The 56607-nt window shown below is 35.1% G+C and carries 63 protein-coding genes and 3 pseudogenes (2 of these 66 cut by a window edge); 38 read left to right on the forward strand and 28 right to left on the reverse strand.

Annotation, left to right across the window (positions count from 1 at the left end; translation table 11 throughout):
* Positions 1-457: the 3' end of a metallophosphoesterase gene (locus BGI23_RS10180; RefSeq protein WP_070805858.1), read on the forward strand. It extends 671 nt beyond the left edge of the window; 457 of the gene's 1128 nt are visible here — the last part of the coding sequence; its start codon lies beyond the left edge, outside the window; the stop codon is at positions 455-457.
* A 30-nt stretch (positions 458-487) separates the two neighbouring features.
* On the opposite strand, the gene BGI23_RS10185 is transcribed toward BGI23_RS10180, so the two are convergent.
* Positions 488-1105 (reverse strand): DUF1648 domain-containing protein, encoded by a 618-nt coding sequence (locus BGI23_RS10185; protein WP_070805859.1) that lies wholly within the window; start codon positions 1103-1105, stop codon positions 488-490.
* A 136-nt stretch (positions 1106-1241) separates the two neighbouring features.
* On the opposite strand from BGI23_RS10185, the gene BGI23_RS10190 reads away from it, so the two are divergent.
* Genes BGI23_RS10190 through BGI23_RS10215 form a run of 6 tightly spaced genes read left to right on the forward strand, consistent with a single transcriptional unit; the run spans position 1242 to position 4576 of the window.
* Positions 1242-1805: a GNAT family N-acetyltransferase gene (locus tag BGI23_RS10190; protein ID WP_044790783.1), complete on the forward strand. Its 564-nt coding sequence runs from the start codon at positions 1242-1244 to the stop codon at positions 1803-1805.
* Between the two features lie 6 nt (positions 1806-1811).
* Positions 1812-2372: a 2'-5' RNA ligase family protein gene (locus tag BGI23_RS10195; RefSeq protein WP_070805860.1), complete on the forward strand. Its 561-nt coding sequence runs from the start codon at positions 1812-1814 to the stop codon at positions 2370-2372.
* Positions 2369-2854 carry a GNAT family N-acetyltransferase gene (locus BGI23_RS10200; RefSeq protein WP_044790785.1) on the forward strand — a complete coding sequence of 162 codons (486 nt, stop codon included), beginning with the start codon at positions 2369-2371 and terminating at the stop codon, positions 2852-2854. The genes BGI23_RS10195 and BGI23_RS10200 overlap by 4 nt, the downstream gene beginning before the upstream one ends.
* A 12-nt stretch (positions 2855-2866) precedes the next feature.
* Complete coding sequence (locus BGI23_RS10205) at positions 2867-3238, forward strand: cupin domain-containing protein (RefSeq protein WP_000688068.1); 372 nt, start codon at positions 2867-2869, stop codon at positions 3236-3238.
* Positions 3235-3663: a GNAT family N-acetyltransferase gene (locus tag BGI23_RS10210; protein WP_000570287.1), complete on the forward strand. Its 429-nt coding sequence runs from the start codon at positions 3235-3237 to the stop codon at positions 3661-3663. Before BGI23_RS10205 ends, BGI23_RS10210 begins: the two co-directional genes overlap by 4 nt.
* A gap of 31 nt (positions 3664-3694) precedes the next feature.
* Positions 3695-4576 (forward strand): phosphotransferase family protein, encoded by an 882-nt coding sequence (locus BGI23_RS10215; protein WP_001224482.1) that lies wholly within the window; start codon positions 3695-3697, stop codon positions 4574-4576.
* A gap of 160 nt (positions 4577-4736) precedes the next feature.
* Here the strand turns inward: BGI23_RS10215 and BGI23_RS10220 are convergent, their stop codons facing one another.
* Both BGI23_RS10220 and BGI23_RS28645 read right to left on the reverse strand, forming a co-directional pair.
* Complete coding sequence (locus tag BGI23_RS10220) at positions 4737-5060, reverse strand: hypothetical protein (RefSeq protein WP_000715533.1); 324 nt, start codon at positions 5058-5060, stop codon at positions 4737-4739.
* Between the two features lie 368 nt (positions 5061-5428).
* Positions 5429-5913 (reverse strand): annotated as a pseudogene (locus BGI23_RS28645) (GNAT family N-acetyltransferase); the annotation flags it as partial.
* Between the two features lie 109 nt (positions 5914-6022).
* Between BGI23_RS28645 and ytfJ the strand changes: the two are divergent.
* From ytfJ to BGI23_RS10245, 4 genes are all read left to right on the forward strand, one after another.
* Positions 6023-6448, forward strand: coding sequence for a GerW family sporulation protein (ytfJ, locus tag BGI23_RS10230; RefSeq protein ID WP_000349987.1), 426 nt, complete (start codon positions 6023-6025; stop codon positions 6446-6448).
* Between the two features lie 160 nt (positions 6449-6608).
* Entirely contained in the window at positions 6609-7385 is a 777-nt protein-coding gene (locus BGI23_RS10235; RefSeq protein ID WP_000014091.1) for an oxalate:formate antiporter, read from the forward strand.
* A gap of 51 nt (positions 7386-7436) precedes the next feature.
* On the forward strand, positions 7437-7757 hold the full coding sequence (locus BGI23_RS10240; RefSeq protein WP_000761180.1) for a hypothetical protein: 321 nt from the start codon (positions 7437-7439) through the stop codon (positions 7755-7757).
* Positions 7758-7826: 69 nt separating this feature from the next.
* Positions 7827-8039, forward strand: a complete 213-nt coding sequence (locus BGI23_RS10245; RefSeq protein WP_000711202.1) for a hypothetical protein — start codon at positions 7827-7829, stop codon at positions 8037-8039.
* 29 nt (positions 8040-8068) lie between these two features.
* Here the strand turns inward: BGI23_RS10245 and BGI23_RS10250 are convergent, their stop codons facing one another.
* On the reverse strand, positions 8069-8407 hold the full coding sequence (locus tag BGI23_RS10250) for a hypothetical protein (protein ID WP_001253207.1): 339 nt from the start codon (positions 8405-8407) through the stop codon (positions 8069-8071).
* Between the two features lie 205 nt (positions 8408-8612).
* On the opposite strand from BGI23_RS10250, the gene BGI23_RS10255 reads away from it, so the two are divergent.
* From BGI23_RS10255 to BGI23_RS10280, 6 genes and pseudogenes are all read left to right on the forward strand, one after another.
* Positions 8613-9323, forward strand: coding sequence for a class I SAM-dependent methyltransferase (locus tag BGI23_RS10255; RefSeq protein ID WP_070805861.1), 711 nt, complete (start codon positions 8613-8615; stop codon positions 9321-9323).
* Positions 9324-9386: 63 nt separating this feature from the next.
* Entirely contained in the window at positions 9387-11075 is a 1689-nt protein-coding gene (locus tag BGI23_RS10260) for a formate--tetrahydrofolate ligase (RefSeq protein WP_001985392.1), read from the forward strand.
* Between the two features lie 90 nt (positions 11076-11165).
* Entirely contained in the window at positions 11166-11693 is a 528-nt protein-coding gene (locus BGI23_RS10265; RefSeq protein ID WP_070805862.1) for a hypothetical protein, read from the forward strand.
* 19 nt (positions 11694-11712) lie between these two features.
* A complete protein-coding gene (locus BGI23_RS10270) occupies positions 11713-12882 on the forward strand; it encodes a DEAD/DEAH box helicase (protein ID WP_000588613.1) in 1170 nt (389 codons plus the stop codon).
* Positions 12883-12933: 51 nt separating this feature from the next.
* Positions 12934-13470 (forward strand): annotated as a pseudogene (locus BGI23_RS10275) (sugar phosphate isomerase/epimerase family protein); the annotation flags it as partial.
* 55 nt (positions 13471-13525) lie between these two features.
* Positions 13526-13909 (forward strand): VOC family protein, encoded by a 384-nt coding sequence (locus tag BGI23_RS10280; RefSeq protein WP_000581478.1) that lies wholly within the window; start codon positions 13526-13528, stop codon positions 13907-13909.
* A gap of 44 nt (positions 13910-13953) precedes the next feature.
* On the opposite strand, the gene BGI23_RS10285 is transcribed toward BGI23_RS10280, so the two are convergent.
* On the reverse strand, positions 13954-14592 hold the full coding sequence (locus BGI23_RS10285; RefSeq protein ID WP_070805864.1) for a zinc dependent phospholipase C family protein: 639 nt from the start codon (positions 14590-14592) through the stop codon (positions 13954-13956).
* A 29-nt stretch (positions 14593-14621) separates the two neighbouring features.
* Entirely contained in the window at positions 14622-15608 is a 987-nt protein-coding gene (locus BGI23_RS10290) for a quinone oxidoreductase family protein (RefSeq protein WP_070805865.1), read from the reverse strand.
* Between the two features lie 208 nt (positions 15609-15816).
* Here BGI23_RS10290 and BGI23_RS10295 point away from each other — a divergent pair, with 208 nt between their 5' ends.
* Together BGI23_RS10295 and BGI23_RS10300 are read left to right on the forward strand one after the other, a co-directional pair.
* The gene (locus BGI23_RS10295) at positions 15817-16395 is read left to right on the forward strand and encodes a sigma-70 family RNA polymerase sigma factor (protein ID WP_070805866.1); all 579 of its coding nucleotides are present in this window, start codon (positions 15817-15819) and stop codon (positions 16393-16395) included.
* Positions 16392-17072, forward strand: coding sequence for a DUF3600 domain-containing protein (locus BGI23_RS10300; protein ID WP_070805867.1), 681 nt, complete (start codon positions 16392-16394; stop codon positions 17070-17072). Before BGI23_RS10295 ends, BGI23_RS10300 begins: the two co-directional genes overlap by 4 nt.
* Positions 17073-17127: 55 nt before the next feature.
* Here BGI23_RS10300 and BGI23_RS10305 read toward each other — a convergent pair whose 3' ends face one another.
* From BGI23_RS10305 to BGI23_RS10320, 4 genes are all read right to left on the reverse strand, one after another.
* The gene (locus BGI23_RS10305; protein WP_000285541.1) at positions 17128-17373 is read right to left on the reverse strand and encodes a hypothetical protein; all 246 of its coding nucleotides are present in this window, start codon (positions 17371-17373) and stop codon (positions 17128-17130) included.
* 153 nt (positions 17374-17526) lie between these two features.
* Complete coding sequence (locus tag BGI23_RS10310) at positions 17527-17961, reverse strand: hypothetical protein (protein WP_070805868.1); 435 nt, start codon at positions 17959-17961, stop codon at positions 17527-17529.
* 85 nt (positions 17962-18046) lie between these two features.
* Positions 18047-19018: an MBL fold metallo-hydrolase gene (locus BGI23_RS10315; RefSeq protein ID WP_070805869.1), complete on the reverse strand. Its 972-nt coding sequence runs from the start codon at positions 19016-19018 to the stop codon at positions 18047-18049.
* Positions 19019-19115: 97 nt separating this feature from the next.
* The gene (locus BGI23_RS10320) at positions 19116-19325 is read right to left on the reverse strand and encodes a DUF3925 family protein (protein WP_000844978.1); all 210 of its coding nucleotides are present in this window, start codon (positions 19323-19325) and stop codon (positions 19116-19118) included.
* Positions 19326-19550: 225 nt separating this feature from the next.
* Between BGI23_RS10320 and bsaA the strand changes: the two genes are divergently transcribed.
* Entirely contained in the window at positions 19551-20033 is a 483-nt protein-coding gene (gene bsaA, locus BGI23_RS10325) for a glutathione peroxidase (RefSeq protein ID WP_070805870.1), read from the forward strand.
* 83 nt (positions 20034-20116) lie between these two features.
* On the opposite strand, the gene BGI23_RS10330 is transcribed toward bsaA, so the two are convergent.
* Genes BGI23_RS10330 through BGI23_RS10340 form a run of 3 tightly spaced genes read right to left on the reverse strand, consistent with a single transcriptional unit; the run spans position 20117 to position 24518 of the window.
* On the reverse strand, positions 20117-22345 hold the full coding sequence (locus BGI23_RS10330; RefSeq protein ID WP_070805871.1) for a transglutaminase TgpA family protein: 2229 nt from the start codon (positions 22343-22345) through the stop codon (positions 20117-20119).
* Positions 22342-23556: a DUF58 domain-containing protein gene (locus BGI23_RS10335; protein WP_070805872.1), complete on the reverse strand. Its 1215-nt coding sequence runs from the start codon at positions 23554-23556 to the stop codon at positions 22342-22344. The genes BGI23_RS10330 and BGI23_RS10335 overlap by 4 nt, the downstream gene beginning before the upstream one ends.
* Positions 23556-24518: an AAA family ATPase gene (locus tag BGI23_RS10340; protein WP_000553863.1), complete on the reverse strand. Its 963-nt coding sequence runs from the start codon at positions 24516-24518 to the stop codon at positions 23556-23558. The genes BGI23_RS10335 and BGI23_RS10340 overlap by 1 nt, the downstream gene beginning before the upstream one ends.
* Positions 24519-25074: 556 nt before the next feature.
* Here BGI23_RS10340 and BGI23_RS10345 point away from each other — a divergent pair.
* From BGI23_RS10345 to narI, 4 genes are read left to right on the forward strand one after another with little or no spacing between them, the layout of a single operon-like run.
* Positions 25075-28758, forward strand: a complete 3684-nt coding sequence (locus tag BGI23_RS10345) for a nitrate reductase subunit alpha (RefSeq protein WP_070805873.1) — start codon at positions 25075-25077, stop codon at positions 28756-28758.
* Positions 28748-30223, forward strand: coding sequence for a nitrate reductase subunit beta (gene narH, locus BGI23_RS10350; protein ID WP_070805874.1), 1476 nt, complete (start codon positions 28748-28750; stop codon positions 30221-30223). Before BGI23_RS10345 ends, narH begins: the two co-directional genes overlap by 11 nt.
* Positions 30224-30242: 19 nt before the next feature.
* Complete coding sequence (gene narJ / locus BGI23_RS10355; RefSeq protein ID WP_000814213.1) at positions 30243-30773, forward strand: nitrate reductase molybdenum cofactor assembly chaperone; 531 nt, start codon at positions 30243-30245, stop codon at positions 30771-30773.
* A gap of 17 nt (positions 30774-30790) precedes the next feature.
* Positions 30791-31480 carry a respiratory nitrate reductase subunit gamma gene (gene narI, locus BGI23_RS10360; RefSeq protein WP_070805875.1) on the forward strand — a complete coding sequence of 230 codons (690 nt, stop codon included), beginning with the start codon at positions 30791-30793 and terminating at the stop codon, positions 31478-31480.
* A 93-nt stretch (positions 31481-31573) separates the two neighbouring features.
* Here narI and BGI23_RS10365 read toward each other — a convergent pair whose 3' ends face one another.
* The gene (locus tag BGI23_RS10365; protein ID WP_000185188.1) at positions 31574-32266 is read right to left on the reverse strand and encodes a Crp/Fnr family transcriptional regulator; all 693 of its coding nucleotides are present in this window, start codon (positions 32264-32266) and stop codon (positions 31574-31576) included.
* Positions 32267-32544: 278 nt separating this feature from the next.
* Here BGI23_RS10365 and moaA point away from each other — a divergent pair, with 278 nt between their 5' ends.
* The 8 genes from moaA to BGI23_RS10405 all read left to right on the forward strand — a co-directional run bounded on the left by moaA (position 32545) and on the right by BGI23_RS10405 (position 39912).
* Positions 32545-33558 (forward strand): GTP 3',8-cyclase MoaA, encoded by a 1014-nt coding sequence (moaA, locus tag BGI23_RS10370; RefSeq protein ID WP_070805876.1) that lies wholly within the window; start codon positions 32545-32547, stop codon positions 33556-33558.
* A gap of 17 nt (positions 33559-33575) precedes the next feature.
* Entirely contained in the window at positions 33576-34589 is a 1014-nt protein-coding gene (locus BGI23_RS10375) for a molybdopterin-synthase adenylyltransferase MoeB (RefSeq protein WP_001158158.1), read from the forward strand.
* A gap of 40 nt (positions 34590-34629) precedes the next feature.
* Entirely contained in the window at positions 34630-35919 is a 1290-nt protein-coding gene (locus BGI23_RS10380) for a molybdopterin molybdotransferase MoeA (protein ID WP_070805877.1), read from the forward strand.
* 44 nt (positions 35920-35963) lie between these two features.
* Entirely contained in the window at positions 35964-36434 is a 471-nt protein-coding gene (gene moaE, locus BGI23_RS10385) for a molybdopterin synthase catalytic subunit MoaE (protein WP_070805878.1), read from the forward strand.
* The gene (gene moaD, locus BGI23_RS10390) at positions 36431-36664 is read left to right on the forward strand and encodes a molybdopterin converting factor subunit 1 (protein ID WP_070805879.1); all 234 of its coding nucleotides are present in this window, start codon (positions 36431-36433) and stop codon (positions 36662-36664) included. The genes moaE and moaD overlap by 4 nt, the downstream gene beginning before the upstream one ends.
* 80 nt (positions 36665-36744) lie before the next feature.
* The gene (gene narK / locus BGI23_RS10395) at positions 36745-37914 is read left to right on the forward strand and encodes a nitrate transporter NarK (protein ID WP_000841852.1); all 1170 of its coding nucleotides are present in this window, start codon (positions 36745-36747) and stop codon (positions 37912-37914) included.
* A gap of 251 nt (positions 37915-38165) precedes the next feature.
* A complete protein-coding gene (locus BGI23_RS10400; protein ID WP_001217840.1) occupies positions 38166-38909 on the forward strand; it encodes an amidohydrolase family protein in 744 nt (247 codons plus the stop codon).
* A gap of 85 nt (positions 38910-38994) precedes the next feature.
* Entirely contained in the window at positions 38995-39912 is a 918-nt protein-coding gene (locus BGI23_RS10405; protein ID WP_000469521.1) for an AEC family transporter, read from the forward strand.
* Positions 39913-40132: 220 nt separating this feature from the next.
* On the opposite strand, the gene BGI23_RS10410 is transcribed toward BGI23_RS10405, so the two are convergent.
* The 6 genes from BGI23_RS10410 to ric form a co-directional block, all read right to left on the reverse strand.
* On the reverse strand, positions 40133-40606 hold the full coding sequence (locus tag BGI23_RS10410; protein WP_070805880.1) for a precorrin-2 dehydrogenase: 474 nt from the start codon (positions 40604-40606) through the stop codon (positions 40133-40135).
* Positions 40599-41309 (reverse strand): sirohydrochlorin chelatase, encoded by a 711-nt coding sequence (locus tag BGI23_RS10415; RefSeq protein WP_070805881.1) that lies wholly within the window; start codon positions 41307-41309, stop codon positions 40599-40601. Before BGI23_RS10415 ends, BGI23_RS10410 begins: the two co-directional genes overlap by 8 nt.
* Complete coding sequence (locus tag BGI23_RS10420; RefSeq protein ID WP_070805882.1) at positions 41306-42730, reverse strand: uroporphyrin-III C-methyltransferase; 1425 nt, start codon at positions 42728-42730, stop codon at positions 41306-41308. The genes BGI23_RS10415 and BGI23_RS10420 overlap by 4 nt, the downstream gene beginning before the upstream one ends.
* A 61-nt stretch (positions 42731-42791) precedes the next feature.
* Complete coding sequence (nirD, locus tag BGI23_RS10425) at positions 42792-43109, reverse strand: nitrite reductase small subunit NirD (RefSeq protein ID WP_000616693.1); 318 nt, start codon at positions 43107-43109, stop codon at positions 42792-42794.
* Positions 43110-43124: 15 nt separating this feature from the next.
* Positions 43125-45530, reverse strand: a complete 2406-nt coding sequence (nirB, locus tag BGI23_RS10430; RefSeq protein ID WP_070805883.1) for an NADPH-nitrite reductase large subunit — start codon at positions 45528-45530, stop codon at positions 43125-43127.
* 208 nt (positions 45531-45738) lie between these two features.
* Positions 45739-46446, reverse strand: a complete 708-nt coding sequence (gene ric / locus BGI23_RS10435) for an iron-sulfur cluster repair di-iron protein (protein WP_070805884.1) — start codon at positions 46444-46446, stop codon at positions 45739-45741.
* A gap of 195 nt (positions 46447-46641) precedes the next feature.
* Here ric and BGI23_RS10440 point away from each other — a divergent pair, with 195 nt between their 5' ends.
* Complete coding sequence (locus BGI23_RS10440; RefSeq protein WP_070805885.1) at positions 46642-47211, forward strand: group-specific protein; 570 nt, start codon at positions 46642-46644, stop codon at positions 47209-47211.
* A gap of 125 nt (positions 47212-47336) precedes the next feature.
* On the opposite strand, the gene BGI23_RS10445 is transcribed toward BGI23_RS10440, so the two are convergent.
* The gene (locus BGI23_RS10445) at positions 47337-48335 is read right to left on the reverse strand and encodes an excalibur calcium-binding domain-containing protein (RefSeq protein WP_070805886.1); all 999 of its coding nucleotides are present in this window, start codon (positions 48333-48335) and stop codon (positions 47337-47339) included.
* A 208-nt stretch (positions 48336-48543) separates the two neighbouring features.
* Here BGI23_RS10445 and exsG point away from each other — a divergent pair, with 208 nt between their 5' ends.
* Entirely contained in the window at positions 48544-48696 is a 153-nt protein-coding gene (exsG, locus tag BGI23_RS10450) for an exosporium protein ExsG (RefSeq protein WP_070805887.1), read from the forward strand.
* 162 nt (positions 48697-48858) lie between these two features.
* Positions 48859-49068 (forward strand): hypothetical protein, encoded by a 210-nt coding sequence (locus BGI23_RS10455; protein ID WP_000830253.1) that lies wholly within the window; start codon positions 48859-48861, stop codon positions 49066-49068.
* Positions 49069-49163: 95 nt separating this feature from the next.
* Here BGI23_RS10455 and BGI23_RS10460 read toward each other — a convergent pair whose 3' ends face one another.
* The gene (locus tag BGI23_RS10460) at positions 49164-50003 is read right to left on the reverse strand and encodes an arylamine N-acetyltransferase family protein (protein ID WP_000988060.1); all 840 of its coding nucleotides are present in this window, start codon (positions 50001-50003) and stop codon (positions 49164-49166) included.
* Positions 50004-50551: 548 nt separating this feature from the next.
* Between BGI23_RS10460 and BGI23_RS10465 the strand changes: the two genes are divergently transcribed.
* Both BGI23_RS10465 and spoVS read left to right on the forward strand, forming a co-directional pair.
* The gene (locus BGI23_RS10465; protein WP_070805888.1) at positions 50552-52153 is read left to right on the forward strand and encodes an esterase/lipase family protein; all 1602 of its coding nucleotides are present in this window, start codon (positions 50552-50554) and stop codon (positions 52151-52153) included.
* Positions 52154-52582: 429 nt separating this feature from the next.
* Positions 52583-52858, forward strand: coding sequence for a stage V sporulation protein SpoVS (gene spoVS, locus BGI23_RS10470; RefSeq protein ID WP_000427804.1), 276 nt, complete (start codon positions 52583-52585; stop codon positions 52856-52858).
* Positions 52859-52952: 94 nt separating this feature from the next.
* Here the strand turns inward: spoVS and BGI23_RS10475 are convergent, their stop codons facing one another.
* Positions 52953-53453 (reverse strand): YxiF family protein, encoded by a 501-nt coding sequence (locus BGI23_RS10475; RefSeq protein WP_070805889.1) that lies wholly within the window; start codon positions 53451-53453, stop codon positions 52953-52955.
* Between the two features lie 84 nt (positions 53454-53537).
* Here BGI23_RS10475 and BGI23_RS10480 point away from each other — a divergent pair, with 84 nt between their 5' ends.
* Positions 53538-53729, forward strand: coding sequence for a DUF3954 domain-containing protein (locus BGI23_RS10480; RefSeq protein ID WP_000512861.1), 192 nt, complete (start codon positions 53538-53540; stop codon positions 53727-53729).
* Between the two features lie 319 nt (positions 53730-54048).
* Here the strand turns inward: BGI23_RS10480 and BGI23_RS10485 are convergent, their stop codons facing one another.
* From BGI23_RS10485 to BGI23_RS10505, 5 genes and pseudogenes are all read right to left on the reverse strand, one after another.
* Entirely contained in the window at positions 54049-54366 is a 318-nt protein-coding gene (locus BGI23_RS10485; RefSeq protein ID WP_000734956.1) for a hypothetical protein, read from the reverse strand.
* Positions 54367-54451: 85 nt separating this feature from the next.
* Complete coding sequence (locus BGI23_RS10490) at positions 54452-54739, reverse strand: hypothetical protein (RefSeq protein ID WP_014481644.1); 288 nt, start codon at positions 54737-54739, stop codon at positions 54452-54454.
* 132 nt (positions 54740-54871) lie between these two features.
* A complete protein-coding gene (locus BGI23_RS10495; RefSeq protein WP_000384716.1) occupies positions 54872-55213 on the reverse strand; it encodes a hypothetical protein in 342 nt (113 codons plus the stop codon).
* A gap of 205 nt (positions 55214-55418) precedes the next feature.
* Positions 55419-55730, reverse strand: a complete 312-nt coding sequence (locus BGI23_RS10500; RefSeq protein ID WP_000923400.1) for a contact-dependent growth inhibition system immunity protein — start codon at positions 55728-55730, stop codon at positions 55419-55421.
* A 16-nt stretch (positions 55731-55746) separates the two neighbouring features.
* Positions 55747-56607 (reverse strand): annotated as a pseudogene (locus tag BGI23_RS10505) (RNase A-like domain-containing protein); its annotated part runs 29 nt beyond the window's last position; the annotation flags it as partial.

The following is a 56607-nucleotide window of genomic DNA, read 5'->3' on the forward strand; positions in this document are numbered from 1 at the left end:
AAATGCGATTAAAGAGGCAGGGCAATTAAACGCATTCATCATTCAGAGGGAACCAACAGGAGATATGTTTTCTTATACATATGTAGACTATTTTCCAGAATATGAAGTGATTGCAGATTTTAATGCGAACACAGAAATGCAGGGCGGGGTTACCTATCCGTATTATTACATAAAGCTGATAGAGAAGGGGCAAGAATACACAATATGTAAGCAAAAGGAAACGAATACATTACTTTCTGTGAAAAATGAATACATTAGGCAACTTGAGTCAGGTGAGTACACAGTGAAAACCGATATTTCTTGTGCACAAATAAGCGTAAGAAAAGGGGATATTGTTTCTCTCATTGATGGTAGCTGCTCAGGATATGATTTAGTTAAAAGAGATGGAGTAGAAGGGTGGATAGAGAAAGGGATTTTAGTTGAGATAGAAAAGACGAAAAAGAAAATATTTAGCTGAAATAGGAGGGATGTAACCTCCTGTTTTTTTTTAAGAAGTAGATTGCTTGCTGTCTTTCATAAGTAAGTAAATCGTACTCGGTAAAATGACAAGCGTCATTCCTAAAATAATTACAAGTATAGCATAACCCCTATACGGAGCAGGAACAATAAATGGAAGCGCGGATAGGAAAATACCTGCTATTATCATTGAAATACTACAAATATTTGAAGCTCTTTTTTCAAGGTGCTTATCATTCCATTCCAATGAAACTGTTGATTTAGCCGTGTCAATTTTGGAGCTGAAATAACCTAGTAATATAAATAAAAGCCCTAATGCTAAAAATATGAAATGATCAAGAGGAAGTGAAAAGCCAAGAGCGATAAGGGCAATGACAATATCAACAAAAAATAAGAATAGTAAAATTGCGTTGCTGATCAAATGGAGAAATTTCTGGTTACTCGCTGCTTTAGATAAAGCTAAAAATAAAAAGAATACGAAGGAACATATAATTATATTTACGATAACAAAAGTAGCTTTATCCATTGTTGATGTAGGCGTTCCATTAAAGTCCCATTTCGTAACAATACGTAATGGTAAGAAGAAATAGAGAATAATATTTGTCGTAACAATAGTGAGAAATAAAGCAATACTAAATCGATTATTCATTGAATCACCAGCTTTCTACATGAATAATTGGTATCTTATAACAAAATTATACAATATAATAAACGATATCTGTTTTGACTTTTCAGAAAAAATATTATAATTATATATGAGATAAAGAGGAGTGTAGGAGGAAATTATGAAAAGCGTAATCATAAAAGGGGATAGAGTAACAATTCGTACAATTGAAGAATCAGATATAAAAACATTATGGAATCTCGTGTTTAAAGAAGAAAATCCAGAATGGAAAAAATGGGATGCACCGTATTTTCCGTTTTCGATGCAAGAATACTCATCCTATAAGGAAAAGATGCAAACTCGTTTAAAAGAAGAACCGCTATCCAATTTAATTATAGAAAATAACGGTCAAGTTATAGGGACGGTCGGATTTTATTGGGAGTATAAACCGACGCGTTGGTTGGAGATGGGAATTGTCATTTATAATCCGGCTTACTGGAATGGCGGCTACGGTACAGAAGCGTTAACGTTATATCGGGATTTACTATTTGAAAAGATGGAGATTGGTAGAGTAGGGCTCACGACTTGGTCTGGTAATGAACGAATGATGAAAGTGGCGGAGAAAATAGGAATGAGCTTAGAAGGTAGAATGCGAAAATGCCGTTATTATAACGGAACGTACTATGACTCTATTCGAATGGGAATGATTCGTGAAGAATGGGAAGCGCTATGTGTAAAGGGGTGAAGGGATATGTACGCTATTATTGCTACATTTGATCGTGTATTTACTAATAAAATTACAGAATTGCAAAATGAATTAACAAATATCATTGGCACAAATCAATTAGCCGGAGCAGAACCTCATATTACGTTAGCTGATTATAAGGAGTTAAATGTTCATTTGTATAAGGAGAAATTAGGGGAGTTTGTAGTTATGCAAGAAAATACGGACCCAGTAACTTTTCCTTCTGTTGGAGTTTTTCCTACTAACGGAACAGTCTTTCTAGCACCGACTGTTACTGATGCATTGTTAAAATTTCATCATTCTTATCATGATTATTTTAACAATTTTCATGACAACCCAAATTCATATTACGTACCGGGAAAGTGGGTTCCGCATTGTACGATTGCAAATAGATTACATACAAATCAGTTTTTAAGCGTAATGGAATATATTTATGAAAAATTTGATTTTGCAACAGCTTCAATTGAGAAATTAAAATTAATAAAGGTGAATTATGAAAATGGTTCTGCCATTTCTTCTCGTATATTAGCAGAATATAATTTAAAGAGAATGGAGACATCGAGATGACATATGTAATTAGAGAAATGAAGCAGGAAGATATTCATGCTGTACAATCAGTAGCGAAAATAGCTTGGCATGATACATACGAAGGCATTATTCCGAGAGAGATTCAAGACAGTTTTTTAGACGAGGCTTATTCTGATGAAAAAATGAAATATCGTCTTGAGAATACACATTTATTCGTTGCAGAAGAAGAGGGAGAAGTCATTGGCTTTGCAAATTTTTCACCTGTTAGACTGCAAAACGAAGCAGAATTAGGAGCAATTTATTTGTTACCAGAGCAACAAGGGAAAGGGATAGGAAGTGCTTTATTACAAAAAGGGTTAACAGTATTAAAAGGAATTCGGAAACTATACATTCATGTAGAAGCAGCGAATGAAAAAGGAAAACGTTTTTATGAAGCGAAAGGTTTTGCACAATTAGAGGAATTTGAAGAAGATTTTGAAGGACATATGATGCAGACAGTAAGGATGGTTTTATACATATAAGGAGGACTAGAAATGAAGATATTTGATTTTAGTGAAAAAGTAGGAAAACACATAGCAGCCTTTCAATCTAATTTCATAATGTCGAAAATATTAAACCAAAAAGGAAATGTACATATTGGTGCTATGCATTTACGAGAGAATGGAATAATTGGATATCATGAAGCAGTTGTATCGCAACTGCTTCTTATTGTGGACGGAGAAGGATATGTATGCGGAGAAGATAAAGAAAAAGTAAAGGTGGAAGCGGGACAAGCTGTGTTTTGGGAGAAGGGGGAGCTTCATGAGACAAGTACAGAACATGGATTAATGGCAATTGTTATGGAAGCGGAGGATCTTGAACGAGCGATATTAATGCCTATTAAAGAGGAGAGTTGTGAAAAATGATAGAAAAGGCAAATCGGGAAGAAACGGACGAAATAATACAATATGCAGCTCAATCGCTTTTTGAAGGTACGAGGGGAAATTGTCGTTTAAATACAGAGAAAGCGATTGAAATTACAAGGCCGATTGTAGAAAAGGGAGCGTATTATTTAGTCGTTAAAGAAGAAAACGTTGTAATGGGTTGGATATTAATAGGGGAAAATACGGACTATTTTTCTCATGAAAAACTAGGGTTTATATACGAATTATATGTTTTTCCAGAGTACCGCGGGAAAGGATTGTCAAGAAAGTTAATGGAGGCTGGTATTAAGGAATTACAAAAGAATTATTCAGAAATTCGTTTGAATGTATTTGCTGGAAATTTTGCGAAAGAGCTGTACGAAGAGTTTGGTTTTGTTGAAAGGCAGGTCATTATGACTTTGAAGTGAGAATAATAGTTTGAACGGGAGAAGAGAAAGAATGAGAAAAGAAAATGAGTATGTTGCGTATTTACAAAGGTTGTATCCTGAATTGCAAATAAATTCTGTTTATATAAATGAAATAGGTCAAAATAATGATGTGTTAATTGTAAATGATAATATAGTATTCCGGTTTCCGAAATATGAAAAAGGTATTCAGAAACTTCGAACAGAAACACAGTTACTAGAGAAAATAAGACCCTTCATTACGCTTCAAATTCCCAATCCAAGTTATCAAGGGTTTCAAAATGAAGTACCAGGGAAAGTATTTGCAGGTTATGAGATGATTGAAGGAGACCCGTTTTGGGAAAATGTTTTTACAGAAATAAATGATGAAAAGCAATTACAGAAACTTGCGTACACATTGGCGAGATTTTTAAAAGAGTTGCATGAAATTCCGTTATCTACATTCGAAGGTATTATGCAATGTGATAGTACTGATATGTATTCAGAAATAAATAGTTTATATAGCCAATTAAAAGAACATGTTTATCCATTCATGAGAAATGTAGCGAGAAAAGAGGTCTCAACATCGTTTGAGTTATATTTAAATGAAAGTAGTCATTTTAACTTTACTCCTAGTCTTGTTCATGGGGACTTTGGCATGACAAACATTTTATATAGTGCAACAAAAAAGAATATTTCAGGGGTCATAGATTTTGGTGGGGCGAGCATTGGAGATCCAGCTTATGATTTTGCTGGCATATTAGCTAGTTATGGAGAAGAGTTTTTACAACTATTTGAAGCCTATTATCCTAATTTAGAAGCAGTAAAGGAGCGAATGTATTTTTATAAGAGTACATTTGCACTTCAAGAAGCATTATTTGGCGTACTAAATAATGATAAGAAAGCTTTTGAAGCTGGAATAGCACAATATGTATAAAAGCCGATTTTAAATCGGCTTTTAATTATCGATACATCGTTTACATCCAAATACCTTTAAACCCGAATCGTTTATAAATTCGTCCAGCAGTTGGATTGTTATAAAATAAGCCATCCGTTTGGACAGCTCATTTACATAATTCTCGTTATTGGAAGTGAAATTATTTGATAAAGTAACCCCAATAACTTATTACTACAAGTATTAAAGATAATACTGTATATACAATAGATCCTATTAAAATAGGATTTACACTTAATTCAAATTTTTCTTCCTCTACTTTAATACCCAATCTAGCTTGAGCTTGAAGGCGAACACTGTTGCTAGAAAATCCGCCTTTACTGCTAAAGTAATATGTAATAATGACAAAACATATTCCAGCGAAGAAAGTTAAATCAACAAAACTCCATTTTAAGATCTTAGATGATTTATATACAATTCCAGCTTCAATCATTATAGTTACAAGTAATCCTAATCCTTTTTTCATGTAATCAATCCTTTTGTATTTTCTAATGATTTTGAAATTTATCGCTTATAATCATCTTATCATGTGATAAGAAGAAAAAACGAGGGATTTTTATTATATATTGTGTTCATCCTCAATTAACATAACGTCTCCTGATTGGTAGCAAGCACATGGAGAAATCCTACCTACCCTCAAAAGGAATCTGCCTTTTTCTTTTTATATAATTTTATGCAACTTTATATGTATCCCTATCCTAGCGTAGGTTTTAGGGTTCTCGTATGTTACTGAATTAGCCAAAAACCTGTATGAAATTTTGCATGCTCTTAACGTGGATTTTTCCAATATACTGGCGCTCCCCTAATAGTGTGTATTCCTCAGCAGTTTGATCTTGTAGGAAATTCAATGATGTTACTTCGCAATTGTATAATTCGCTCTACAACATCTAGTGTGGCAAGTTTAATTGTTTCTTGGCCAGGCGTACTAGGTAAGTTGTCGGCATCTAGACATTTATAAAATATATTTCATTTTTAGCACCGAGCTGTATATTTGAAACAGTTTTAAATCGTTCAACAATAGTTGACTTTCCAGAGAGTTTTATCAGCTTATATGCGGAAAGAAGTGCTTCATAATGAGAGGTAACAAATTCTTCTTTACTACATGGTATAAATGAATCATGGAAGCCGAGTAAAATTGATTTTAATGTTCCATTCTCTTGAAATACTCCTCACAGATCTTGAAAGTCTGTTTCATAACCGAAAGACTCTATATCTCCAATAATAAATCAGTTATGGGCTGCCTCTTCTTTTGGGTAAGCGGATACTTGTTCATGATCTTTCTTAATTTTCGTCTCATCATAAAATGGGATATTTTCCATTTTTCCGAATTTTATAACTTAAGTTTTTTGAAAGCAATATAAAATTTTATGTTTAGTTCACAAACTTTCGGAAAAACTAGGAAAGATATGACAAAGGAGGTTATGAACGGTGGATCATCCAATTCAAGGGTTAATGAAAGCAGCAATGGAAAATTTAAAAGAAATGGTCGATGTAAATACGATTGTTGGAGAGCCTGTTCAGACGGCTGACGGTGGTGTAGTGTTAACGGTTTCTAAAGTAGCGTTCGGTTTTGGAGCAGGAGGTTCTGATTTCCAAACGAATGATGGACAAAGAGCGAACGGTAACCCTGCATTTGGTGGCGGTAGCGCGGGTGGTGTTTCTATTACACCAGTAGCATTTCTTGTGGTGAATAAAGATGGAGTAAATATTCTGCATCTACAAAATGCGACACATTTAGCGGAAAAAATGATTGAATTAGCTCCACAAACAATTGATAAAATTCAATCAATGTTCCAAAAAGATGAAAAGAAAGAGGGAAATCATCATCCTCAAAACCCAGATGAAATCCTTTAAAAACGCCTGCTCACGAGCAGGTGTTTTTTCTTGTAATCACTATGTAATAAAACACACGAAATTGTAAATAGTTTTTGAAGTTTTTTCTATGTTTCTAAAATTTTTCATGTTAAAATATGCTATAGAATTGAAACATATAAAACGAAGGTGGCTAGGTGCTTTGTCTGGAGGATCTGACCAAGTAAAGAATATGATATATATTAATGGTAATCGTCGAGGTCATTGTTTTATTACATCAGGAATTACGTTTAAAGAGTTTGCAAGTAACATCCCTTCACCGCTTCATCAAGTGTTGCTTTTAAAGCATAACTTTGAATGGACAGATTTTCATTATCATACTTTATTTGAATATGTTGAGGAAGAAAATATACATAAGTTAATTCAAGCAGAGATTGATGAATTTGATGAATTTTGTTGGGTAGATTTTGATGATGCAAGCGATTTAGATGAACTAGAGCCAAAAGAAATTGCAGAGCTTTTATATTTGGCTCACAAAAAAGAACCACTTGCAAGAACGTTCTTTCCGTTATTGAAAAATAGATTTGTTTATTTTTCACATGATGACGGATGGTACAACAAAGTGTATTATCGTAGAATTGCAGACTTTGTAGGGATGTTAAGTAAAGTTATTCCTTATAAACTCGGTGCTTTCGGTAAGAAACGTTTTTCTTTCTTCCAAAAATCAAAAATTTTCCCAGCAATTTCAAAAGAAGTGATTATGGGGCTTCTTCCATTAATGGAAGATGGTCTTTATATTGACCTGGCAGGGAAAATTGAGTCAAGAAGGGGTCTTGAAATTCCGGTATATGTAGTGGGTTCGTATGAAAGTACGGATGAGGTACTAGATAATATCGATGAATTGAAAGAAGAAGCAACAGAGACTGGTTGGCTTATTTTTGATAAGAAAGAACAAGAGTGGCAATGGGTTGTGGACTAAGAAAACTTGGCGCATGCAGTCAAGTTTTCTTGTCTTTTGAAAGGAGTACAAATGAAGAAATATTATACAATTGTGGGTATTGTAAGTATTATTCTTGTGGCAATTTTACTTATAACTTGTCCGAAAGAATCAGATTTTAAATTGTATCTAGAAGATAAGTATGCATTGAAATGTGACGAGAGTAGTTTTGAATGCACACAAAATGTAGATGGTAAAAAGGAAAAACTAAAATTTGAAAGTACAGATGCACGAAATGGTGTATTCTTTATGACTGTAAAGCAAACATTTAAAACAGAAGCTGATGTTACGAAAGAATATAGCGGGGTAGGAATGTTTGGTACATTTCTTTTTGTTTCAGAGAAGACTTTCTAGTAATAGAAGGTCTTTTTCTTATGCTTATGTTCATATAGATGAAGTAAGACAAGCATAGGAGGGATATTGATGAAGAAGGAATGTATTGTTTGTGGCGGTGAGGAGTTTTTCTCTTCTACATTATACGCACGTACAAAACAAGATTGGGCGTATGCACCAAATATGTATCGATTTGAAAAGGTGTTTATTGAGCACCGGGATGAAGAAAATTATCCAGTGTTCCAAGAAATTACAGCAAAGCATTGTTGTGGATGCGGTCATATTATGTTGTATCACGAATGAACACACCAAGTATAACTTGGTGTGTTTTTTTAAAACGCTGACAAAGCAAGCGGATAAAGTAAAGTAAATAAAACAGAAAAACTACCAAAACCAATTGCTGTATATCCAAGTGTTCTTGCTCCGAAATTGACAGCTAATAAGCCAACTAAAATCGCAAGGGAACCGAGTGTAACTGGATAAAATGCAATGGAGAAAAGCGAAAGAAATAAAGCGACATAGCCTATCATTGCACCGGTATTTGTACCTTCTATTTCATTTGCAATTTCTTTACGCTTATGTCTAATTGGTAAGCCAGCTGGTGATATTTCAGCTGCATACTCTTCGTTTTTTTCACCACTTTTAAAATGATGATTCCTCTTTCTTCGCATGTACATCCCTCTCTTTCAATTGGGTGTACTTATAGTATCTTTCATAAAGAGAAGAACATGAGTATGAGTTAAACCCAAGTAAAGCAAAAATTGGAGAATAATGATTCCTTCATTAGCATGTACATTTCCTAATGAAGATAAAACAGGAATTTTGGAAAATGATGTAGAATGAAATGAGTGATAAAGCGTGAAGGTAGGGGAATGTATGACGAAATTTAATTGGCATGAATCAGCAGAAAAGAAATGGGATAGTAGTGCGGAGTTTTGGAATCAAAATAGTCAGGAGATGTGGGACAGCGGGAGTAGGAGTACAATTATTCCGTTTTTTGAACAGTACGTGAAGAAAGAAGCCAAGGTGCTTGACGTTGGTTGTGGTGATGGATACGGTACATATAAATTAAGTCGCACGGGCTATAAAGCAGTTGGAGTGGATTTATCAGAAGTGATGATTCAAAAAGGGAAGGAGCGCGGAGAAGGACCTGATTTATCTTTTATAAAAGGAGATCTTTCTTCCTTACCGTTCGAAAATGAACAATTTGAAGCAATTATGGCAATTAATTCTTTAGAATGGACCGAGGAGCCATTACGAGCATTAAATGAGATAAAGCGTGTTCTAAAAAGTGATGGATATGCATGTATTGCAATTTTAGGACCGACAGCAAAGCCAAGAGAGAACAGTTATCCTCGTTTATACGGCAAAGACGTTGTATGTAATACGATGATGCCTTGGGAATTTGAACAGTTAGTAAAAGAACAAGGTTTTAAAGTTGTAGATGGTATCGGTGTATATAAGCGCGGAGTAAATGAGAAGATGTTAGGTCAACTATCTACAGAGTTACAACAATCGTTAACGTTTTTATGGGTATTTATGTTAAAAAAGCATAAAGAAATGAAAGAATTTTTAGGAGGTAAATAAGTGCAGAAAATACAAAAAACTGATACAATATCATCAGAACCAATTAAAGGGGGACTAGGGTATATGACAACTACTACAACAGTTAAATCCGATATTGAAATCGCACAAGAAGCGAGTATGAAAAAGATTCAAGAAATTGCAGCTGATTTAAATATTTTAGAAGATGAATTAGAGCCATACGGGCATTATAAAGGTAAGTTATCTCTTGATATTTTTAAGCGCTTACAGAATGAGAAAGACGGTAAAGTTGTTTTAGTAACAGCGATTAACCCAACTCCAGCTGGAGAAGGTAAATCAACAGTAACAGTTGGTTTAGGTCAAGCTTTTAATAAAATTGGTAAGAAAACAGTAATTGCACTTCGCGAACCATCTCTTGGACCAACGATGGGACTAAAAGGCGGGGCAGCAGGTGGTGGTTTTTCACAAGTTGTACCTATGGAAGACATTAACCTTCACTTTACTGGAGATATTCATGCGATCACAACTGCCAATAACGCGTTAGCAGCGTTTATTGATAATCATATCCAACAAGGAAACACACTTGGAATTGATACGCGTAAAATCGTTTGGAAACGATGTGTTGACTTAAATGATCGTGCCCTTCGTAACGTAGTAATTGGTCTTGGTGGACCGGTTCAAGGTGTACCACGTGAAGACGGTTTTGATATTACAGTAGCATCTGAAATTATGGCCGTATTCTGCCTTGCGACAGATATTCAAGATTTAAAAGCGCGTCTATCACGCATCGTAGTTGCTTATAATTTTGCAAATCAACCTGTGACGGTTAAAGATTTAGGTGTAGAAGGTGCGTTAACATTATTATTAAAAGATGCATTAAAGCCAAACTTAGTGCAAACGTTAGAAAATACACCAGCTATCATTCACGGCGGACCATTTGCGAATATCGCTCACGGTTGTAACAGTGTTATCGCTACAACAATGGCAGCAAAATTAGGTGATTATGTTATTACAGAAGCTGGATTTGGTGCAGATTTAGGTGCTGAGAAGTTTTTAGATATTAAAGCTCGTGCAGCTGGCATTAAACCAGAAGCAGTTGTTATTGTTGCGACGATTCGTGCGCTTAAAATGCATGGTGGCGTAGCAAAAGATCAATTAAAAGAAGAAAATGTAGATGCATTAGCAAAAGGTATGGAGAACTTACAGAAGCACGTTGAAACAATTCAAAGCTTCGGTGTGCCTTTCGTAATTGCAATTAATAAATTCATTACAGATACAGATGCAGAAGTTGCATACTTACAAGAATGGTGTAATGAGCGTGGCTATGCGGTATCCTTAACAGAAGTTTGGGAGAAAGGTGGCCAAGGCGGAGTTGACCTTGCTGAAAAAGTGTTAAAAGAGATTGAAAAAGGTGAAAACAACTACGCACCACTTTATGAATTAGAATTACCATTAGAAGAGAAAATTCGTACAATTGCTCAAAAAGTGTACGGCGCAAAAGACATTGAATTTGCTCCGAAAGCACGTAAGCAATTAGCTCAATATGAAGGCGAAGGTTGGAGTAACCTACCAATTTGTATGGCGAAAACACAATACTCTCTTTCTGACGATGCAACGAAATTAGGTCGTCCATCTGACTTTATCGTTACAATTCGTGAGCTAAAACCATCTATTGGTGCAGGCTTTATCGTTGCGTTAACAGGAACAATGTTAACAATGCCAGGCCTTCCAAAACAACCAGCAGCACTACAAATGGATGTAAATGAAGATGGAAAAGCAGTAGGTTTATTCTAAAAGGTTGTAATTCATCTCGTTTATCTGTAAACTATATATACATCAAGTGGCGCCTTTCCATCGAAAGGCGCCTGTTTTTTGGAGGAAATTATGTTTGATCCAACTGCTTTTGATAATTTAAAAGTAATCGTAGAAGGCGCTGTATATGATTTTGATTTACATGGAGATATTCTTGTAACAGATCGAAAAGATATGATGGACCTTGCTTCATTAAGTCGTATATATCATATTTCATTTCAGTTAACAGAACCATTCGAACCGTTAGTAGAGGCAACATTTTCACTATCTGTAGATGCAAGGAACTTGTCTGGTGAAATATTAGAAGTACCACAATTTACACCAGGATGCGAAATGAAGTTAGCATTTTCATTCCCGATTGAAAAACCAGAAGTAGTGTGCGGTGAAATTGAAACTTTCATGCATTCTATATGGGGAAAAGAAAGAATGATTACGCAAAAACTTTCATACGAATATAATAAGCAAGCGATTTCATATCATAATAAGGTAGAGGTTCTATTTCAAAAAGCGATTACAGAAGACCATGTTGATGATTTAATAGCTGTTATTTCACACATGATAGAAACGGTGCGAACAATACAACATTTTCTTCAAAAATAGAGATAAAGGAGAAAAACAAATGATAAAAGATATGCAACCATTTTTACAACAAGCTTGGGAGAAGGCTGGTTTTAAGGAGTTAACTGAAATTCAAAAACAAGCGATTCCAACTATTTTAGAAGGACAAGACGTTATAGCTGAATCTCCAACTGGAACAGGAAAAACATTAGCGTACTTATTACCCCTTTTACATAAAATTAATCCTGAAGTAAAACAGCCACAAGTTGTTGTTTTAGCGCCAACACGTGAACTTGTCATGCAAATTCATGAAGAGGTTCAAAAGTTTACAGCAGGAACTGAAATTTCAGGTGCATCTTTAATTGGTGGTGCAGATATTAAGCGCCAAGTAGAAAAATTAAAGAAACACCCAAGAGTGATTGTCGGTTCACCAGGACGTATTTTAGAATTAATTCGTATGAAAAAGCTAAAAATGCATGAAGTGAAAACAATTGTATTTGATGAGTTTGATCAAATTGTAAAACAAAAGATGATGGGCGCTGTACAAGATGTAATTAAATCTACGATGCGCGATCGTCAATTAGTATTCTTCTCGGCTACAATGACAAAAGCAGCAGAAGATGCGGCGCGTGATTTAGCAGTTGAACCACAATTAGTACGTGTAACACGTGCAGAATCAAAAAGCTTAGTTGAGCATACGTATATCATTTGTGAGCGACGCGAGAAAAATGATTACGTAAGAAGAATTATGCATATGGGCGATGTAAAAGCAGTTGCTTTCTTAAACGACCCATTCCGTTTAGATGAAATTACTGAGAAATTGAAATTCCGTAAAATGAAAGCAGCGGCTCTTCATGCAGAAGCAAGTAAACAAGAGCGTGAAGCGACAATGCGTGCTTTCCGCGGAGGAAAATTAGAAATTTTACTTGCTACTGATATTGCAGCACGCGGTATCGATATTGACGATTTAACACATGTAATTCACTTGGAATTACCAGACACAGTAGACCAATATATACACCGCTCAGGACGTACTGGACGTATGGGTAAAGAAGGAACTGTTGTATCTCTTGTAACACCACAAGAAGAGCGTAAATTACTACAATTTGCGAAAAAACTAGGTATTGTATTTACGAAGCAAGAAATGTTCAAAGGATCATTTGTAGAAACAAAACCGAAAGCACCAAAGAAAAAGAAACCAGCATTTACTGGGAAGAAAAAGCCTAGATAAATAATGTGGAAGGCGTAACTATTTGTAGTTACGTCTTTTTGTTTGTAATCAAGTGATAAAGGGTTAAGGTTAGGAGCTAACATAGTAACAGCCCATATTGGGAAAATCCCTGATGATGAAAATAGTGAGCACTATGATAAAATGCTACGTGTTTGTAATGAAATAGGGGACTTAGCGTTCAGATTTGGAGGATTCTTCGCCATTGAGACGGGATCTGAAAAAGCGATAGTGTTAAAGCGGTTTTTAGAAAATATAAATTCAAAAGGATTAGCGGTTAACTTTGACCCAGCAAATTTAATTAGTGATGTAAATGAAAATCCGGTAGAAGGTTTATTGCTATTAAAAGATTATATAGTACAAACTCATATTAAAGATTGTACGAAAGTGAAAAGCGATAGTTCAAGTAAGTATATTGAAGTCGCAGCAGGGAATGGTGAAGTAGATTTCGATATATTCTTCAAGGTATTAGATAAAATTGGATTCGAAGGATATAACATGATTGAAAGAAATGATTATTTTGATGAACTGGATGGGATGAGTCAGTCGATAAATTTTGCAAAGAAGTACATACCAACTCAAAAGGAATAATGATAGTACATGTAGAAACCTACTTAGAATATAAAAAACATTAGGGGGAAATGAAATGATTCATAAGGTCGGACAAATTATGCTGTATGTAAACAATCAAGATGAGGCAGTCAATTTTTGGACGGAAAAGGTAGGGTTTCATGTAGTAGCAGAGGAAGATAACAAACAAGGAATGAGATGGATTGAAATCGCTCCGACTAACGGTGCTGAAACGAGCATTATATTACATAATAAAGAAGTGATTTCTAAAATGAGCCCAGAATTGAATCTTGGTACACCATCTTTAATGTTCTTCTCAGAAAATCTTGATCAATTATATACAGATTTAACAAATAAAAATGTTACTGTTGGCGAAATGGTAACTATGCCTTCTGGTAAAGTATTTAACTTTGCTGATAGTGAAGGGAATTATTTTGCGGTTATGGAAAAGAACCAATAATAATATTGTTATGTGAAAATCCCCCTCAAACATATTGAGGGGGATTAAATCTTTGAAATGAATTTATCATGAGAGAGTTGTTTAATAAAAAATGTCCCTTTTTCAATAGCGGTTTCCATATAACCGACAATTTGATTAAACGTAAACACCTGTAAGTCTTTATGCAAATGTTGCTCTGGATACAACATATCTTCAAAAAGATATTTTCGAAATTCTAAAACATTTTCTTTAGAAACCTCTTCAATATCGACAATGTGAGCATCTTGATTGAGAAGCGAGAAGAGCTGTTGTTCTTTATCGTAATGATGAAGCAACTTTGCATTTAACAATTTAAAATCGTTATAGTACATAGGTGCGATCGTTTCATCATTTTCTATTCTATTTTTTAACCAAGGAAGAAAAAAGCCGCTTAGCCAATTATCATCAGCAATGAGGTGAGTGTAATAGCCTAAGAGAAAAGGGGAATCCATTTGAGCTTTATATTTTTGAAAAAAAGAATTAAAAGCTATCCTTCTCGTATAATTTTTCGTTGTGCCAGCGTAAAAGTGTGAAGTTCCTTTTTCTTCTGCTGAATGAACCGCATCAGGTGCTACACCTCCGAGTATGAAAGAAGTTCTATCTTGAATACATAGTTTTTCGGCAATACCGTTAGCGATAATAGCATGCATAATTCGTGATCCCATGAATGACACCTCGGTTTCAAGTATTCATTTCAGGAGGAGGACTGAACAGTTAGTATTACTTTCCCTGTACTTTTTCTACTTTCGACCCATTCATGTGCTTTCCCTGCATCTTGAAGTGGAAAAGATTTCGTAGCCTTCATTTGCAAACGTCCGTCACGCAAATAACGGAAAACTTCATTTGCAGTTTCTTGGAGTAGTTCAGGACGTTTTTTTCGTGTAGTTCCAAAGCTAAAACCGAGTATAGAGCGGCAACTTGCATGTAAATCTTTCGTTTGGAAATTGCCAATTTCACCACTTGCATTACCGAAATGAATGAGGCGGCCGTAATAAGCAAGACATTTTAAACTTCTTTCCGAAACCGTTCCAGAAATAGAGTCTAAAATTACATCAACCCCTTCACCATTTGTCAGCTCATTGACTTTCTCTACAAAATCTTCATCTTGATGACCAATTACATAATCAGCCCCAGCATCTAAAGCAATTTCTTTTTTTGTTTCACTTCCGACAGTACCGATAACTGTTCCCGCCCCTAATAGTTTTGCAAGTTGAATAGCAGTAGTGCCAATTCCACCAGCGGCTGCATGAATGAGTACAGACTCACCTTGTTGAAGCTTTGCTACATTTGCGAGTAAATTATAGCTTGTGAAAGATACGATAGGGCATGCTGCTGCAGTTTGAAAATCGACTTCATCAGGTAATACGAAAGTAAGATTTTCATTTGCAACAACATATTCAGCGTAAGATCCATTTTGAGGAAAAGCAATGACACGTTGTCCAGGGTGAATATTTTTCACATGAGAACCGACTCGTTCTACAATACCAGCGGCATCTATCCCTGGTATAAAAGGTAGTTTTTTATTTCCTTTTTTGCCATAACGCGATTTAATATCAGCGAAATTTACACTAGTAGCAACAACGCGAATCAAAACTTGATCTTCTGAAATAGCCGGCATATCCACATCTGTATATTTCATCACTTCAGGACTACCGAACGACGTTACAACGATAGCTTTCATCATATATCCCCCTAAATTTGACTATATAAATCATTTTAAGTCTTCATTAGAAATTGGAAAATTATATAATAGTTATGCGTGATTATAAGTGGAGCTTATGAACATATTGAATCATTATATTAATCTATATAAAAAAAAATTTTGGAAAAATCGAACGAAATATGGATTACTTGCCAATATATAGTGTAAGACAAAGGAGGGATGGTATATGAAGGATGAAACAGTGTATACAGATTTAATCCAATTAACTTTATCGGGAAATAAAGAAGCGTATAGCGAATTGTATGATGTAACGATTCAAGAAGTATATAAAACAGCACATTTTTTGATTGAAGATAAAACGGATGTAGATGATGTCGTTCAAGAAATATACATACAGCTATATGAATCGCTTCGTAAGTATGATAGCGAGAAGCCATTTCGTCCTTGGCTAATTGGACTTGTAATTAAACAAATTCACTCTTATAGAAGAAAGAGGTGGATGCGACTACGAATTATAAAAAAAGCAGAAGAGCAGAGAAAACCGGTACAAATTGATTTTTCTAACGATGTTGTAAGTAAAATATCAAATCAAAAGCTAATCGAACTTATTCATAAATTACCGTATAAATTGAAACAAGTTATTATTTTAAGATACTTACACGATTACTCTCAAGAAGAAGTAGCTCAAATATTACATATTCCAATTGGTACTGTGAAATCTAGAATTCACGCAGCATTAAAGAAACTACGTCAAAAAGAGCAAGTAGAAGAAATCTTTTTAGGAGAGGTAGGGAATGTGAAATGAGTTTAGATTGTAGAGTTAGAGAATCTATACGAGAAGAAGCGAAGGGGATTGTTGCCCCGCCGGAGTTAAAAGAAAAAGTAATTGTTCAGATTAAAATGAATCGCGGGGGGAACAAAAGGAAGAAGCGTCTTATTGCAGGAGTGCTTGCGGCAGCATTTTTACTTCCAACGACTGGTTTTGCGTATCAATCTATTATGGCGGATGGTATATACGGATCGTTTGAGAATTTAAAAAAACATGCTGGAACGATGACATTAGAGGCGTACATGCGTTTTAGTGCAAAGTTATCAGAGGCGAAAGATGAAATGGGTGCGAAAGAATATGAAGAGTTTACAAAAGAACTAAAAAAATTAACAAATGCAAAGCTTGCGTACGGAGATTCGAACGGCAATATTGATTATGATGCATTATCGCCAGCAAAAAGAGAAGAAATGAAAAAGGTAAGTATGGGCCTTCAACCATACTTTGATAAATTAAATGGTCATAAATCAAGTAGAGAAGTATTAACGCAAGAAGAGTTTGATCGCTATATGGAAGCTTTAATGACACATGAAATCGTACGAGTGAAGACAAAATCAACCGGTGCAATAAAACTAGAAGAAGTACCTGAGGCATATAAAGAAAGATTTATGAAAGCAGAGCAGATTATGGAGTATGTAGACGAAAAGGTGAGATAAGTAAAAAAAGCTCAGAGTCTAAGCTCTGAGCTTTTCTTATTGAAACGTAAATATATTAACCACCTATGCCTTTTGCTAGCAATAGGAAATATGCAACTACTAGTATTATTCCATTTAATGCTGTACCAACTATTCCGAATAACCAATTCTTTGAAGCTATCGCAAAAATAATGCCGAGTAATGAGAGAATACCCAGTATCGAAATAATTAAAGTTAAATTTGCATTAGGCCCTCTTAAAATAAAGAAAGAAAATATGCTTGCGAGAAACATTAGACACGAGAATCCAAAAAATCTATACATAATAATTCTCCCTTGATTGAAATGTAATTTGACTTAGTACGTGATTCCTTTTATTTTAACATAAATTTCCTTTTTTCATGTGTAGCGACTATTACAAGTAATATTGCATTTATAAATAAACCGCCGAAACCAATGACATTTAAGTATTGGTTATCAATTATATTTTTTCATATTTGCAATGTCTTTTTGGATAAAGGAATCTAACAGTGAATAACCAGCTATTAAACTAATTATCGTAACAAAAGTTGTATTGATAAGAATAATATTAGCTAAATAAGGTAGGTACGCACCAAGCGGTGAAAAGAGTAGAGCTGGAGAAAAGGAAATGAATAGTGTAGGCACAGTAATGGCGATAAATTTATCCGGTTGAAAGCACCAGTTTTGTTTACTTGTTTCACGATTAATAGATTGAAGGAATCGTAATAAAATGCCGACTATAAGAGGGAAGAGTGTAAAGTAGAATAATCTTGGATAAACTTTAAAGTTTACTTGTGCGTCTGTATCTAAATAAAATTGAATTTTCACTCCGACAAATAATAATAAGACGATAAATAATGTAAAGCAGAGGTATAGCATCACTTTTTGCATTATATTCCACCATCCTTTACTCAAAATATATTCAAAAAAAGAAGAGATATACAATAACTACTGTTGTATATCTCTTCTTTTACGGCTATTTAATAGTGGTGTTTGCTTTTTCTTGCTTCGTGAAATAATCTATAATGCCCATCGCACTAATTTCTATATCTAGATGTAAAATGTTATAAACGGAATGATCTGATGGAACGTTTAACTTTGTAAGGTGAGAAGAGACCTTATCCATTAATACAGTTTGCAAAGCTTTAGTAGCCTCATCGAAATCATAATATTTTTCAAAGACCTCTTTACCAGTATGAACGAAAATAGGTAACCAATGTTCTAGTTGCTTATATACTTCTGTAACATTGGATGATGCACCGTAATGACCGAAATAAATAGTATCTACATTCATACTTTGAATATGATTTTTAGAAGCAATCATCGCATCGGGTTGGAATTGTGAAGGGGATGTTGATGGTAAATATAGTTCTACACCGACGTCTGCGAGTTCTCTATAATAAATGCCGATTGTATCGCCAGTAAAAATGCCGTTTGTTAATGAATCGTGAATGCTAATATGGTGCTTTGCATGTCCCGGTGTATCATAAAATGTAAGGATGCGGTCTTCTGCAATTTGTAACGTATCACCATGTTGTACAATATGAACACGTTCTTCTTCAATTGGAAGAATTGGATCAAAAAGTTTATCGAAATCTTCTTTGTACACAGCTTTTGCACCTAAAATGAGTTTTGTTGGGTCAATCATATGACGAGCACCGCGAGAATGCACATATAAAGTAGCATTTGGGCATTTTTCCATCATTAAACCAGCAGCACCGGCGTGATCTAAATGAACATGTGTAACGATAATGTTTTTAACTTCGTTTAAATCAATATGTAATTGTTGTAAGCCGTCTAAAATATACGGAAGAGAAGGGGCTGCACAAGTTTCAATTAAAGTAATATCATCACCTAATAAAACGTACGTACCAGTTCGTTCATTATGTTGTAAATCAAAATCATCAATCAGATATAGGTGAGAAGATAATTGTTCTACTTTTTTCATCTTTACCACTCCTTATATAAGGTATGTAACTATTATACGCTAAAAATACAAAAAGGCAGAAAACGAAACTTTCGTCTTCTGCCTTTTTGTAATGTTCTTATTGTCTTTGTTGTTTATTAATAGACATAACGAATAGTCCAACAATGCCGCCAACTAATGGAAGCATAATCTCTCCCGCTAAATTAAAGTAGGAGCTTAAAAATAAACCATTTACATCGATTACCCAGCCAATCACATACAATAACATCATATATAGTACGAAATAAAACTCGCGATTTGAAATCGTTTCATGTTGTGCAGTTTTCATAATGAACACCATCCTTTTCTTTTATAATGGAATATAAACTGTCACATTTTGTTCACAATTCAATTGTAAAACTTTCCAACATAAAAGTCTAGTAATTTGTGTCGAATTTTCGAACAGAAATAAAGCGTTTACAATCGTGGGGAGAAAATACGTAATAAGAGCTGTAAATTCACGAATGTAGTATAGTATAAACATAGAATGATAGTGAAGAGAGGGGCAAAGACAATGACAGTTTATGATTTTTCAGCTAAAACAATAACAGGTGAAGAAAAATCGTTAAAAGATTACGAGGGAAAAGTACTTCTTATTGTAAATGTAGCTAGTAAATGCGGGTTTACACCGCAATATAAAGGATTACAAGAAGTATATGATAAATATAAAGAACAAGGGCTAGAAATACTCGGTTTCCCATGTAACCAATTCGGAGGACAAGAACCAGGTACAGAAGCAGATATTACTAGTTTTTGTGAGTTAAACTACGGTGTAAACTTCCCGATGTTTGCAAAGATTGATGTGAAAGGCGATAAGGCTCATCCTCTGTATACATACATGACAGAACAAGAACCAGGTTTACTCGGTATGAAAGCAGTAAAATGGAACTTTACAAAATTTCTAATTGGAAAAGACGGAAAAGTAGTAGGGCGTTTTGCACCGCAAACGAAGCCGGTGGATTTAGAGGTTGAGATTGAGAAGGTACTTGGCGAATAACTAGGAGTTTCACTTTATTAAAAAATGCCTCAAAGAACTATTTTGTTCTTTGAGGCATTTTATTTACATTCACATTGTCAATATTAAATCGCTGAATGGAAGTCATTTGATTTAGGTGGAGAAGCAGCTTTTTTCATAAGCACTTCCCATAAGTGTACGGATTTTTTCCATTCTGCTGCGGCTTGTCCTTTTTGATACATAGCATTCTCATAACTGAAAGTAAGTTGTTGCATATCGGCCGAGTTGTAAAGTGTATCAACATGGAGAGCATATTCTCGGAATGTTTGACTCTCGTCTCGTCGTATACCAATTCGCGCAAATTGTTTTAGGAGAGAATCGTAAGCTTTTGTATAAACGGCATCATCTTTTCGATATTTATAGAAATGAATGATAAAAAACGTAATCCATTTCATTCTAGTGATGAATAGAATGTATCCTATAATACTAATCGGTATTGTAGAGAGGAATACGTACCACCAAGAAAATCCATTTTTAGAATTTGGAATCTTTTTAGTAGAAGCTTCTTCTGTATCTTCTATTAAACTTTTGAGCTTTGCTTCATTGTTTCGTTTTTGTATTGGTTCGTTATTAGAATTATATACTTCTTTATTTTGTAAAGTAGGAGCAGGAGTATTATTTATAAAATTATAGGGATTCGTAAATCCTTTTGTCGGTTCAAATGGAATCCATCCGTATCCAGGGAAGTATACTTCGACCCAAGAGTGTGCGTTATCGTTCGCGATTTTATAAACATCCTCACCTTCAGCACCCACAAGCGTATTATCAAGAGTTCCTTCTGTATAACCTTTTACCCAGCGAGCGGGAATTCCAGCAGAACGAAGTAACACGATCATAGATGTCGAGAAATTATTACAGTAGCCACTTTTTGTATCGAAAAGGAATTGATCTACATAATCTTGGTTTTGGGCAGGGAATGAGACATTCGTTGTTTCATATATAAAAGAATGGTCGGTGAAATAGTTTTCAATAGCTAATACTTTATCATATCGAGTGTCTTTATCCTTTGTTAGACTTACAGCTAAGTCTCTTACTCGCTGCGGTAATGATTTGGGAAGTTGCGTGTACTTTGTCATGAAATAAGGATTTGTTTCTTGACCTTCATTCGTTTTTACAGCTTTCAAGTTTTCTATGGAAAACTCCGGGACCTCATATGTTACTTTATATGAATGTAAAGTAGTGGAAGAGTCTCCGTCCATCGTATAGATTTTTTCTGAAAATGGGTCAACGCTGTATGATATATCAGAAGAAGCCTCAACTGATATTAATCCTGCTGGATAGGTAAGGTGAGGATACCTTTTTTGCATGGTGATTGTTGCCTTAGTTGTCTCTGTTTTTGTATTTTGTTCGTACCAGCTCACGACGTCGTTATTATTTTTAAAAGTAACCTTTTTTTGTTTTTCAGAAACGTCCCAGCCTTTTCCTGTATAAAAATCTTTCGTTTCTACTCTCCAATATTGTTTGTTTTGCGTTTGTGCTGTGAAAACAATTGTAGGATCCGCCGTAAAAGGACCGCCTAATTTTGAGTCATCTAGACCATATCCAATTTTAGAAACTTCTTGTTTTATACTTGATTCGGATGTGTTGAATTTTAAAAAATCCATTGGGTTTGGCCATTGAGGGCCAAATTTTGGCGCAAAGTATGCGACGGTTGCTGACAATGCAATAAATATTGTAAGAGGTTTAAGTAATTTTGAGATTTCCCTAGCATAATTTTGTAAGTGCTCACTCTCTTTTATATGTTCTATGCGAAGAAGACTCAGCATAAAAAAGCCGATGACAACGGTACGAATAATAGCGTAGTTTGCATTGTATAAATGTAAGTTATGAAAAATTGTGATATAAATAATAGTCAATATAAGGAATAACAATCCACGCTTTTTATGAATCAACCAAAAAGAGATGAAAGCACTCAAAAACCAAAATGATAGAAAAAATAAAACGGTTGGAAAAACTGGAGAAATATCTAGCAAATTCCCCTGGAATAACAGGGAGGAATTTCGAGAAATATCAGTAAAAAATTTCGTTAGCCAAGATAGATTTATAAAAATATTTTTATAATATAGGAGATGAATGATGAATAAAATTGTCACGATTTTTATCGGAATCTGCCACTTTGTTTGAAAAAAAGAGAGTGTGAAGCAAATTCCTATAAATATTACAAAAATATCTAATCTACCTACGTTTGTAATACCTATAAGAGGCCTTAGCCATTCTAGTAAAAGTAGAAATGCGCATGCATGCATGAAAAATCTAGTCATATCCCATTGTTTTTTTGCCTGTAATGTTATCATTTGCTCACCTCAAAAAACACGTTTGTATACTGGTTTCCATAAACCACATTTACAAATATTTTTCGTTTTTGTAGAGTTTCTAGAATACTAAGTTCTCGATGTGAGAGTTGATTTGCTTTTTCTTTCACGACAAACACCATTAATTTTCTATTTTTTATAGCAGAATAGTCAGCTGTTTTTTGAATATCGGGAGAAAGATCGCTTGTCACGAGTATAATTGTTACGGGTTCATAAATTTTTCTTAATTCCATTTCAACACTCCGGGAGAGTGGGAATACACTGTCCGCTTGTACTTTCGCTAAATGACAAAAGATTTGCTGCAACTGACTATCTCCATTGTCTAAAGGGAAAAAAGTTCGCTCTTTTCCGAAAGACACGAATGACGCTGGTGAATTTTGCTTCAAGACAGCCCTGACAATAGAGGCAGTAAATGTGACGACTGATTCGAATAGAGGGGATGAGGTTCTGTCCATGAATATCATAATATTATGGCTGCGCTGTTGTTCAAATTCTTTCGTCATAATGTTATTTGTTCGTGCGGTTGCTTTCCAATCAATCCATGAAAAGCGGTCACCAGGTTTATAGTCTCTCACACCGACAGAAATGGTAGAATCTTTTACTAAATTTATATTGGCTGAAAGAGCTCCTTGTTCGAAATGATTTTCCATTTGTCGATACGTTATATCTACATACTGAGGATAGACTAAAAATGTATCTGGAACTGAGAAAGTTATTTCTTTCTCCATCATACCGAATAGATCGCCAGTTTTGACACGTACGCTTGAAAAAGAGTGCTCACCTCTAGGGATTTTATCAATTGCATATTGAAACGAAAAATTTCGTTTTAATCCTGGAAAGAGTATTGTTTTATTCATCTTTGTTTGTCTACAACTTGTAAAGTGTGGTGGCAGTTCATCTTCTATAACTAAATAAAGTAAGGGGAAAGGAAATTTTCTTTTTATTGTAATCGTGCTTACAAATCGTTCTCCTGCTACATAATCGTATTGATTTGTTATTCTTTTTACTTCAGCACCCCGTAAAGCGTAGAAGGGGAATAATAGTGAATAAAGGCCAATAGGAACCATACTGTAAAATGAAAACCAACTTACAAATCCTCCTTGAAGCATAGCGTACACAAATGTTAAGACTAGGCATAAAGGGATTAGTAATAACTTCATAACGTGATATAGTGCTCGTAGCATGCGTTTCATCAAAGGTTCATCTTCCTTTGAGTCGGCACGGTAGTTCGCGCAACGATTTTTGAAATAACTTGTTCCCCTGTTATTCCTTCAAATTTTGCTTCCATTTTTAGAATGAGTCTGTGAGCTAACACGTAAGGAGCTAAAAATTTAACATCGTCTGGAATAACATAATTTCTACCATGGATGAATGCATAAGCTTGTGAAGCTTTCATTAAAGCAATCGAGCCACGTGGACTTGCACCTAGTTGTATAGAACTATAAGAACGAGTCTGACTAACAAGCTTTACAATGTAATGCTTAATTCCTTTGTCCATACTTACTTCCCGTACGCTTTGTTGCAAATAAAGTAATTCTTCTATTGTAGTAATAGCTTGTAAATGGGAGAGGGGATTTGTTTTTTCCATCCGGTTTAAAATTTCAAATTCTTCTTCTGGCGAAGGATATCCCATTTTTAGCTTCAATAAGAAACGATCGAGCTGGGCTTCTGGTAAAGGATATGTTCCCTCATATTCGACCGGATTTTGTGTAGCCATTACAAAGAATGGTTTTGGTAACGGTCTTGTCATACCATCTATTGTAATATTGCCTTCTTCCATACTTTCAAGTAAGGCAGATTGTGTTTTGGGAGATGTACGATTAATTTCATCAGCCAGTATAAAATTCCCCATGATTGGTCCAGGCTTGAACTCGAATTGGAGCTCTTTCGGATTGTAAATAGAAACACCTGTTACATCTGACGGTAGTAAATCAGGTGTGAATTGAATTCGCTTGTAATCAGCATCAATGGAATTAGAAAGAGCGCGTACTAACATTGTTTTTCCAACGCCAGGAACATCTTCTAATAGTACATGACCTTCAGCTAAGAGAGCTGTCAAAGCTAAAATCGTTTCTTTTCTTTTTCCGACCATTAATTTTTCAATATTGTTAATTATTTTTTCTATAATGGGATGTAATGAATCAAACTGGTGCATCGTAATCCTCCTAATGTGTTATTATCGTTTTCTAATCTATTTAGTGGAAAATAGAACGTACCTCTCTATGTGCGAGTATAAAACTCTTACCTTTAATTCTGAGAATATTCAGATTATTTATTCTGATTACATCTAGTATAATTGTTTCAGTAACTAAGGGCAATATGGTAAATAATGATTTCTGCTTTAATTGAAATATGTCTTGCTATAAAATAATATCGCGAAGAAAAAACATCCTAACATACAAATTTCGATATTTTCCTTTTTAAAACTTTACCAATAAATCTAAAAATCTGTTTCATATATTTATAAAGAAAAACGTAGGAATTTCTCCTACGTTTTTCTTTTGCAAAATAGTCGATCCCTCAACATACTATTCTCCTAAAAATTAAGATTAACTATAAATCTTCACAACGAAACAAAAGGTCCTCTCACAAACTTATTTTCTACTGAATTTTTGACAATCTCTTGAACTGTGCGAAATGTCACATCTGTATTTTACAACCTCTCTTATAGTAAGGGTATGTAAGAGAGACGTATTAAAGGAGTGAACAGTATGAAGAAGAAACCTTCAGCACTAATGAGACGTTTAAAATATTTTTCACCAATAGATCGTTATAACGATAATCATACACAAGAAACATATGAAGATCGTGAATGGGAAAATGTGTACAGAAAGCGTTGGCAGCATGATAAAGTAATTCGTTCTACACATGGCGTGAACTGTACTGGTTCATGTAGTTGGAACATTTATGTGAAAGATGGAATTGTAACTTGGGAAGGACAGGAGCTTAACTATCCAACAACAGGTCCAGATATGCCTGACTTTGAACCACGAGGATGTCCACGTGGGGCGAGTTTTTCTTGGTACATTTATAGTCCACTTCGTGTGAAATATCCGTATGTACGTGGTGTTCTTTGGAGTATGTGGCAAGAGGAATTACAAAATAATGAGTCACCATTAGATGCTTGGAAAAGTATTGTGGAAAACCCTGAAAAAGCACGCAAGTATAAGCAGGCACGTGGTAAAGGGGGATTCGTTCGTGCAAATTGGGATGAAGTGTTACAACTCGTTTCTGCTTCATTATTATACACAGTAATGAAATACGGTCCAGACCGAAATGTTGGTTTTTCACCAATTCCAGCTATGTCGATGTTAAGTCATGCTGCAGGCAGCCGCTTTATGCAACTTATGGGTGGACCGATGCTTAGTTTCTATGATTGGTACGCAGATTTACCACCAGCTTCTCCGCAAATTTGGGGTGATCAAACAGATGTACCAGAAAGTAGTGACTGGTATAACTCTGGTTACATTATGACATGGGGTTCAAATGTACCGATGACAAGAACACCAGATGCTCACTTTTTAGCAGAGGTTCGATATAAAGGAACGAAAGTCGTTTCTGTCAGTCCTGATTTCGCTGAGTCAACAAAGTTTGCAGATGATTGGATTAGTGTGAAACAAGGTACAGACGGTGCACTTGCGATGGCAATGGGGCACGTAATCTTACAAGAATTTTACGTAGATAATCAAGTGGAGTACTTCACAAAGTATGCGAAGCAATATACTGATTTTCCTTTCTTCGTTACATTGAAACAAAAAGGAGACCAATTCGTTGCGGATCGATTCTTAAATGCTTCTGATATTGGACGCGAAACAAAGTTAGGAGAATGGAAACCTGTACTTTGGAACGAGAACACGAATGATTTTGCAACACCTCATGGCACAATGGGGTCACGTTGGGATAACGAAAAGAAATGGAATTTACGTTTAGAAGATGAAGAAACAGGCGAAAAGATTGATCCACGTCTTTCTGTACTTGGAATGGAAGATCATGTTGGAACTGTACAAATCCCGTACTTCTCTGATAATGGAAACAAAGTATTAGAACGTACAATTCCAGTGAAAAAGGTTATGACAGAAGAGGGCGAAGTGTTCGTTACTACTGTATATGACTTAACGTTAGCAAATTACGGTGTGAACCGAGGGCTTGGTGGACAAGAGCCGAAAGACTTCAATGATGATGTGCCGTTTACACCTGCATGGCAAGAGAAAATGACGGGAGTGAAACGAGATCTAATCATTCAAATCGCTCGTGAGTTCGCACAAAATGCTGTTGATACGAACGGTCGCTCAATGATTATTGTCGGAGCTGGTATTAACCATTGGTTTAACTCTGATACGATTTATCGCGCCGTTTTAAATCTTGTACTTCTCGTCGGAGCACAAGGTGTAAACGGCGGTGGCTGGGCGCATTACGTTGGGCAAGAAAAATTACGACCAGCAGAAGGATGGCAAACAATCGCAATGGCAAAAGATTGGCAAGGGCCACCAAAATTACAAAACGGTACATCTTTCTTCTATTTCGTAACAGATCAATGGCGTTATGAAGATACACCAGTTGGACATTTAGCATCACCAGTCGAAGGCAACTCTCGTTATCAACATCACGGTGATTACAACGTATTAGCGGCACGACTTGGCTGGTTACCTTCGTATCCGACATTTGAGAAAAATGGAATTGAACTATATAAAGAAGCTGTTACTGCTGGTGCAACAACGCAAGAAGAAATCGGAAAATACGTTGCACAAAAACTAAAAGAAAAAGAACTAAAATTTGCGATTGAAGATCCAGATAATAAAAATAACTTCCCGCGCAACTTATTTGTTTGGCGTGCAAACTTAATTTCAAGTTCTGGTAAAGGACACGAATATTTCTTAAAACATTTATTAGGTACAACGAACGGATTAATGAATGATGATAGTGATTCATTACGACCAGAAGAAATTAAATGGCATGAAGAAGCGCCAGAAGGGAAGCTTGATTTGCTCATTAATTTAGATTTCCGTATGGCTGGAACAGCACTTTATTCTGATATCGTCTTACCGGCTTCAACTTGGTATGAAAAACACGATTTAAGCAGTACAGATATGCATCCATTTGTACATCCATTTAATCCGGCAATCGGTTCACCATGGGAAGCACGTTCTGACTGGGATATTTTCACTTCACTTTCTAAAGCTGTGTCAAATCTAGCAGAGAAAATTGATCTTGAACCAATGAAAGAAGTTGTTGCAACACCACTTCTTCATGATACACCGCAAGAATTAGCACAACCACTTGGTAAGATTAAAGATTGGAGCAAAGGTGAGTGTGAACCAATACCAGGTAAAACGATGCCGCAAATTCATGTTGTCGAAAGGGATTATAAAACGATTTATGACAAAATGACGGCACTTGGACCAAATGCCGGGAAACAACCGATTGGTACGAAAGGAATTTCTTGGTCGGCAGAAAAAGAGTATGAGCAATTAAAGAGCCGATTAGGAGTTGTTCAAACAGATTCTATTGCGAAAGGTTGTCCAGACATAAAAGAAGCAATCAATGCTGCTGAAGCGGTATTAACGCTTTCTTCTACAACAAACGGTCATATGGCTGTAAAAGCATGGGAAGCACTTGAAAAACAAACGGATTTAAAACTACGTGATTTAGCAGAAGAACGTGAAGAAGAATGCTTCACATTTGAACAAATTACAGCACAACCAAAAACAGTAATTACTTCTCCGGCCTTTACAGGTTCAGAAAAAGGTGGACGTCGTTACTCACCGTTTACAACAAATGTGGAACGTCTCATCCCTTGGAGAACAATCACTGGACGACAATCTTTCTATTTAGATCATGACATGATGAAAGAATTTGGTGAAACGATGGCGACATTTAAACCAATTCTGCAACATAAACCGTTCCGTAAATCACGACCTGAAGTAGAAGGGAAGGAGATTACACTAAACTATTTAACACCCCATAATAAGTGGTCCATTCATAGTATGTACTTTGATTCATTACCGATGTTAACGCTATTTAGAGGTGGTCCAACCGTTTGGATGAATAAAGAAGATGCTGCTGAAGCAGGTGTTGCAGATAATGATTGGATTGAGTGCTTTAACCGTAACGGTGTTGTTGTAGCGCGTGCAGTTGTAACGCACCGTATACCGAGAGGAATGGCGTTTATGCACCATGCACAAGATCGCCACATTAACGTACCTGGTACGAAATTAACAAGTAACCGCGGGGGAACGCATAATAGTCCAACTCGTATTCACGTGAAACCAACACATATGATTGGTGGATACGGTCAATTAAGTTATGGATTTAACTATTATGGTCCAACTGGGAACCAGCGCGATTTAAACGTTGTAATTCGCAAACTGAAGGAGGTAGATTGGCTTGAAGATTAAAGCACAAGTCGGAATGGTAATGAACCTAGATAAATGCATCGGCTGCCATACTTGTAGCGTAACGTGCAAAAACACCTGGACAAATCGTCCAGGTGCTGAATATATGTATTTCAATAACGTAGAAACGAAACCTGGCATTGGTTATCCGAAGCAATGGGAAGATCAGGAGAAATATAAAGGCGGTTGGGAATTGAAAAATGGTGAAATTCAGCTGAAATCCGGTTCGAAAATGAAGCGTCTTATGAATATTTTCCACAATCCAGATCAACCAACAATTGATGATTACTTTGAACCGTGGAACTATGATTATGAAACATTAACAAATAGTCCGCAGCGTAAGCATCAGCCAGTTGCTCGTCCGAAATCAGCAATTACAGGTGAATTTATTGAAAAAATTGAATGGGGCCCAAACTGGGAAGATGATTTAGCTGGTGGACATATAACGGGTTTACAAGATCCGAACGTAAAGAAAATGGAAGAAGAAATTAAAACCGATTTTGAAAATGTCTTTATGATGTATTTACCACGCATATGCGAACATTGTATGAATCCATCTTGCGTATCGTCTTGTCCATCTGGTGCGATGTATAAACGGGAAGAAGATGGGATTGTTCTTGTAGATCAAAACGCATGTCGTGCATGGAGATTCTGCGTATCATCTTGTCCATATAAAAAAGTGTACTTTAACTGGCAAACGAATAAAGCAGAAAAATGTACAATGTGTTTCCCGCGTATTGAAGCTGGTATGCCAACAATTTGTTCAGAAACATGTGTCGGACGTATCAGGTATATTGGGGTAATGTTGTATGACGCTGATAAAGTAAAAGAAGCGGCATCTGTAGAAGATGAAAAAGATTTATATGAATCTCAGCTTACTGTTTTCTTAGATCCAAATGATCCAGAAGTAGCAGCTGAAGCGATAAAACAAGGCATTCCTGAAGAGTGGATTAAAGCGGCACAACAGTCACCAATCTATAAAATGATTATCGATTGGAAAATTGCTCTACCTCTTCATCCGGAGTATCGTACAATGCCAATGGTTTGGTATATCCCACCGCTTAGCCCAATTATGAATATGGTGGAAGGGAAAGGTAGTAACTGGCAAGCAGAAGAGATTTTCCCTGCTATCGATAATATGCGTATTCCAATTCAATATTTAGCGAATCTACTCACTGCAGGAGATGAATCACATATTCGTCTTACATTGAAAAAAATGGCTGTTATGCGAACACATATGAGAGCAATTCAAATTAATAAAGAACCAAATGAAGCGGTATTAAAAGAACTCGGTTTAACAAAACAAGATGTAGAAGACATGTATCGTCTTCTTGCTATCGCAAAATATAAAGATCGTTTTGTTATCCCGACGTCTCACCGCGAACAAGTTGCAGATTTATATAATGAACAAGGAAGCTGTGGTTTATCATTTGCAGGTGGTCCAGGCTCTTGCATGACAATTTCTTAAATAATGGGGGCGGAAAAATATGAAACAAAGTCTACAAACTGCTTTTTCTTGTTCTTCATTCCTTCTCTCCTACCCGGAACTCGGGTGGAGAGAAGCTTTAGCTGAATTGCAAGAAGAGATTGAAGCGATTGAACAGGAAGAAGTTAAAACTTCACTTACAGCATTTATAAAACAAGCACTGGATAAAACGAACGATCAACTTATTGATAGTTACGTATATACATTTGATTTCGGTAAGAAGACAAATATGTATTTAACGTATATGAACACCGGTGAACAAAGGGAAAGAGGTATTGAATTACTAGAGTTAAAACAGCATTATAAAAAATCTGGTTTTGAAGTAACAGATAAAGAACTACCTGATTATTTACCGCTATTACTAGAGTTTTTTGCAAATGCAAATGAGCAAGACAGTGAACCAATTATGAGTAAATACAAAGAGAACATCCAAGCATTACACGTTCAGTTAAAAGAAGCTGATAGTATGTATGAACCAATTCTTGCGGCTGTTCTACTCGCTATTGATACATGGGGTGTACAGACAAATTAGAAAGGAGAGTTGTCAAAATGATGGATCAATTTCTATGGGTGTTGTTTCCCTATATCATTTTTGCAATCTTTATCGGTGGACATATTTTTAGATACAACTATGATCAATTTGGTTGGACATCAAAATCTAGTGAACTATTAGAAAAGAAAATGCTCCGAATCGGAAGTCTATTATTCCACTTTGGGATTATGTTCGTAATTGGCGGTCATGTTATGGGAATTTTAATTCCAGAAGCTGTATACCGTTCAATAGGTATTTCTGAGCATACGTATCACGTAATGGCAATTAGTTTCGGACTTCCGGCAGGTGTTGCTTCTATCATCGGTTTAATTATATTAACGTACCGCCGCGTAACAGTAAAACGTATCATTGCAACGAGTACGAAGGGGGATTATATTGCGCTTATTTTATTACTGATCGTAATGCTAGCAGGACTTTCTTCAACGTTTTTAAATATCGACTCAAAAGGATTTGATTATCGTACAACGATTGCTCCTTGGTTCCGAAGTCTCTTTATTTTCCAACCGAAAGTTGATTATATGACGGAAGTACCTGTATGGTTTAAAATTCATATTCTTGCGGGAATGGGGCTTTTCGCAGTATGGCCATTTACTAGACTTGTACATGTATTTAGTGCCCCAATTAAATATATAAGCCGTAGCTATGTAATTTACAGAAGACGTATTCCAAATGAATTGAAAAAATAATTTAGTTTCATATGTTTCGTAATTTATAAAGAAAGCCGAGATCTAATTGGAGACCTCGGCTTTCTTTATAAGTATAAGTACCTAAATAAGACGCTAATCAATACTACAAACAGACGCAGAGCAATCTTCACAAGCAATTTCACATTTTAAAAATTGTAAATCGTGAATGGTAATCTTTCCTTTATGAATAGAAATTGTACCTTGCTTTTTTAATTCATTTAACATTCGATTTACGCTTTCACGTGAAGTTGCACAGAAATTAGCTAGTTCTTGATTCGTTAACGGTAAATCGATGAGAATGCCATTTTCTTTTAATACACCGTAACTATTTGTCATTCGAATGAGAGTAGAATACAGGGCACCTTTTTTGCCGTGTAACACTAAATCTCGGAACTTCGTTTGCATTCTTCTTAAATGTTCACTAATCCATTTCATAAATTCAAATACAAGAGCGGGTTTTTGGAGTAATGCTTTTTCTAACGCTTCACGCTTTATTACACCTACTTCAACATCTTCAAGACATTTTGAGTTTAATAAATATTTTGCATTATCCGTGAACAATGTTAATTCTCCAATAATGTCATATTCCGAACAAATTCGAAGTGTTAATTCTTGTCCGTCAGCACTAAGTTTACTAATTTGTACTTTTCCTGAATGGATAATATAGAGTTCGGTTGCCTCCATACCTTCTTGAAAAATAAAACTACCTTTTTTTATCTGCATTTTATATTCAACAGATGCAAGTAATTCCTTTAAATCTTGAGATAATTTCATACTGTTTGTCACAGCAATCACCTTTCTTCTTATAAGCAATACATTTCCTATTTTGAGTGTAAGTATGCTGAAAATGCAAGAGCTATTTCAAAATTGATGTAAAATTTCAATGACCGTAAGGAGTAGGGACTGAAGATGTGAACAAAATGCGAACGGATTTGTGAAGAATTTTTGAATGGGGAAAGGAATGTGAGAAAAGTCACATTGAATATGTCGCTTCTTTTTTATAATGAAGGCAAATAAAAAAACGAAAGCTTACTAAGCGTTGCAGCAGAAAAGAAGGGATATAGATGCACGAGAAAATGAAAGATTCTTTAGAACGGCCACTTCAAGATTTACGTATTTCAGTTATTGATCGTTGTAATTTTAGGTGCACATACTGTATGCCTGCTGAAGTGTTCGGAGCAGATTACGCTTTTTTACAGGAAGAGTTTTTATTATCTTTTGATGAAATAGAGAGACTAGCTAGGTTATTTATAAGTATGGGAGTTGAAAAAATTAGGCTTACTGGCGGTGAACCGTTATTGCGTAAAGACTTATCTCAGTTAATCGCAAGGCTTACAAAACTAGAAGGCTTAAAAGACATTGGGCTCACAACAAACGGAATTCATTTAGCAAAACAAGCTAAGACGCTAAAAGAAGCAGGATTAAAACGTGTAAATATTAGTTTAGATGCGATAGAGGATCACGTCTTCCAAACAATTAACGGAAGAAATGTAAGTACAAAACCTGTACTGAAAGGAATAGAAGCAGCAAAGGCTATTGGATTAGAAGTAAAGGTAAATATGGTTGTAAAAAAAGGAATGAATGATAGTCAAATTCTTCATATGGCTCGTTATTTTAAAGAACGAGAAATTCAGCTTCGTTTCATTGAGTTTATGGATGTGGGCAGTACGAACGGATGGAATTTTGAACAAGTGATTACGAAGGAACAATTAATAGAGAAGATTAATCGCGTATATCCGATTGAACCTGTTACGCCTCGTTATTTTGGAGAAGTTGCGAAATTGTATCGATATGTAGGGAGCGATGCAGAAGTTGGATTTATTACTTCAGTATCTGAGTCATTTTGTTCTTCTTGTACGAGAGCTCGTATTTCGGCAGACGGTAAGTTTTTTACGTGTCTATTTGGAACGAAAGGAACGGATTTGCGAACGCTTCTTAGAGAAAATATTTCGGATGCCTCACTACTAAAAATTCTCCAACATACATGGCGATATAGAACAGATCGATATTCAGATGAAAGAACGGCGGAAAGTACAAATAAACGTCAAAAAGTTGAAATGTCTTACATTGGTGGATAGCGAAAGGAGGATTCCTTATGCAAGAGCGATATTCAAGGCAAGTGTTGTTTTCTAGAATTGGTGAAATGGGACAAAGGAAAATAAGAAAGAAACATGTGCTCTTAATTGGTGCAGGTGCACTAGGGGCTGCGAATGCAGAAGCACTCGCTAGGATGGGAATTGGGAAATTGACAATTGCCGATCGTGACTATGTCGAATGGAGTAATTTACAGCGGCAACAGTTATATACAGAAGAAGATGCAAAGCAATGCAAACCAAAAGCAATTGCAGCAGCAGGACATGTAAGAAAGATTAATTCTGAAGTGGAAATTGTACCAGTTGTAATGGATGTCACAATGCAAGAAATAGAAGAGTTAACAAAAGAAGTGGATCTCATTATAGATGCCACTGACAACTTCGATACGCGCCTACTTATAAATGATATTTCACAAAAAGAAAATATACCTTGGATATACGGTGGATGCGTTGGAAGTTACGGTGTAACGTATACAATTCTGCCAGGAAAAACACCATGTTTTCGCTGTTTGATGGATCATCCTATGGGCGGTGCCACATGCGATACAGCCGGAATCATTCAGCCAACTGTACAGATGGTTGTTACGCATCAAGTTACAGAGGCGATGAAAATATTGGTGGATGATTATGAGTCGCTAAGAGGAACGATGTTATCATTTGATATTTGGAACAATCAATATCTCTCGTTAAAAGTAAATAGACAGAAGAAAAATACATGTCCATCGTGTGGAAATACTCGTACGTATCCAAGTTTAACATTTGAATCACAGGTGAAAACGGAGGTGCTATGCGGACGGAATACAGTTCAAATCCGTCCAGGAATAAAGAGAGTTCTAAATTTAAACGAAATCCAAAAAAGATTACAAAAAATTGTACATGTCCAAAAAACGCCGTACTTACTATCATTTCTAATTGATGAATATCGTTTTGTTTTATTTACAGACGGTAGGGCATTTATTCATGGGACAAATGATGTGAAAATAGCAAAACGATTATACGCAAAATATATAGGATGAACAGAGAGCGTTTCTCCTTATTAAAACGAGGTGAAAAAGAATGTTAGATAAACGTATACCAATTCCAGTAGCAGAAGCGGTTGAGCGTGTAATGAAATATGCCTACCAAGGTGAAATAGAAAAGGTTTCTCTTATAAAAAGCTACGGTAGAACGCTTGGAGAAGATGTTATTGCAGATCATGATGTTCCGCATTTTGATCGCTCTCCGTACGACGGATTTGCGATTCGAGCGGAAGACACAAAAGAAGCTAGTAACAGTAATCCCATTCAGTTTGAAGTGATTGGCGAAATTGGAGCAGGTTTTGTTTTTACAGAAGGAGTGGAACCATTTCAAGCTGTCCGTATTATGACAGGTGCGGCAATTCCTGCGGGGTGTAATGCAGTAGCCATGTTGGAGCTAACGGAAGAATTTGAAGAAAACGAAAAGACTTATATGAAATTGAAACGCTCCTTTGTTGCTGGGGATAACATTTCTTTTAAAGGAGAAGATGTAAAACAAAATAGCATTCTGGTGAAAAAAGGGACTGTTATTAATCCTGGAGTAGCAGCACTTCTTGCTACGTTTGGTTATAGTTCCGTACACGTTGTAAAACAGCCGGTTATTGGAATTGTAACGACGGGTAGCGAACTGCTTGAAGTACATGAAAAATTAAAGCCAGGGAAGATTCGAAATAGTAACTCCTATATGATAGCTGCTCAAATTGAACGAGCAGGCGGAGTTGTACAGTATTATGGACAATTCGCTGACAATTTTGAGGCGTGTTATAACACTGTGAAAAAAGCGATAAAAGAAGTCGATATTTTAATTACAACTGGTGGCGTTTCGGTAGGAGACTATGACTATTTACCTGCTATTTATGAGAGATTACAAGCTAATGTACTTTTCAATAAAATTGCGATGCGACCAGGAAGTGTGACAACTGTAGCTGAGTTAGAGGGAAAACTATTATTTGGTTTATCTGGTAATCCTTCTGCTTGTTATGTCGGTTGTGAATTATATGTTAGGCCAGTCATTCGAACATACTTGCATAGAAAAGATTCGCACGTATTTCGTGCAGAGGCAATTTTACAAAAAGACTTTCCGAAAGCAAATCCGTTTACTCGATTTGTAAGAGGGAGAGTAGAAATTGTAGATGGTCAATTGCAAGTTACACCAGTTGGTTTAGATAAATCTAGCGCAATTTCTTCACTTGCAGAAGCGAATGCATTTATTGTTTTGCCAGGGGGAACGAGAGGATTTAAAGCTGGAATTACTGTTTCGGTACTGTTATTAGAATCAACCAGCGGAAGTGAATGGCCATGGAAAGAATCGCTTCGTTCATACAAATAATAGAAAAATAGGTTGCTAATTTATACAAAGATAAGAGGTGCGAAATGCCACATACGTATTATGAAGTAATTGATACACCTATTTCAATTGAAGAAGTTACAAACAAAGTAATTCGTCGTGAGTGTGGTGCGGTTACTACTTTTATTGGTACTGTTAGAGAATTTACGAAAGGTCGACGTACGCTTTATTTAGAGTATGTAGCTTATATAACAATGGCGGAAAAACAGCTTGAGAGAATTGGCACTGAAGTAGGAGAGAAGTGGCCGGGGACATATGTCGCTATTACACATCGCATTGGTACATTACAAATTTCAGATCTTGCTGTTGTCGTTGCTGTTTCTACACCACACCGGAAAGCGGCCTATGAGGCGAATGAATATATTATGGAGCGTATAAAACAAATTGTTCCAATTTGGAAGAAAGAGTTTTGGGAAGATGGTGAGTCATGGATAGGTGATCAGTTAGAGCGGGTAACATATGCAAATGGTGAGCCTAGAAAGGAGATGAGAATATGATTGAAGTGCTATTATTTGCACATTTACAGGAAGAAGTAAGTAAGTCGTCATTACACATAGATTGTGAAAATATTACAGTTGCGAAGCTGAAGGAAGTACTCATTAAGAAATACAACGTATTGATTTCAAGTGAGATCATGGTCGCTATAAATGAAGAGTATGCAAATGAGAATGACATCATTCAAACTGGCGATGTCGTAGCAATGATTCCGCCAGTAAGTGGTGGTTGATTCTTTTCATCCTAATCATGTAAGAACGTGATTAGGATGGAGGGAATGAATATAACTACGTATACATAGGAGGGAACAGGATGAAAAGTCCTAATTTTCAATTAAGTTTACAAACTTCTAATCTAATTATCGGTTTTATGGTATGGGTTATTTTATCATCATTAATGCCCTATATTAAAGTGGATATCCCATTAACTGCGGGACAAATTTCTATGGTAACAGCAGTACCCGTTATTTTAGGTTCAGTTCTTCGCATTCCAATTGGCTATTGGACAAATCGTTTCGGAGCAAGAAAATTATTCTTTATTAGTTTTATTCTATTATTATTTCCTGTTTTTTATATTAGTGTTGCCAATTCTATGATGGATTTAATTATTGGTGGATTATTTGTAGGAATCGGTGGTGCTGTATTCTCTGTAGGAGTAACTTCTTTACCAAAATACTTTCCAAAAGAGAGTCACGGTTTTGTAAATGGTATTTACGGTGTCGGTAACGCTGGAACAGCAATTACTTCATTTTTAGCGCCTGTTATCGCAACTTCAGTTGGCTGGAGAACGACAGTACAATGTTATTTAGTTTTACTTGCAGCGTTTGCACTTATGAACTTTTTATTAGGCGATCGTAAGGAGAAAAAAGTGAATACACCATTAATGGAACAAATAAAAGGTGTATATAAAAATGAGAAACTTTGGTTTTTATGTATCTTTTACTTTTTAACTTTCGGATCATTCGTCGCATTTACAGTGTACTTACCAAACTTTTTAGTATCTCACTTCGGATTAGAAAAAGTGGATGCAGGTATGCGGACAGCTGGGTTTATTGTACTCGCAACAATTATGCGTCCGGTTGGCGGATGGCTCGGTGACAAATTTAATCCATTTAAAATATTAATCTTTGTATTTATCGGTTTAACACTTTCAGGTATTATTTTATCATTTATGCCTAGTATGAATGTGTATACATTTGGTTGCTTATTAGTTGCATTTTGCGCGGGGATTGGTAATGGTACAATCTTCAAACTCGTTCCAATGTACTTCTCTGAACAAGCTGGTATTGTAAACGGACTCGTTTCAGCTTTAGGCGGACTAGGAGGGTTCTTCCCGCCCCTAATTTTAACATTACTATTCCAACTAACAGGTCATTATGCAATAGGATTTATGGCGTTATCAGAAGTCGCACTTGCTTGTTTAATTATTACAGTATGGATGTATAGTCAAGAAAAGCTGTTAGTGATGTTAAAGAATCATTAATAAAGAAAAAGAACCATCCTAAAGTAATCTAGGATGGTTCTTTTAGTAATAGACTTCGACATGTTTTATTGCTATCTTTTTTAGGGCCAGATTTTTTGGTAAGGCTAATAGATATTGTGAAAAAGTACACTTAAAATAAAGAATACAGTTTAGGTCGATAAGATAAAATTATGAATTTGTATAAATAATCCATAATTTTCTTTATGAGTCATGTTTGATATGTTAAAGAAAAGAGAGGGGAGGGAAATGAAATGAGAATTTTTGATGCACATTTTCATATTATTGATTTTAATTTTCCGATCATTGAGAACCAAGGATATTTTCCACCCAACTTTGTTGTAGAAGATTATCAGAATGAAACTCCTAATTTGAATGTAATTGGTGGAGCGATCGTATCTGGTTCTTTCCAAGGGTTTGATCAAGACTATTTATTAAAGGCACTAAAACAGTTGGGTTCAACATTTTGTGGCGTAACACAATTACCTTTTACAGTGACGGATGAAGAAATACTAAATTTAAATGAAAATGGGATAAAAGCATTACGATTTAATATTAAAAGAGGTGGTTCAGAAGATTTATCGAAGCTGGATTACTTTGCTAGAAGAGTTCATGATTTAGTAGGATGGCATAGTGAGCTTTATATGGATGCAAAAGAGTTACCCGAAATTGCATCCACTATAGAAAAATTACCAGCTATATCAATTGACCATTTAGGGTTATCAGAAGAAGGTTTACCACATTTATTAAAACTAGTTGATAAAGGGGTACATGTGAAAGCTACTGGTTTTGGTCGTGTCGAATTAGATGTTGAGAATGCCTTAAAGTCGATTTATGAAGTTAACCCAGATGCACTTATGTTTGGAACAGATTTACCATCTACAAGAGCGAAAAGACCTTTTGAGTATGGAGATATCAAATTGATTCACCAGCTATTTGATGAACAAGCTACCGATAACATCTTGTATACGAATGCTTTTAAATGGTATTTTGGGTAGCATCAGGGTCTACATTTGAATTAAATGTGTCCATATTTAGTAAAGCGTTTAATCCAACTAAAATATATGTAGAATGAGGTTTTAAATGTTTATTTTCATTATATTAGACGTAATAGTGCCAATATTAATATTGATGCTAATTGGTGCAATCTTACAAAGGAAGTTCCAATTTAACTTAAAGCAGCTATCTACACTTATTAATTATTGCTTGATGCCAGCGGCTGTATTTGTGAATATATATGATATTAGTATAGAAACAGGTTTGTTGCTCCAGATCATGTACTATTTAATGTTTTATAGTCTGAGTCTAATGCTAGTAAGTCATTTTATTTCAAAAACATTAAAGTTAGAAAAAGGAGAAAGTGCAGCTCTAAAAAATAGCATTTCGTTAATGAATTCCGGTAATTATGGATTACCAGTAAGTCAATTGATTTTCAGTCACAATCCAGTGGGGGTTTCCATTCAGATTTTCATTGTGATTTTCCAAAACCTTTTAACTTATTCATATGGGATTTATAACTTACTATCAGCAACAAAAACAATCGGAGGTATTATTCAATCATTTATAAGACTGCCTGTATTTCATGCGCTCGTACTAGGGATTCTCTTTCAATCGTTTACAATTCAAATACCTAATTCTATCTTTCTACCTCTTAATCAGCTTGCGAATAGTTTTGTTGCCATAGCACTCATATTGCTAGGAGCACAATTAGCCAACATTAAGCTTAATTTTTTCCATAGAGTCATAACATGGTCTTTAATTGGAAGGTTACTGATGGGGCCATTATTAGCACTTTCCATGATCTACCTCTTAAACATTGATGGAATTGTTGCACAATCATTATTTATTGCAAGTTCTTTTCCTACTTCAAGAAATACATCAACTATTGCTATGGAGTATCAAATAGAGCCTGAACTACATGCACAAATCGTTTTATTTTCAACACTTTTCAGCATTATTACAGTAACTGTCGTTATTTATTTGTCATATATTTTGTTTTGAATATACGTTTAAAACCGAATGGATTTGAGGCGGTAAATGATGGATGGAAATCCCATTGATATGAGAGGAAAACAGTCTTTGATATATTAGGTGTCGTTTACAATTGTACTATGTCTGATAATCAAGTGGCTTAATTCAAAAAAGAAACCAAAATAAAAAGAACAAACGCTTCTAAAAAACGTTTGTCCAAAGGTAATTACTATTTTAGCTAAGAAATAGATTATAATTTGTGAGTACGAGAAAGCTTTTTTATAAGTTTAGGAAATATAGATGTTAGTTCCTGCTTCAAACGCTTCGTAAACGATGGATCTTTACCTGAAGTTGAAATCGTTACAACATATTCATTATTTCGTATGACACCAGGTGTGTGAAACGATGATTCTGTACCATCACTTACAACGTTAACCCACTGGAAATTGTGGGCAGCCTGTTTGACCATCATATTTACAGCATGTTGATTTGTAGCTGCATAAATAAGGTGAGCATCTTTAATATCATCATTAGTAAAGGTTTTTTGCTTCCAAGTAATATAAGGGAGTTCTTTCATTTCCTCGCAAATTTCTGGGCTAATAACGGTGACAAAAGCGCCTGTATTTTTTAATTCAGATGCTTTTCGATATGCGATTTTACCTCCACCAATAATAACGACCACTTTTTTATTTAAATTAAGCATAAGAGGGTACATGTTATACATACACACATTCCTCCATTCGTTCTAATAATGTTAACTTCATATATGTATCAAACTGAAGACAGTTACAAGTTGTAACGTGATTGTATTTTTTCGTATGCAACTTAATCTTTTGAAGCAACAGTCCGGTAAAGAGAAGATACGGCATGACATATACATGGGGGGCAGTCGATGTTATTGTCTTTAGCTCAGCAGTAAAAGAGGGCGTTCCTTTCGTTAAAAAGGAGCACGATACTGGTATACTGAGTTTTTGTTCGACAGCTACTCCAATTTGTTGTAACTCATGTATCGGCTGTGTATCACTACTGCCTCGTCCTACGAGTAAAATACTACTACCTTGTATTGGCATAGCTTCACGTATTCTTTTTACTACAAGTTCCACCATATGTGGATGCGTACTAAAGGGTGGTACAACTGAAAATGTGATTTGTGGATATTTCTTTTGTAGTTGCTCTATTTCAAAAGGAATATCACATTTATAGTGAGCTGCTGCAAATAATAAAACAGGTACAATCATGATTTCAGTTGCTCCCTCTAGTATCGTTTCTGTAACGGCATCCGAAATGGTAGGTGTTGTTAGTTCTAGAAAAGCTATTTTTTGAATCCTTTCGTTACGTTCTGTCATAACAGAATGAATAAAGTGAATGAATTGTTCATTACCTTCTTGCAAGCGACTCCCGTGTCCAACATATACAATTCCTTTCATCGTAGCACCAAATCTTTCTTCATAATTATGTCTTGTAATTGCTCATCTACATGATGAAATCCGACTTTATTCGCATAGTGTAAAGTTGGAATGTCGGTATATGAGAAGGGGAGAGAAAGAATATCGATAAAGCCAAGTCGCTTTATTTCTGATAAAAATGCATCAATTGAGGCACGCCCTTCAAACACAATGCTATCCCATGAGAATTCAGAAAGCATACGAGTATGGACTTCATCGAAGCGATGATCAATAGTATACGCATGAGTCATCATATAAGAACCGGCACCAATTTTTTCTTGTATAAAAGCAATTCGGTTAATATTTCGTCCTAAATAAACTGTTGTATTGGAAGAGAACTCTGCTTGTTTACTTAGTAGCCCATACTGCATAAGTTTTTCTTGAGTTGCAACGTTCATGTGTTGCAGCTCTGCCTGTAAGGAACGAATATCTTTTTGGTATTTACTACATGATTGCATCAAAATTTCTACACTTTCAGCTGAACAAAAAACAAGGCGATCAACGTTAAAAATTCCATTGATTTGTTCAAGGGTTAATGTATATTCTTCCTTTTTGAAAGTTGGAATTTGATATATTTCTGCACCAGCTTCTTGTAACCTTTGCTTCATTACACTTGTTTTATTTGTTGCGGATGTAAATAAAACTTTTTTACCATGTAATGGTTTACGTTCTTTCCAAGCGATTTGATCTCGTAAGGAAACGACATCACCAACAATTGTCATAGAAGGATTAGAAATATTTTCGTTTTTGACGATAGAGACAATGGTAGATAGTGTCCCTGTAACAACGCGCTGTTTACCAGTTGTACCCCATTCAATGACTGCTACTGGCGTAGCTTCTTTTTTTCCTGCTTGTCGTAAGTTTTCACAAATTGTAGGTAAGTTTTTTATACCCATGTAGTAGGCAATCGTATCGCTATTGTGAGATGAATTATATTTTCCATGATCGGTTAAAGGACCTTTTGCATGTCCAGTTAGTAAAGTAACGCTATTACTGTAGTTACGGTGGGTAAGGGGGATACCTGCATAGCTACTAGCGGCGATGCTAGATGTAATGCCTGGTACAATTTCATATGGAATATTTGCTGCTGCTAAAGTTTCTGCTTCTTCACCAACACGGCCAAAAATAGATGGATCTCCGCCTTTTAATCGGACAACAATTTTTCCCTCTTTTGCAAATTGAAGAAGGTGTGCGTTAATCATTTCTTGTCGCATAATATGATTCTTTGGCATTTTTCCGCAATACATAAGTTCACATGTTTCTTTTGTATAGCTAAGAAAGGTAGGGTTTAATAAACGGTCATATAAAACAATATCTGCACGCTTTAAACACTCTATCGCTTTCTTTGTAATAAGTCCTTCATCACCTGGTCCTGCACCAACTAAATATACATATCCGTTCATATAATTGCACCTCATCTAGTTTTATTTAAAAGGAAGCCAGGGGGAGGCTTCCTTTCGTAAATTACATGTATAAATAAATGTCACCATCAATAACTTCTACTTCGTATGTTTGAATACAGCCGTCATCAGGCTTTTGAACTTCACCTGTTAGTAATGAGATTTTCCAGTCATGCAGCGGACAAAAGACGAATTCGCCAGACACAATTCCTTCTGCTAACGGTCCGTTTTTATGAGGACAACGATTTTCTACAGCGCGAATATCTCCATTTGAAAGGCGGAATAGGGCGATAGACATACCTTTCATTTGTACTTCTTTACCGATTTGAATAGGAAGGTCTTCCGCACGCATAACTTTTATTTTTTCTTTCGTTTGTATCATATAGATCACAGCTCCTTATTTCACAGTTTCTACTTCATACATCGCTTTTAATGACTTCGTTTTTAGTGCTTGTCCCCATGCTTCCGTATATGTACTACGAGCTGTTTGGAAACGTTCATTTAATGTAGTAACCATACTTTCATCTTGAAGTATTTCCCTTATGTGATCGAAGCCTAAACGTTCTGTCCAGTAGGCAGTACGCTCTCCGTAAATACCAGTTTCACGATAATATTGCATGTAAGCTGTAGCGATACGAAGGACATCATCTTCAGTAGGGACAATCATTACAAAATCAGCTTCACGTACTTCTGTACCACCATTTCCGCCAATATAAAGTTGGTATCCATTTTCGACACATACAACGCCAAAATCTTTCGTCAGTACTTCCGCACAGTTACGTGGACAGCCCGTTACTCCCATCTTCATTTTATGAGGTGTATCTACCATTTCTAATGATTGTTCAAGTAACATACCAAGTCCTAATGAATCTTTCGTGCCGAAACGGCAGAAGCGAGAACCAACACATGATTTTACATTACGAAGCGATTTTGAATACGCATATCCCGAAGTCATATGTAAGTCAGCCCATACGTTAGGTAAATCTTGTTTCTTAACACCATATAATCCGATTCGGCTCGCGCCTGTAATTTTCACAAGAGGAACATCATATTTTTTCGCAACTTCAGCAATTTTCATTAAATCATCAGCTGTTGTAACGCCTCCGTACATACGTGGAATAACAGAGAATGTACCATCGTGCTGGATGTTACCGTTCATTCTTTCATTAACGAAACGGGACGATTTATCATCTTCATATTCTTCTGGAATCGCCATACGTAAATAGTAGTTTAAAGCAGGGCGACATTTTGAACAGCCGTCTTCATGCGCAAAACCAAGAACGTTTCGTACTTCTTTTGGAGATTTTAATCCTTTCTCATGAATGGCCGCTACGACTTCATCACGTGATAAAGGTGTACATCCGCACATACCAGCAGACTGCGCAGCAGCATCAAAAGCATCTCCGAGTGTATGAGATAAAACTTGTTCCACAAGCGGACGACATTTACCACAAGATCCTGCGGCTTTCGTGCATCCTTTTACTTCTTCAAAAGTAGTTAGCTCTTGTTCTAAAATAGCGTGAACGATTGTACCTTTCGTAACACCATTACATCCACAAATTGTGTCATCCGCACTCATTGTAGCAACATCAAGTTCACTTTCTTCACCAGCTTTGTGAAGAATGGACGCTGGTGTATATTCTTGTATATCTTCTTCTTTCTTTAACATGCTAAAGAGGCGTGTACCGTCAGCTGTGTCACCATATAAAACGATACCGACGACTTTATTATCACGAATTAATACTTTTTTATAGGAACGTTTACATTCATCAAATATTGAGATTGCTTTTGTCTGATCATCTTCATAAATTTGGCCAGCAGAGAATAAATCACAACCAGCAACTTTTAATTGCGTACCGACGATACTGCCCGTATATCCATCAGTTTGTAAATTTGTTATATGTTTTGCTAATATTGAGCCTTGTTCATAAAGAGGGGCAACAAGTCCATATGCAATACCATCATGTTCTGCACATTCGCCAACTGCATAAATGGACTCATCATTTGTTAGCATATAGTCATTGACTACAATGCCGCGATTGACAAGTAAACCAGCATCTCTTGCTATTTGCGTATTTGGTCGGATTCCGACAGCCATTACGATTAAATCACAATCTACAACTTCACCATCTTCAAATTGAATGCCCTCAACATGTTCTGTACCAAGAATCTTTACAGTTTTCTTTTCCATTAGAAACTTCATGCCTTGCGCTTCTAAATCTTCGCGCAATAGAGAAGCGGCTTTCGTATCTAGTTGTTGCTCCATTAAGCTAGGCATTAAATGAACAACATGTACGTCCATTCCTAAGTCAATAAGACCTCTCGCGGCTTCTAAACCAAGTAATCCACCACCAATGACAACGGCCCTTTTCTTTTCTTTAGCGGTATCCATCATAAATTGTGTATCTTCAATAGTTCGAAATCCTGTAACACCAGGAAGAGTGGAACCTTCAACAGGTAAAATAAAAGCACTAGAACCTGTTGCAATAATGAGCTTGTCATATGTAAGAGTACGATTTTTTTCAGTAATAATAATTTTTTCTTCTCGGTCAATACTTTGAACTCTTTCATTCGTATACAAAGTTATTTCGTTTTCTTCATACCAACTATATTCATTCATAATGATATCTTGCATATTTGTTTTACCTTGTAAAACATGAGAGAGCATAATGCGGTTGTAGTTTGGATGCGGTTCATCTCCTAAAATAGTAATCTCATATGAATCACTATCATGTTTTAATATTTCTTCCATACAACGTATGCCAGCCATACCATTTCCGATCATAACTAAACGTTTTTTCATTTTCGTTTCCCCTTTTTATGTGAAATGTTGAACAAAGGATTATATTTCTATTATAGAAAATCAAAAAAGGGGGAGATGTGATATTTATCACATTTTTATAATGATTCACAAATTGTTAAAATTCGGATTTGTGTGAGGAGGATGTGTATATTTTTTGTGAAATGAAAAAGCAGGACATCAGTATGTATACTCATGTCCTGCGCTTTATTTACGCTCTCGTAATGGCACGTGGAAATAAAATATTATTTTCTAAATGAATGTGCTCAAATAAATCAGACTCTAACGCTTCAAGGCGATTGTAAACAAGTCGATAAGTGCCGCAAGCTCCTTCTGGAGGAGTAAAGTCATGTGTAACTTTACGAAGCTCTTTAATAATGTTGCCAGCGTGGTTATGTTCATTTTCTAGTTCATCTACTACTTTACGTAACTTTGCATAGTTTTCATCAGTTGGATTTTTTTCAAATTCTAAAATTAATGGGAAATCTTCTGTTTCTTCTTTAATTAAATGCTGTTCTAATTCCATTTTAAGTTCATGAAATAGCTTATGAATTTTAGCTAAATGCGGCTGATTTGCTCCATGAACACGTAATACTTTCGTCACATAAGGACTTAACTGTGGTAACTCTTCATTTAAATAACGATGATGCTTATGAATTACATAATCAATCAATTCGCGATAAGAAGCATTTTTCCAATCAATTTCAGATTCATTTAATCGTCTCGTATTATGATAAAGCGTATTTAACTCTGTAATTACTTCATCCGCCGATAAATTTCTTTCATGAATTGCATCAATAAGTGGCTTATTACCACCACAACAAAAATCTATTCTATATGATTTAAAAAGATCACTAGCTTTCGGAAATTGTGTAACAATCTCACCAACAATTGAAGTTTCAGTAAATGTATGTTTCATATGAATGCCTCCATAAAGTTTAAATGTAATATCTAAATTAAGAATAGCGATAAATGAAAAACAATGTGGTGATTGAAATCACTTATTATGTGTCTGATTTGAGAATAATAGGATTATTCTTCGACAGAGGACATTATAGAAAAGATGGCGAAGAATTTTTTGAGTAGGAAGTATATCTTTTATAGGAGGTTTTTTATGGAATATGTTTATCATATGGTACCAGAAGAACTAAAAGGAGAATATTTAATCCCATTAAATGAATTGAGAAGGGTATATCCTAATTTATATGGAGAGTATATACAAAAATATAAAGATCATCCTCAAAGGGAACACTTATTAACACGTAAAATACCAAAACTAGAATGTTTATGGAATGATGTCGTGCATTTTTTACCACTGCATCCTTATGAGATTTATAAAGTATCATTGGAAATAGGAGTAAACATTCATACAAATAAATTGTTTTATAAAATTCCTATTAGCGCACTGAAGGGTCAGTGTATGGCAATATACAAGTACACAAAGCATAATTGGGGTGGACCAAATAGAGAATTAAAAGAATGCGAAATAGAAATCATCAACTTTAATGAATATAGAGAATTAAAGCAATTAAATACCTGCACCAAAGAATATTACAGGGAGGAATATGAAAAGGGTAGAAGATTTGGGATGTTTCATTTAATTCCACATGTTCTTGTCAAAGGGAAAGTGGAGGTGAAAAATATTGAAATCATTAATTGGAGTATTGCTCCAGTTAATGGTTAATAGTACAAGTATTTAAAAAATAAGATGCCATTTTGAATTGATATAGGGCTTAAAAGAATGGAAGAGTAATTAGATCTTATACGTAATAATAAAAAAGAAGCTTACTAGAAGCTTCTTTTTTATTGCTATTTTTCACATGCGACTCCATCGCCATCACGATCAAGATGTGAGGCATAACCTGGTTGTCCTTTATATAGGGGAGCTTTCCCAGCAGCTCTAACTGCAGCACAATTTTTGTAGTATGCATTACTAGTATTTCCAGCAGCAGGTTGTGTTTGAGTTTGCTGTGCTTTTTTCTGTTCCTCTTGTTGTTTGCGAGCTTGTTCATCAGCTTGGCGTTTTTGCTCTTCTTGTTGTTTGCGAGCTTGTTCATCAGCTTGGCGTTTTTGTTCCTCTTGTTGTTTACGAGCCTGTTCATCAGCCTGACGTTTTTGCTCTTCTTGCTGTTTACGAGCTTGTTCATCAGCTTGGCGTTTTTGTTCCTCTTGTTGTTTACGAGTTTGTTCATCAGCAAGACGTTTTTGTTCTTCTTGTTGTTTACGAGTTTGTTCATCAGCAAGACGTTTTTGTTCTTTTTGTTGTTTACGAGCTTGTTCATCAGCCTGGCGTTTTTCATCCTCTTGCTTACGAGCTTGTTCCTCGGCTTGACGCTTCTCATCTTCTTGCTTTTGAGCTTTTTCGTCTGCTTCTTTTTTTTCTAGTTCTTTTTTGTCACTATCTTTTTGTTCTGTAGTGTTAGAAGCAACTTTTTTACTAGTTGCTGTCGTTTTTTCAGAAGTAGGATTTGAAATACTTGATAACGCACCAAAAATAACAAATAAAATAGCAGTGATAATAAATTGTTTTTTTGCTACACCTGTCTTTTTAATTACAGATAAGATTGCTAGTACAAGGAAGAAAATAAATAAAATGAAACTTAAAATAGTAAAAAATTCGATGACTGGATGTTCTGAATTTGTTGAGCCAGTTACCATCAATATAATCGAAATCATAAAAAGAATAACAGTAGGACGACCATACTGTGTTGCTTTTCCATTTTTCTTAAAAAATGAAATAATACATAAGATTAAAAGAATAAAAGCAATTAAAAATAAAGCTGCACCAATATTACTCAAAATCGCCATTTTTATACCTCCATTTGTAAGATTTTCATTATTGATTATATAGGAACTTACTGGATATTACACGATTTATATAAATTTAGAAAATTAGTACTTTTAATAGACTTTTAAACATTTATTTAATATATAAGGAAAAATAGATGTATTTCCTATTACATTCTCAAAGAAAATTCATAAAGTATAATATATCGATTGAAAGGAGGAGATTTGAATGGAATTTCAATTGTTAGTAACTTGTATATTACAAGAAGGTAATGCTTACTTTTTAGTAACGAAAGTAGACGATGTAATTACGTTGAAAGTACCGATTACAGCAGGAGTAGCAGGTTTATTCTTAGCTTTCGGTGTACCAAGATGTTCGTAATTTAACTCTCTACAGTAGAAAGAGGAGGACAAGCCTCTTTCTACTGTTACATAATCATTTTATGTAAACTAAAATGTTATTTTAGTAATAGCACATTTAAAATGGACATGCATATACTATAATGTTTTTTAAGTTATGAAAATTAAAGAGGTGCTATTATATATGAAAAGAAGGACATTTGATATTCCAGTTACATTGCGAAGAGAGTGGTTTTTAATAGAATTAGCCCATTTAACGAAGAAATATGGAATTGAAATTGCAACTAGCAAAATGGAAGCTGCACCGTTTTTAAGAGATCAAGTTACGGAATCAAAAATAGGGTCAGGGCTCCAATACGATAAATATGATGATGAGTATATCATTGAAAATTAAAGGATAAGAGCAAAACAAATTTCTTTATAACAAAATATAAAATAAAGCAGATTCTAAATATGGAATCTGCTTTATTATGAAATACTTCTAATCAACTATCCTCTTTCGAGTGTTTTTCCTACATATTTTACTTGCGTTATTCCAAAAGATTCACGAAGAATGCGAGCATAATCTTTTGATTCTATTGGTCGTTTGTTTTTAGTGCCTTTAAAGGTTTCTGTATAATTTTTATTTGTTAATGATACGTGACCATAATCAGTTAATTTACAAGTGATAGCCCCTTTATTAAAAGGAGATTCTTTATGTTCTACAATGACTTTCTGAATGTTATTCACCTTTTTCTCATCTATTGGATCTAAAGTGAAGGCATAGCCTATTTTCCATTCATCTGAAGGTTCAGATTGCAAGAAATTTGTAGATTCCCCGTTAGCTCCTTTTCTCATTTCTAAAATGTGTGTACCTTTTCGGGTAATTCGTTTGCGAATTCGATATTCACCCGTTTGAGAAGAGATGACTTCTCCGTTAAAAGGGACTGGATGTAAAGGTAGATGAGAGGCAAAACCGGCGTCTATAACATAATCTTTATTATTATGATGTAATATGATAATGACATGACCATCATCAGGTTTCCATTTATTTTCATAAAGGTCATAAACAGTACCAGCTACTTTATATACTTGAAATCCACAATCCATTAAAAAGTAATACAATAAGGAGTTTAATTCATAACAAAGACCGCCTCGTTTTTGAATAAGTAACTTTTCTATTAAGTTATTTTTTGAGATGTTTTTAATAGTACCAGCCATAATGTCGAGATTTTCATAGGGGAGAATCAATCCCATTTGTAAGAGAATTTCATCTAAATCATCAAATGTTATTTCTTTTGCAGGAATTTTTAATCGTTTAAAAAACTCCTTTTGTAAATCGGTCATCATAAAGCATTCTCCTTTCTTTTTACAGAATTTTCTTCTGCTCACCGATAGGTTAGTACTTCTAAAAGTTTAATTCAAGTCTGCGAAAATTATCATAATATATGTTTCTGAAAACCTTATTATCTATTTAGAAATTTCAGTTTAATCTTTCGTCGTAGGAAAGTCTTACAGCATAAGCTTCTATTCGTTTGTTTTGTATTAAATTAAATAAAAGTACATATCTTCATTCCTCTTTTTTTATAACTAGGTAGTAATAAAGTGTTATTTTTCTAAAGTTTTTTCAAGATTTGTATACTTTATATAGACAATGATGATTAAGAGATATTTGGATTTAGTACGGTTAACAATTATTGAGAAACTTTTTTATAGTGTTCTCTCAAAAGGAAGAGATAGAAACAAAGAGAATAACGTGTGTTAAGGAAGAAGGGGTACTAGTAATCTCTTGAGAATAGGAACAAGATTTTGTTTAAGTAAAAAGATTATCTAGTATTAAGAAAGAAGATAAAAAATTACAAAGAGCACCTTCTTTCAAAAAAAGTGGGGGGAGTAACATGCGATTGATGAGAAGATGTGTGGCCTTACTAATTGTATTTTTTATCATGGTTCCAATGATTAGCACAAATGTGCGAGCAGAAGTTGTAAAAGAGCTTAAAACAGGCTTTCCAGATCAAGAAGTCTTTACACCTGGAGATTGGTTTTTAGGGCAAAAACCTGCAAATTATGATGAGAATAAACCTCCAATTCTTTTTGTACAAGGAAGGAATGGGAATGCTGATAGTTGGTATGGAAAGACAGTATATCACGATATAAATGATATGTATGACTATGCTTTGAAAGCAGGCTATCAAACAGTATTTATACAATTATATGATGCTGCTGGGAAAGGATCAGCGAGTCAGTGGGACAACGGAAAATTGTTAGCACAAAAATTAGAAGAAATATATAATCATTTCGGTAAAAAAGTTAATATTGTAGCACATAGTAAAGGTGGTATCGATACACAAGCTGCATTAGTAGAATATGGGGCAAATCGATTTGTCGGAAATGTTATTACACTTGCGACGCCACATCATGGATCAAACTTAGCGGATTTATCATATAGTTGGTGGGCAGGATGGCTTGCTTCTATATTAGGTCAAAAAGATGATGGTACGTACTCATTACAAATGGGCGAAATGACAAAATTTCGTTCAACGATTGATAATAATCCAGCAGCTAAATTAAACCGTTATTATACAGTTACGGGAACTAGTTGGGGCCCTGTATTCTCGGCGTTATCCATGGGCGGATTATATTTGTCATCATACGGTTCAAATGATGGACTAGTAAATGAATGGAGTGCTAAGCTGCCGTATGGAACTCATTTATTTACAGATTCCAGATTTGATCATGATAATATACGAAAAGGATCAGCTGTTTTCTCGCGAATTGAACCATATTTACGTACATCAAATGTAGCCGTACCAGCTTTAGCAGCATCCAGCACTAGTTCAAATGAAAATATAGAACAATTAAATACAACTTCAAATCAAAACATTTTAGGAGGAGAATTGCCACAAAATCAGTGGATAGAGCAAACTGTTGCGGTTGATAAAAAGGCAGAAGGAATTGTTTCTATATTAACTGCTTCGTCGGATATAGAAGTACAAATGATATCACCAAAAGGAAAAGTGTATACAAATAAGGATAGTGTTATAACTACTGGTGAAGATGAATCTTTCTTTGGTGGCGCAACAATTAGAACATTTAAATTTGATAAAATGGATGTAGGAGAATGGAAAGTTAAAATGATGGCGAAGCAGTCGAAAGATGCATATTTAGTTGTAAGCGATTACAAGAGTGGCGCGCCATTTGTTCTTCAAATGCCTACAAAAGTTAAAGTAAATAAACCTGAGTATAAACTGAAAAAATCACCTGTAGCACCTGAAATGAAGGGGGATCTTTCCATAACAGTAAGAGTCGTGAATAAAGAAGGGAAACTAGTCTCTGAATATAATGAATTACAAAATGTTAATAACAATACGTTTACTGGTGCTTTGAAGGATATAAAGCAACCAGGAGTATATAACGTTACGATGGATATAAAAGGGATGAATAAAGAAGGACAACCTTATAGTCGTACAATTGTTAAGTCAGTTTATGTGGAGGAGTAAGAAAGAATGAGAAAAAAGTACCGAACTTTTGTAGTAGTAAAGTTCGGTACTTTTTCATGTTTATTAGATTAACAAAAAGGTACAATGAGAATTTTTGAAGGCACAAAGGTTAAGTATTTGGTAGAGAATTCTTGAAATGCAGCAGGGATGCTTTTCATATTGTAGTAACACCTGCAAAAATAAAACCATTATCTTCGGTTGCAATAATGTGATTGTTTAAGTGAATTTATGTCTTTTAAATATTTGTATATATAAGGTTTGGAGTCGTTGACCTTTATTTACGTAGCACAGCAGGAAGAAGACAAAAAGTATCGAATGAATGTACATATGTAGTATTGTTTGCTTTTGGTGTGAATAGTAGTTAAAGATACGTTGAAATATTTTATACGGTAACAAAAGAGTAATTAAATAATAGAGGGAGCAACTTACATGGAAAATATATTAAAGGTATCTTCAAAATCAAGCCCCAATTCAGTCGCAGGTGCAATAGCAGGTGTACTAAGAACAAGTGGAAATGTAGAAATTCAAGCGATTGGAGCGGGTTCATTAAACCAAGCAATTAAAGCAATTGCAATCGCAAGAGGATTTGTTGCTCCAGGTGGTATTGACTTAGCCTTTGTTCCAGCATTTCAAGAGGTTACTATTAATGATCAAGAAAGAACGGCGATTAAATTGATTATAGGTCCTAGGAAGAAACGTTCTTAAAAAGAGTATTGATAAGTGGGATTTGAAAAAACTGATAGATAAAGTAATAAAAAGACCACTCTCATTTTGAAGTGGTCTTTTGTATTTTCGTATTTCATATTGTGGATACACCCCACATACTGAATTCGTAGTGATATTCAGTGCGTTCAATAACGATCCCGAATTCTAAATCATCCCCAACTAATACAAAATCTGCATATCCAGTTAGAAATCTTGATATGGTTGATAACTCTTCTAAATTCTCAAATACTTCACCAATGTTCAGTTTAACTGCTTCAAATTTACCACCCTTAAAGAAAAAGAGTCTCCCTTGATCAACTGGAAATTTAATGGTTTTAGCTGTTTCTTTTAACAGTACTATTGATAGTCTTCTGTTTTCTTCATAATTAGTGCTACCAAAGTTTTTTATGTTTGAAGTTTGTGTTAGCGTATTAAATAAGTCTTTACAAAATAAATCATTAGATTCTGGCTCCATAAATGAGTCCATAGAAACTGTAACAATATTAGAAAGTTCGTCTATCAGTTCTTTTCTACTACCAGTTCTTTTTGCTTTCATTTTTAGAATTTCAATTCGGCTTTTATTCATATTACTCAAAATTTTTCACACCTTTACTTGCGTGGTGGGTGAATAAAACCACTTACTTCGACAAAGTAATTATAGCATATGGGAGTAATCTTGGTGGGAATTAGAAAAGAAAATCTTGTTGAAATGACAGCTAAAATCGATTTGGGTATAAATGGAATATATGTTGTTGAAAATGGCCAGGTTCAGCTAATAGAACCACCCAAAAGTGGATTTGGTGAACAATCATTTGTATATCAAAGTGGAAAAGTAATTCGGATGGAAAAGCGGAAGACGAGATTAATTTAATACTATTTTAGAAAAGAAGATTTGAGAAAAAATCGAGATTTAAAGGAGTCTTGGAGTGCTAATTTTATGAGTTTTTTATTTTCAAAAAAGTATGTTTTAATTTGCGAGGATGACAGGACTGTGAAAAGGTCTATACGAATTGATATGAGGTAGAGGGTTTAATCATTTATTTTGATTGTAAAGCAATTGAATTAATTGGGAGAGTATGAAACACAAGGCCCAGACAAAGTTTAACTATAATCTTTATCTGGGTTTTGTCTATGTATTTGATATTATAGAGGGTGAAAATGCTATTAGAGAAAAAAGTCAATTTGTAATGTTAATAACTTATACTACCAACTGTATAATCATTACTGTAATCTATACTTGCAGAAACCTTCTTCTGTTTGTCACCAGATATATAGCCAGATACCTCAAGCCTACTACGAGAGATATCTGTAGAAAATTCTACTTTTGTCACTGTAATATCCCAATTTTTCTCCTTTTTAAAATACTCGATAGCGGATTGTGATGCTTTTTCTTTCATTTCATTTTGTTCTTTTTCACTATAAGGGTGGGTAGCCTTATAAATTTGATATATAGTGTACGAACCTAAACCTAAAGTAACCAATAACGTTATTAAAAGGAGTTTTTTCATTTCTAACCACCTCTATTTTTCATTCGGTTTTGAAGCCTGGACATCCCTGTTTAGGTGGTTAACTGAAATCACATAGCTCTCTTTTTTATGGTGAGGAAAGTTCTCTTACTTCGTAATCATTGGTAGAAGATACTACAACTGAAAAAGTTTTATTTTTATCATTAGAAATATATCCGTTAACAAAAAGTTTTAATCCGCCCAATTCACTTGAAAATTCAGTATCTGTAATAGTAACATCAATATTTTTTTCTTTCTTAAAATATTCTATCGTAGCTTTGTTTGCTTTATTTTTAATTTCTTGCTTTTCTTGGGGAGTCATTGACATTAAAGGATTTGCTGTATGTATGAATTTTATAGCTGCGCAAGAAGCCATACTGACAAGAATTACGCTGACAATTATTGTGATTTTCAGTGATTTTTTGATTGTAATTCACTTCCCACTATAATTATACTTATATTACCAAATGAATGGGATTAAGGAAAGAGGGAGAAAGGTTGACTACTACTAATTGTTATTTTTTTCGGTTTTCAATTTTGTGTATTCATTTAACCAAATATCTATTAGATTTCTTAATGTAATAGTTTCTATTTCAAGAGGGATTTCGATTTCATCTTCATCATACTTATTAAATATAACAGTTTTATCTCTTCGAACATCTGCCCTAAAAATATTCGCACTTATTTTTTCATAATCACTTTTTTCATTTAAAACTTTATCTACAGTTTCTGCTATCCAATCACCGAATTCAGATACCTCTACATTTAAAAAAGCTTCTAAAATATCGAATTCCTTTGGTAGTCTAATAACTAAACTTCCTGTACTAAGTAACTCAAATTTGTAATCCATATTATTTTCTCCCTTAAAAATTAAATTATCGACCTTGTCTTGGAAATGCAGAAATAATTTTACCGTTACCATCTAAAAACAAACGAATAGGTAGGCCATTCTATCTTCATCTTTTCGTTAACAATTTATGTAATTGTAAATAAAGCCTATGTGTATGTGAAGTAATATGAACAAAAGACCGCCTATTACGGGCGGTCAATTTTTACTAATTATTTTTTAATGCTTGTTTTATCGTTTTAACTGTTTGTTCAAGCCATTCTAATGGTGTTACTTCTAACCCATCAAAATATATTCCATCTGCAGAATACCGTATGTATTCATTTTTTTCTGTATTACTATAATCGCTTTGAATAAATTCAGTTAGAAAAATAACAGCATCTTGCAAATACTCTTTTGATACCTCTTCTAGTAATTCTTGGAGCGCTTCTTCATAGGAAGTATCTTGGTGAAAAGTACCCGCTAGAAATTGAAATACCTCATCATCTTCGAGATTATCGAAATTGTCTTCTAATAACATAATCTTCCTCCTATTATCAAGATGGATATCCAGTTAAAATAAAACTTCCATTTATATCCTTCTTCAGTACAATTTTTGCATTTGACATATCTTCAACTGTTGTAGAACCTCTTATTACACCTCGTCCAATTATTTCAGTACCATGATAACGTAAAATTAATTTATTATCTCTTGGACTATTTAACCAACTTTGAATGCGTACTTGATTACGAGGGTTATTCAAGACGGTAGTCGCTATTTTTTCAGCTGATGCCCTATCAGTAAAAGTAGATGCACCTGTTATTCTAGGATCACTTTGCATTCTTTGCAATAGTTCTTCATCCGTTTTTCCTACATGTCGTTCAAGTAAATGTCCACCCCTAGCTTCATGTGCGGCTAGTCCACCTCCTGGAGTAAGCGAACTGATATCACCGGATTTCACAGTAGTGGTATTTTCTCCTGTAGCAAACTGATAGGTCGATAGCTTTTCCTCATCTGCTCTAAAATCAGGTGTATTAAATACAGAGCGTATATTATTTCCACCAGCGAAAGCAAACTCATTGTAATTACGAATGCAGCGTCTTGCAAGCTTTGATTAGCAGTTCGTGAAATCTCAGCTGATTTTGTGCCAGGGTTCAACATTGCAATTTTATCCACGCCTTTTGTTCCTACGAATAGTTGTCCAACAGCCAATATTGTATGACCAGTCGCGCTTCCATACCATTCTGCACTACTATACGAGTCACCATTGGTAACATCACGATTCCAAGAATCAGAAATTGCTTGTTTTATCGCATTGAACGTCTCGACTGGGTGAGAAACGGCTTCAATCTTGTTATTAAATGTGTCAATTGGATGGATAACTGCATCTGCAAGTCCTAATAATTCATCACCTATA

The sequence above is a fragment of the Bacillus sp. ABP14 genome (assembly GCF_001831375.1).
Classification (GTDB): Bacteria; Bacillota; Bacilli; order Bacillales; family Bacillaceae_G; genus Bacillus_A; species Bacillus_A paranthracis.

Bases quoted from the DNA above. Each gene is read 5' to 3' on its own strand.
- BGI23_RS10285 (WP_070805864.1), bottom strand. From the start codon at position 14,592: ATGGGATCACGAATTATGCATGCTATTATCGCTAACGGTATTGCCGAA.
- spoVS (WP_000427804.1), top strand. From the start codon at position 52,583: ATGGAAAATATATTAAAGGTATCTTCAAAATCAAGCCCCAATTCAGTC.
- BGI23_RS10215 (WP_001224482.1), top strand. From the start codon at position 3,695: ATGAGAAAAGAAAATGAGTATGTTGCGTATTTACAAAGGTTGTATCCT.
- BGI23_RS10460 (WP_000988060.1), bottom strand. From the start codon at position 50,003: ATGATGACCGATTTACAAAAGGAGTTTTTTAAACGATTAAAAATTCCT.
- narJ (WP_000814213.1), top strand. From the start codon at position 30,243: ATGAAACAAAGTCTACAAACTGCTTTTTCTTGTTCTTCATTCCTTCTC.
- BGI23_RS10310 (WP_070805868.1), bottom strand. From the start codon at position 17,961: ATGCAAAAAGTGATGCTATACCTCTGCTTTACATTATTTATCGTCTTA.
- BGI23_RS10190 (WP_044790783.1), top strand. From the start codon at position 1,242: ATGAAAAGCGTAATCATAAAAGGGGATAGAGTAACAATTCGTACAATT.
- nirD (WP_000616693.1), bottom strand. From the start codon at position 43,109: ATGATACAAACGAAAGAAAAAATAAAAGTTATGCGTGCGGAAGACCTT.
- moaE (WP_070805878.1), top strand. From the start codon at position 35,964: ATGCCACATACGTATTATGAAGTAATTGATACACCTATTTCAATTGAA.
- BGI23_RS10375 (WP_001158158.1), top strand. From the start codon at position 33,576: ATGCAAGAGCGATATTCAAGGCAAGTGTTGTTTTCTAGAATTGGTGAA.
- BGI23_RS10255 (WP_070805861.1), top strand. From the start codon at position 8,613: ATGACGAAATTTAATTGGCATGAATCAGCAGAAAAGAAATGGGATAGT.
- exsG (WP_070805887.1), top strand. From the start codon at position 48,544: ATGGAATTTCAATTGTTAGTAACTTGTATATTACAAGAAGGTAATGCT.
- BGI23_RS10200 (WP_044790785.1), top strand. From the start codon at position 2,369: ATGACATATGTAATTAGAGAAATGAAGCAGGAAGATATTCATGCTGTA.
- BGI23_RS10260 (WP_001985392.1), top strand. From the start codon at position 9,387: ATGACAACTACTACAACAGTTAAATCCGATATTGAAATCGCACAAGAA.
- BGI23_RS10400 (WP_001217840.1), top strand. From the start codon at position 38,166: ATGAGAATTTTTGATGCACATTTTCATATTATTGATTTTAATTTTCCG.
- BGI23_RS10320 (WP_000844978.1), bottom strand. From the start codon at position 19,325: ATGAAAACTGCACAACATGAAACGATTTCAAATCGCGAGTTTTATTTC.
- BGI23_RS10315 (WP_070805869.1), bottom strand. From the start codon at position 19,018: ATGAAAAAAGTAGAACAATTATCTTCTCACCTATATCTGATTGATGAT.
- narI (WP_070805875.1), top strand. From the start codon at position 30,791: ATGATGGATCAATTTCTATGGGTGTTGTTTCCCTATATCATTTTTGCA.
- BGI23_RS10340 (WP_000553863.1), bottom strand. From the start codon at position 24,518: ATGCACCAGTTTGATTCATTACATCCCATTATAGAAAAAATAATTAAC.
- BGI23_RS10185 (WP_070805859.1), bottom strand. From the start codon at position 1,105: ATGAATAATCGATTTAGTATTGCTTTATTTCTCACTATTGTTACGACA.
- BGI23_RS10195 (WP_070805860.1), top strand. From the start codon at position 1,812: ATGTACGCTATTATTGCTACATTTGATCGTGTATTTACTAATAAAATT.
- BGI23_RS10280 (WP_000581478.1), top strand. From the start codon at position 13,526: ATGATTCATAAGGTCGGACAAATTATGCTGTATGTAAACAATCAAGAT.
- BGI23_RS10240 (WP_000761180.1), top strand. From the start codon at position 7,437: ATGAAGAAATATTATACAATTGTGGGTATTGTAAGTATTATTCTTGTG.
- BGI23_RS10220 (WP_000715533.1), bottom strand. From the start codon at position 5,060: ATGAAAAAAGGATTAGGATTACTTGTAACTATAATGATTGAAGCTGGA.
- BGI23_RS10295 (WP_070805866.1), top strand. From the start codon at position 15,817: ATGAAGGATGAAACAGTGTATACAGATTTAATCCAATTAACTTTATCG.
- BGI23_RS10415 (WP_070805881.1), bottom strand. From the start codon at position 41,309: ATGAAAGGAATTGTATATGTTGGACACGGGAGTCGCTTGCAAGAAGGT.
- ric (WP_070805884.1), bottom strand. From the start codon at position 46,446: ATGAAACATACATTTACTGAAACTTCAATTGTTGGTGAGATTGTTACA.
- BGI23_RS10500 (WP_000923400.1), bottom strand. From the start codon at position 55,730: ATGTTATTAGAAGACAATTTCGATAATCTCGAAGATGATGAGGTATTT.
- BGI23_RS10330 (WP_070805871.1), bottom strand. From the start codon at position 22,345: ATGATAACATTACAGGCAAAAAAACAATGGGATATGACTAGATTTTTC.
- BGI23_RS10495 (WP_000384716.1), bottom strand. From the start codon at position 55,213: ATGGATTACAAATTTGAGTTACTTAGTACAGGAAGTTTAGTTATTAGA.
- BGI23_RS10410 (WP_070805880.1), bottom strand. From the start codon at position 40,606: ATGTATAACATGTACCCTCTTATGCTTAATTTAAATAAAAAAGTGGTC.
- BGI23_RS10465 (WP_070805888.1), top strand. From the start codon at position 50,552: ATGCGATTGATGAGAAGATGTGTGGCCTTACTAATTGTATTTTTTATC.
- BGI23_RS10420 (WP_070805882.1), bottom strand. From the start codon at position 42,730: ATGAACGGATATGTATATTTAGTTGGTGCAGGACCAGGTGATGAAGGA.
- BGI23_RS10205 (WP_000688068.1), top strand. From the start codon at position 2,867: ATGAAGATATTTGATTTTAGTGAAAAAGTAGGAAAACACATAGCAGCC.
- BGI23_RS10440 (WP_070805885.1), top strand. From the start codon at position 46,642: ATGGAATATGTTTATCATATGGTACCAGAAGAACTAAAAGGAGAATAT.
- BGI23_RS10210 (WP_000570287.1), top strand. From the start codon at position 3,235: ATGATAGAAAAGGCAAATCGGGAAGAAACGGACGAAATAATACAATAT.
- BGI23_RS10490 (WP_014481644.1), bottom strand. From the start codon at position 54,739: ATGGCTTCTTGCGCAGCTATAAAATTCATACATACAGCAAATCCTTTA.
- BGI23_RS10405 (WP_000469521.1), top strand. From the start codon at position 38,995: ATGTTTATTTTCATTATATTAGACGTAATAGTGCCAATATTAATATTG.
- BGI23_RS10455 (WP_000830253.1), top strand. From the start codon at position 48,859: ATGAAAAGAAGGACATTTGATATTCCAGTTACATTGCGAAGAGAGTGG.
- BGI23_RS10250 (WP_001253207.1), bottom strand. From the start codon at position 8,407: ATGCGAAGAAAGAGGAATCATCATTTTAAAAGTGGTGAAAAAAACGAA.
- BGI23_RS10265 (WP_070805862.1), top strand. From the start codon at position 11,166: ATGTTTGATCCAACTGCTTTTGATAATTTAAAAGTAATCGTAGAAGGC.
- BGI23_RS10485 (WP_000734956.1), bottom strand. From the start codon at position 54,366: ATGAAAAAACTCCTTTTAATAACGTTATTGGTTACTTTAGGTTTAGGT.
- BGI23_RS10245 (WP_000711202.1), top strand. From the start codon at position 7,827: ATGAAGAAGGAATGTATTGTTTGTGGCGGTGAGGAGTTTTTCTCTTCT.
- nirB (WP_070805883.1), bottom strand. From the start codon at position 45,530: ATGAAAAAACGTTTAGTTATGATCGGAAATGGTATGGCTGGCATACGT.
- narK (WP_000841852.1), top strand. From the start codon at position 36,745: ATGAAAAGTCCTAATTTTCAATTAAGTTTACAAACTTCTAATCTAATT.
- BGI23_RS10300 (WP_070805867.1), top strand. From the start codon at position 16,392: ATGAGTTTAGATTGTAGAGTTAGAGAATCTATACGAGAAGAAGCGAAG.
- BGI23_RS10290 (WP_070805865.1), bottom strand. From the start codon at position 15,608: ATGAAAGCTATCGTTGTAACGTCGTTCGGTAGTCCTGAAGTGATGAAA.
- bsaA (WP_070805870.1), top strand. From the start codon at position 19,551: ATGACAGTTTATGATTTTTCAGCTAAAACAATAACAGGTGAAGAAAAA.
- moaA (WP_070805876.1), top strand. From the start codon at position 32,545: ATGCACGAGAAAATGAAAGATTCTTTAGAACGGCCACTTCAAGATTTA.
- BGI23_RS10345 (WP_070805873.1), top strand. From the start codon at position 25,075: ATGAAGAAGAAACCTTCAGCACTAATGAGACGTTTAAAATATTTTTCA.
- BGI23_RS10305 (WP_000285541.1), bottom strand. From the start codon at position 17,373: ATGTATAGATTTTTTGGATTCTCGTGTCTAATGTTTCTCGCAAGCATA.
- BGI23_RS10270 (WP_000588613.1), top strand. From the start codon at position 11,713: ATGATAAAAGATATGCAACCATTTTTACAACAAGCTTGGGAGAAGGCT.
- BGI23_RS10445 (WP_070805886.1), bottom strand. From the start codon at position 48,335: ATGGCGATTTTGAGTAATATTGGTGCAGCTTTATTTTTAATTGCTTTT.
- BGI23_RS10380 (WP_070805877.1), top strand. From the start codon at position 34,630: ATGTTAGATAAACGTATACCAATTCCAGTAGCAGAAGCGGTTGAGCGT.
- BGI23_RS10335 (WP_070805872.1), bottom strand. From the start codon at position 23,556: ATGAAACGCATGCTACGAGCACTATATCACGTTATGAAGTTATTACTA.
- moaD (WP_070805879.1), top strand. From the start codon at position 36,431: ATGATTGAAGTGCTATTATTTGCACATTTACAGGAAGAAGTAAGTAAG.